Raw genomic sequence first — 54,418 nt, 5'->3', positions numbered from 1 at the left:
GGGGCGTCGCGCCTGAGGTGGCCGGCAACAGGCGCGCGGGTTTGCCCTGTCAGGACGCGCAGTCGAACGCCTCGAGCCGTGGATAGACTAGCTCAACAAGACACTTGCGATTCAGCGAGCGGCGAGCTTATCGATCGAGTGCGCGGGGTCGCGTCGTGAATCGCCGTCTACATTGAGTTAGGCAGCAGCATGGAAGCATCGCGCTTCAACGTGTTCGGTCACATCTATGAGCTGCGCCGCGAAGGCGGAGCTTGGCGTGCGCTGGCCGTAGGCAACGATGGGAAGCTGGGGCCTGCCGGTTTCGAAGTGCCCTCGTTTGTGGAAGACGGCGAACTCGAAGAGTTCTTGTTCGACCTATTCCACGAGAGTGCCACACCAACGAACGGCGACGTTCGGAGGATCGTGCGATGACTATCGGTCGTTGGGCGGTGCAGCTGTCCAACATGTCGTTCGACACGGACGCCGCAGCAGCTACGCACGCTGAACGTGCTCGCCTCCGCCTCGCCGGTCAACTCCGGCGTTCGGCGTCAGAATACCGCCATGTCAGCGTTCCGGAACGCGTTCTTGGCCATGGCCCTGTTGCTGCTCGCGACGGCGCCACGCGCCCAGGGCATCGACGCACCGAATGTCGTACCCGTCACCGAGCTACTCGTGACATCGGGTCAACCCACTGCCGATGCGCTCTCCCGCTTGGGTGCCGCCGGTTTCCAGGCGGTCATCTACCTGGCACCCAGCACCGTGCATAGCGCTGTGCAGGAAGAACCTGCCCTTCTCGCCAAGCAGGGCATCGAGTTCGTTCAGATCCCCATCCCTTTCGCCACTCCGAGCGCCGGTCACTTTCGGACAGTCACTGCTGCACTGCAGCGGCTGAAAGACAAGAAAGTACTCGTGCACTGCGAGGTGAACATGCGCGCGTCCAGCATGGTGTTCCTTCATCGCGTGGTCACGCTCAAGGACGAACCGGCTTCCGCCTTTGCCTTCGTCACCAGGGTCTGGTCGCCTCGCGGCCCATGGCGGACGCTCATCGAAGAACAACTTCGCGAGAGCGGGATCCGATTCGAACTCCTTTGAGGGCCGTTCCGTGAGGGAGAACCAGTCGTAAGCTCGCACCTGCGGCACGCATCCTGCCAGGGGCATCCGGCCGCGCGACCGGAGGTGTGAAATGCTGAAAACTTACCGCGGCAGCTGCCACTGCGGCGCCGTGACCTTCGAGGCCGACCTCGATCTCACGCAGAGTTCCTACCGGTGCAACTGCTCCATCTGCCGCAGGACGCGCTTCTGGCCCGCGGTCGCCAAGCCGGAAGGCTTCCGCCTGCTCTCCGGCGAGGCGGAACTCACGCAGTACCTGTTCAACTCCAGGAAGAACCAGCACTACTTCTGCCGCGTCTGCGGTGTGCGGCCGTTCGGTGTCGGGACGGACACGCCGATGGGCGTCATGTATGGCGTGAACCTGGGCTGCCTCGAGGACGTCTCCGACGAGGAGCTGTCGCGGATCCCCATCACCTACGTCGACGGCTTGCACGATCGCTTCGCGCCGCCGTCGCACTTGGCCCACCTATGACTTCGGGACCATCGCCCGCAATTCGGCGAGCAGCGCATCAAAGCCTTCTCTGGGCGGGATCTGGACTACTTCCCCGCCCTGCCTCGAAGGTAGGCGGGGTGGGCGGTCGCGGGCTTGATCCAGGTCAGTCAACTTGCTCCAAGAGCTCACTGGCAGCTCGAAGCTCCTCGGAGCGGCTAACGAGGAAGCCGCGCCAGGTCGATCAAGTCAGAGAACTGTCGCCCCAGCCCGCGAAATTCCGCCGGGACGGACAGGCGCAGTGTCTTGCGGCCACAGATCGTGCACTGGAAGCAACTGGCGCAGGGGACCAGGGCATGCCACCAGTGCTTCTCCACCTGGACGGACCGGTACCCACCGCAGCGACGACACTGCATATTCGCCTCCTAGCAGTCGAGTATCGATCCAGGAGTCCGGCCTCGACGCAGCGGTTGATCCGAACGAGCTAGTGCTTAGCGCCCGCAAGCAGTCATCGCACTGTGCCAAGGCGACGCAGATCGATATCATGTTTTCGACCGCTCCTGCACTGATCCGAAAGCGGCCCGCATGAAGATCTCAGCCCGCGTGCGCAACCACGGCAATGGCCACGAAGTGCAGGTGTGCACGGGCGACACCACGCAACCCCTGGCGATCTCCGCGAAGGTGTCCGGCCGTGGCAGCTCGGTCAACGGCGGCGAGCTCCTGATGGCGGCGCTGGCGACGTGCTACTGCAATGACCTGTACCGCGAGGCCCAGCGCCTGGGGATCGCCATCGAGGCGGTGGAAGTGGAAGCAGCGGCGGAGTTCATCGACCGCGGGCTGTCGGCCTCGAACGTGACGTACCGCGCGAGGGTCCAGTCGCCCGAGCCGGCCGATCGCATCGAGCAATTACTCCGGGAAACCGATGCGGTCGCGGAAGTGCACAACACCCTTCGCGCGCAGGTGCCTGTCCAGCTGGTGCCCTGGTAGTCCACCGCACGCCATCGCCTGGGCGGCGCGCGCATCACGGCCCCGGTGGCAGGGGACGCCGCTCCATGAAGGCCATGGCTTGCTCGAACAGGGCGGACGTCTGCAATTCGAGGCTGTCCACTTGCACCTTCATCAAGGCCACCGCCAACGCAGGCACCTCCGCCTGCCGGGCCTCGGTCAGCTGGACGCGCGCGCGCTCCCACTCGCGACGCGATTGGTTCCAGCGCTCGAGCGCAGCGATGAGCTGACCATCCGCGGCTGCCAATGCGGGTAGGTCACCAGCGGCCCACGGAAGTTCCCCGCGTCAGAACGGGACGCACCCTAATGCATTCGAACGATGTCTCGGGCGCCTTCTCTTGACAGACTTCGGCGCTCTACGGCCTGCAAAGAGGAGAGACCATGTCGCGCAATTCACTGTTCGTGATCACGCTGGTGGTAGTGGGCGGCCTGGCGGCCGGCGTGGCTTACGGGATGTTCGCGGTCGGCACGATGGAGCAGCTCGAGAAAAGCAAGATGTACTTCGCTGCGGCGGTCCTCGCCTTCCTGGCCTTCATCTTCATGCTCGCGATGATCTTCTACGCGCTGGGTCCCCTGCCCACGGATGGAACGACAGAGCCCGCGGGCCGGGCGATCTTCGATGCTTGCGTGAAGGTGATCCCGCCGCTGGCCACGCTGATCATCGGTTTCTACTTCGGCGCGTCGCAGATCGGAGCGGCGCCCTCCCAGGCGGCCGCGGCGGTTCAATCCAGCGCGCCGACAGGCAGGTGACCAGCGCTAGCGGTTTCGCGAGACACCTTCCGGCCATCAGCGTTCGGTCGAAAACTCCACCTCGGCGGCCGTCGCCGTCGCGCACTTCCGCCCCGGATACGTCGACCACGACATCGTCACGTTCAGGTCGATGACGATCCCGCGCGCATCGATCTCGGTGCCATCGCCCAGGTCGATCGCATTGGTGGTGTGCGCATCCTTCAGCAACGTGACGTCGTAGCCGCGCTCCAGCCCGGCATACGCGGTCGAGCGCACGCACCAGTTGGTCGAGGCGCCGCAGACCACGAGGTGGCTCACGCCCATCTGCGCCAGTTCCTGCTCCAGCGGCGTGTGCTCGAACGCGGAGTTGTGCGCCTTCGACATCCGAAGCTCGCCCTCGCGCGGCCTGAGGTCGGGCACGAGCTTCCACGGGTCGCTTCCGCGCGGGTACTCGTGCTCGTCCTCCTGCTGGATCCAGATCACCGGCACGCCAGCCGTGCGGGCACGGTCGAGGGCGACGTTGATGTTGCCGATGATGCGTTGTGCATCCCAGGCGTCGCCGATCACGCCTTGCTGCGCGTCGATGACGAGGAGCGCTGGTTGCTGTCCGCTGCGGATGGTGGCCATGGGGGCAGGATAAAGCAGCGATCCGCTGCGTTCTAGCCCCATTGGGATGGATTCCGGCTTTCGCCGGAATGACAAGGCACTCAGAACGTCGGTGCCGCGGCTGCGTCCTCGGCATTGGGCGCAAGCGACGGCAGCGCCGGGACCAGGTCGATCGCCTTGAATTCGCTGATCAGTGCGCCGATGCTCGAGGTCTCGGGCGCCGGCTGCATGCGAGACGCCGTCTGCGACACCAGCGAGCCAATCCAGCTCGCAACGACGACGGCGGCAATCGCAACGGCCGCCAGGACGAGGACGGCAGTCGGCCTGGAAGCGCCCGGCCATCCTTGGGGAATGAGAACCATCGTTCCGCTCCTTGCGAAGCACGCTCGATCAGCGCGCGCGCAATCTAGGCGGCACGCCGCCCGGATTCAAACCTTCGCTCGCACCGGTAGCAGGTGATGCCTGCGCTTACCTCGCGGCCGGGCGGCAGCCGGCGGCAAGCGCCTGCCGGCCCAAGGTGCCGCATGGCCTGCTGCGCCGCTGCGACACAATGCCGGCTTCCCTGGAGAGTCCATGACCGCCACGCCCACCTTCACAGTCGAAGACCACATCCGCCTGCGCCGCGTCGGCGCCATGGCTGCCTCGCCCGACGGCCGCTGGCTGGCGGTCGCCGTGCAGCGGCTCGACCGCGACGGGGTGAAGTACGTGGCCGACCTGTGGAAGGTGCCCACCGACGGCGGCGAGCCCATGCAGCTGACCCGCGGCGAGTGCAACGACGCGGCGCCCTGCTTCCGCCACGACGGCGCGCTCGGCTTCCTGTCGAACCGCCAACCGACCGACGTCAAGCCCGACGAGGACGCCGACAAGCGCATGCAGGTCTGGCTGCTGCCGACCACCGGTGGCGAGCCGGTGCAGCTGACCGACGAGCCGCTGGGCATCGAGGAGTTCCGCTTCGCCGCCAAGGCCGACCGCCTGCTGGCGCTGGCGCCGGTGCTGCCGGACGTCGAGCACGGCAAGCAGCGCGAGACGGCCGCCGAGCGCGCCAAGAAGGGACCGAGCCTGCGCACGTTCAAGCGCCAGCCGGTGCGCCACTGGGACCACTGGCTGCACCAGGACACCGATCGAGCCAGCACGCACCTGCTGCTGATGACGGCCGGCGGCCAGGACCGCGTGGACCTCACGCCCGAAGCGGCCGGCGAGCTGGACATCGATCCCGCGTTCGCCATCACGGCCGACGGCCGCCGCGCGGCGTTCACCTGGCGCACGGCCGGCACCGACCGCGAGGACGACTACACGATGGTCCTGCTGGACCTGCAGACGCGCCAGCGCATCGTGCTGCCGCAGGCGCCGTGCAGCAACAGCGAGATGCCGCACTTCTCGCCCGACGGCCGCCAGCTGGCGTTCGTGCGCTCGACGCGCTCGGCACGCGACGTCGTGCGGCCGGTGCTGGTCGTCGCCGACGAGAACGGCGCCACGCGCGAACTCGCGCGCGCCTGGGACCGCTGGCCGATGCCCTGGGACTGGTCGGCGGATGGCCGCCAGCTGTTCGTGACCGCAGACGACGCGGGCGTGCTGCCGGTGTTCGCGGTGGACGTCGCGTCCGGCGACGTGCAGCGCCTCACCGCCGGCGCCGGCGCGCACTCGGGCGTCGTCGCGCTGCCGCAGGGCGGCTTCGCGTGCAGCCGATCGACGCTGCTGGACGCGCCCGAATGCCACGTGCACGACGGCCGCCCCGACAGCGCGCCGCGCCCGCTCGCACGGCTGTCCGGCTTCGAGCCCGCGACGGCGTGGGCCGAGACGGAGAGCATCACGACCTTGTCGGACGACGGCACGCCGATCCAGAGCTGGATCACGCGGCCGAAGAACGCCGCCGCGCCCTCGCCCGTGCTGCTGTGGATCCACGGCGGCCCGATCGGCATGAGCGGCGATGGCTGGCACTGGCGCTGGAACTCGCTGCTGGCCGTGGCGCAGGGCTACACCGTCGTGCAGCCGAACCCGCGCGGCTCGACCGGCTTCGGCCAGCAGTTCATCCAGGGCATCTGGGGCAACGTGTGGGGTGGCCAGTGCTACCGCGACCTGATGGCGGTGACCGACGCATTGGAGAAGCGAGCCGACGTGGACCCGACGCGCATCATGGCCATGGGCGGCAGCTTCGGCGGCTACATGACCAACTGGATCGGCACGCAGACGCAACGCTTCCGCTGCCTCATCACGCACGCCAGCATCGTGACGATGGCCAACTTCACCGGCACCACCGACCACCCGGCGTGGTGGTACCTGGAGATGGGCGGCGAGAACCCGTACGCGCAGCCAGATGCGTACGACCGCTACGCCCCGATCCGCCACATCGCGAACTGGAAGACGCCGGTGCTGATCCTGCACGGCGAGAAGGACTACCGCTGCCCGGTGGGCGAAGGCCTGAACCTGTTCGAGGCGCTGCAGTACCACGGGGTGGAGAGCGAACTGGCGATCTTCCCCGACGAGAACCACTGGATCCTGAAGCCGCGCAACGTCGTCGCGTGGTACGAGCAGGTGCTGGGGTTCCTCGGGAAGCACATGCAGGCGCACTGACGCGCTTGCTGGCGCGCTTCGCGCTGGCGCAGAAGAGACAAGGACCTGTCCTTTGTCCTTTCCGTGGCTTCTGTCCCTCGTCCGCGTCCTCTGTGTCGAGAACTCCAGCGGGGCGCGTCAGCGCGAACGCGCCTACGGCTCAGAGCAGCTCGGCAACGAGGACAGCAAGGCCCGCAAGGTTGATCGCGGACCCGGCCAGGAGGCGGACAGTGCGGGACATGAAGTCACTGTACGCACCTGCCGCTCGATGCTCAATGGGGCCCAGGCGATGGGGAACATTGGCGCGGCCTATCGGCCGCAGCTGGGGGCCGGGAGCGGTGGATTCCCGCCTTCGCGGGAATGACGAGGGCCCGCGCAGGCCCGTCGTCCCCGCGGAGGCGGGGACCCATCGCTTCCATCGACCTCGTGAAGAATGCGGAAGCGATGGATTCCCGCCTTCGCGGGAATGACGGGATCAGCCGCGCTGCGTCTCGATCCAGCGCTCGATCCTTGCCTGCAACAGCGACAGCGGCATCGCGCCCTCGCTGAGCACTTGCGTGTGGAACTTGCGGATGTCGAACTTCGCGCCGAGCGCCTGCCGCGCACGCTCGCGCAGTTCGAGCAGCTTCAGCTCGCCGATCTTGTACGCCAGCGCCTGGCCCGGCCAGGCCATGTAGCGCTCGGTCGCGCGGCGGGCGGAGTCTTCGGTGCGCCCCTCGACGTCCTGCATGTACTTCATGGTCTGCTCGCGCGACCAGCCCTTGTCGTGCAGGCCCGTGTCGACCACGAGGCGCACGGCACGGTGCAGTTCCATCGACAGGCGGCCCAGCCACGTGATCGGGTCCTCGTACAGGCCCATGTCGCGGCCCAGGCCCTCGGCGTACAGAGCCCAGCCTTCGCCGAACGCGTCGTACCAGGCGTTGCGGCGCAGGCGCGGCAACGAGGTCAGCTCCTGTTGCAGGGCCATCTGGTAGTGGTGGCCCGGCTGGCCTTCGTGCAGGAACAGCGCGGTCATCGACGGCGTGCTGGACTCCGCCGGGTTGGTGATCACCGTGTAGAAGATGCCGGGTCGCGAGCCGTCGGCCGCGGGCGGCGAGTACTGGTCCGACGCGGTTTCGCGGCGGATCGGCTCGATGGCCTTGATCGCCAGCGCGGCCTTCGGCGCCCGCTCGAACAGGCCCGGCAGCTTGGCCTTCACCTTCTCGTTGATCGCGGCGTACGCCTGCAGCACCTGGTCCTCGGTGCGAAACGGCTTGAGCGCCGGGTCCTCGCGCACGTGCAGCAGGAACTGCTCGAGCGAGCCCTGGAAGCCCAGCTTGTCGCGCACGGCCAGCATCTCGCCGCGGATGCGCGCGACTTCCTTCAGGCCCAGCTCGTGGATCTGCACCGGGTCCATCGACGTCGTCGTGAACGAGCGGACCTGCAGCCGGTACCAGTCGCGGCCACCGTCGAACGCGCCGATGCCGGCGGTGCTGCGCGCGGCCGGCAGGTAGCGCTCGGTCATGTAGACCCGCAGCCGATGCACCGCCGGCGCGATCGCCGTCTTCACCGTGTCGCGGTACGCGGCCTCGATCCCGGCGCGGTCGGCCTGCGGAACGCCATCGGGAAACTTCTTCAGGCCTTCGAGGTAGGGGCTGGCCAGCGGATCGGCCTTGTCCAGCATCTCCAGCTGCGGCAGCACGCGTTCGACCAGCGCACGCGGCAGCACGATGCCGCGCGCGATGCCTTCGTCCATGTTGCGCATCGCCTGCGCGATCCACGCGGGCAGCGCCTGCAGCCGCTTGAGGAAATGACGGTAGTTGGCGGCGGTCTTCAGCGGCTGCGATGCATTGCCGCTGGCCCACTGCGCCAGGCGCACGGGCACGCTGTCGGCGATGCCGACCGGCATCAGCCACCACGGATAGGCCAGCAGCGCGAGCTTGTCGGTGGCCTCGTGGTGCAGCAGGTCCCAGGTGATGCGGTCACTGGCGGACAGCGACGCCGGATCGATGCGCTTCAGCTGCGCGAGCGTCGTGCGGTACAGGCGCTCCTGCCGCTTGCGGTGCTCCGGCGCGATCTCGATCTCGAACTTGCCTTCGTACGCCGGGTCGCCGGTGTTCTCGGTCGCGTCCATCGGGAACAGCGCCCAGCGCGCCGCGTCGTAGCGGTCGGCCAGGGTGGCGAGTTCCGTGGCCGCGGACGGGCGTGGCTTCGCGAGCACCGCCGGCACGGCGGCAAGGCCGGCGGAAGCGGCGAGGAAGCGATGGAAGCTGCGGCGGTCGAGGGTCATGGTGTCCGATCGGTGAAGCCCGCGATCTTCCCGGACCCCGGGCCGCAGGTCCAATGAAAAGCAGCGCGGCTATTGATGCCGCGGATGCACGAACAACAGGGCCGGGGCGCCGAGCATCTCGACCTCGCCTTCCTGGACGGCGCCCATCGCTTTCGCCAGCTTGATCGACGGCGCGTTCGGCGGGCGGATCATGCTGATGACGCGATCGCGCTGCAGTGCGTCGTGCGCCACACGCAAGGCGGCCGTCGCGGCTTCGCGCGCATAGCCCTGGCCCCAGTGCTCGCGCCCCAGCAACCACGCGAGCTCGAAGCCCGGCCAGCCGGGCACGTCGATGAAGCCGGTATGGCCCACCAGCGGACCATCGCGCAACTGCACCGCCCAGATGCCGTAGCCGCGCATCGCCCAGTGCCCCAGCATGCCGGCCATGCTGCGCCACGTGATCTCCGGCGGGTTGGCTTGCCCCGTACCGACGTAGCGCATGACGTCCGGGTCGGCGCAGAAACGCGAGTAGTCCGCGTGGTCGGCGGGCGAAAACTGCCGCAGCACCAGCCGTTCGGTTTCGACCACGCGCGGTGCCAGCTTGTCGTTCATCGTCGATGTCATGCGGGTTGGAGCAAACCCTTCTGCGCAAGCAGCGGCTCGATGCGCGGCCCGCGGCCGCGGAACGCCTCGTACGCACGGCCCGGCTCCATCGTGTTGCCCGAGCCGTAGATGCAGCGCTTCAGGCGCGCGGCCACGTCGGCATCGAACGGGTTGCCCGCTTCCACGAAGGCGTCGTAGGCGTCGGCATCGAGCACCTCGGCCCACAGGTACACGTAGTAGCCCGCGGCATAGCCGCCGGAGAACAGGTGCTGGAAGTGCGGCAGGCGGTGGTTCAGGCCGGCGGCTGGGGGCAGGCCGCGGTCGCGCAGCACCTGCGCCTCGAACGCCACCCAGTCCTGCACCGACGCCGGATCCGGATGCGTGTGCACCGCCATGTCGACGATGGCGCTGGCGCAGTAGCGCACGGTCTCGTACCCCTGGCCGAAGCGCTGCGCGTGCTGGATGCGCGTGACCAGCGCTTCCGGGATCGGCTCGCCGGTGGCGACGTGGCGCGCGTGACGTTGCAGCACCTCGCGCTCCTCGGCCCAGTGCTCGAACAGCTGGGAGGGCAGCTCGACGAAGTCGCGCAGCACGCGCGTGCCGGACAGCTCGCGGTACGTGACGTCCGACAGCAGGCCATGCAGGCCGTGGCCGAACTCGTGGAACAGCGTCCGTACGTCATCGAACGACAGCAGCGTCGGCTCGCCCTTGGCGAAGTTGTTGTTGTTGATGATCACCGGCCGCACCGTGCCGCCGTTGCGGGCCTGCCAGTGGAAGCCGTTCATCCAGGCGCCGCTGCGCTTGCCCGGCCGCGCGAAGTTGTCGTGCAGGAACAGGCCCACCGGGGCGCCGGCCGCGTCGATCACCTCGTACGCCTTGACGTCGGGGTGGTACAGCTTCAGCTCGGGACGCGCGACGAAGCGGATGCCGAACAGGCGCTGCGCGCAGTCGAACGCAGACTGCACCATCGCGTCGAGCGGGAAATACGGCTTGACCTCGGCGTCGTCGACCGCGTACTGGCGCTGGCGCACCTGCTCGGCCCAGAAGCGCCAGTCCCAGGGTTGCAGTTCGCCAGAGTCGCCTGCGTCGCGGCGCAGGGCGTCGATCGCCTCGCGCTCGCCCGACAGCGCCTTCAGCGCGCGGCCGTAGACGTTGTCCAGCAATTCATCGACCGCCGCGGGCTTGCCGGCCATGCGATCCACCAGCGCGTAGTCGGCGTAAGTGGCGTAGCCGTGCAGCTGCGCGAGCTCGTGGCGCAGCTGGACGATCTGGCCGATCAGCGGGCGGTTGTCGTGCTCGCCGGCGTGCTCGCCGCGGCTGGTCCACGCGCGCCACGCTTTTTCACGCAGGTCGCGCCGGCGCGAGAAGGTGAGGAACGGCACGATCAGCGAGCGCGAGAGCGTGATGACGTGGCCCGGCAGGCCGCGTTCCGCTGCGGCACCGGCAGCGGCTGCCAGCACGAATTCAGGCAGGCCCTCGACGTCGTCCCCGGACAGCGGCAGGTGCCATGCGGTCTCTTCATGCAGCACGTTCTGGCCGAAGGCGGTGCTCATCGCGGCCAGCCGCTCGGTGATGGCGGCATGGCGCGACTGGCTGGCGGCGTCGAGCCGGGCACCGGAACGCACGAAGCCCAGGTGCATGCGCTCGAGCAGGCGCAGCTGCTCCGGATCGAGGCCCAGCTGCCGCCGGCGTTCGTGCAGCGCGTCGATGCGGCGGAACAGGCCCGCGTGCATCGTCACCGCGTTCTCGTGCGCGGCGAGCGGCACGGCCATCTCGCGTTCGACGGCGCGCAGCGCTTCGCTGCTGTGCGACGAGCACAGGTTGCCGAACATGCCGACCACGCGGCGCAGCAGCTTGCCGCTGCGGTCCAGCGCGGCCAGCGTGTTGTCGAAGGTGGGCGGCTGCGGATCGGCGGCGATCGCGTCGATCTCGGCGAGGTGCTGCGCCATGGCTTCGCGCAGCGCGGGAGCGAAATGGTCGGGGGAGGTGCGGTCGAAGGGCGGCAGCTGGAAGGGGGCGTCCCAGGGCTGCAGCAGCGGGTTGGGCTGGGTGGTCGTCATGGCGGGAGGGTGGCGCCGCGGGTGGCGGCTGGGGTGCGCGGAGGTGGGCGCGGGTGAGGGGCATTTTAGGACGGCACGCCTTGTCGTCCCCGCGCGCGCTGCCGTCATTCCCCGAAGGCGGGAATCCATCGCTTCCGTCTGGACCAAGTGAAAGAGATGGGTCCCCGCCTCCGCGGGGACGACGGAGGCGGGATGGCGGACTAGCTGAAGTGCAAATTGGCGACGCGCAGCCACGGCAACTGCATGCCGGTACCCGCCTGGCGCTCGCGGCTGGCGCCGATGATGTCGCGCAGCATGGTTGCGACGTTGCCGCTGATCATCGTCTCCGACAGCGCACCGCCCACCTCGCCCCCCTGCAGGCGGAAGCTGTTCTTGATGACGCCGGAGAAGTCGCCGTTGGCTGCGGGGCGGCCCATCGACAGGCGGCCGACCAGCGCGCCGCGCTGCACGCCACCGACCAGGTCGGCCAGCGCCGTGGTGCCCGCGCGCACGTCCCAGCCGCCTTCGGCCGGCGTCGGCACGTGCGCCACGCCCGTCTTGCGGCTGCCGTACAGCGTGGGCAGCAGCGCCTGCAGCACGCCGTCGCGCACGACCGCGCGCGAGGGCGCCACGAAGCCGTCGCTCGACACGCCGACGACGCCGGGCATGTCGCCGGTGAGGTCCAGGTTGAAGTGCGGCGAAGCGATCGGCTGCCCGGCGCTGTCGCGGTACAGGGACGTGCCGGCGACCAGCGATGCGTCGGTGAGTTGCCCGAGCAGCCAGCCGACCAGGTCCTGCACCGCGTTGGGCGCCAGCACGACGTCGCCGACGAACTTTTCGCCCAGCGGGTTCGCGTCGACCTGGCGCGTGGTGTCGCGCAGCATCGCCGTGAGGCCGAACTGGTCAAGCACGCCGCCGAGGTCGTGCGTGTGGCCGGCCGTGTAGTTGAACGAACTGCTGCGCTGGCCTTCACGCGCGCTGCCCATCGCCATCACGGTGTAGAAGCCGACCTGCCCCGCGACGTCGCTGCCGCCCGTGGTCAGCAGGTGGAAGTCACGGCGCTCGTGCGACGCGATGGCGCTTTCCAGGTGCATGGTGGGCGTCGCCTCCGCGCGGAACTTCAGCAGCGTGGACAGCGCGCCGGTGAGCTGCGACGGGTCGGCCTCCTGCGGGCCTTGCGTGACGCGCGCACGTTGGCCCGACGACAGCGCATGCGCAGCGTCCTGCGGTGCGCCCATCGCGTCCTGGAACAGCTGGCGTGCGCACTGCTGCAAGCCTGCGGCGTCGGGACTGGTGACGCGCGTGCGCGCCATGCGGCCGTCGACGATGCCGGCCAACGACAGCGTCCCGGCTTCCACCGAGCGCAGCAGGCTCGGCTCGTTGTCGATGGCGTTCAGCTCCATTTGCACCGCCTGCGACGCGGTCGCCTGCGCGTGCTCGAACCCCGCCGCGCGCAGCGCGGCGAGCGCGGCTTCGGCCTGTGCCTGCAATTGCATCGTGCCCATCATTCGCCTCCCAGCTGCGCGCGCGTACGCAGCGCCGGACCACCCATCGACACGACCATCACCTGCTTCTTGCCGCAGTAGCCGCGCGCTTCCCACTGCACCTCGGACGACACCGCGTCCACCGCCTGCAGCACCTTGATGGCCGACCCGGACAGCGTGGTGTCGCGGATGGCCCGCCCCAGCTTGCCGCCCTTGATCTCGTAGCCGAGCGTGACGCCGAACATGAACTCCGTGGTCGTGTCGGCCTGGCCGTTGCTGGTGCGCAGCAGGTAGTAGCCGTCGTCGACGCCGGCGATCATGTCGTCCAGCTTGTCGTTGCCGGGAAGGATGACGGTGTTGCGCATGCGCACGAGCGGCTCGTCGGCCGGCGCGTACGCGCGCGCGCTGCCGGTCACCGGGATGCCGAGCTGGGCCGCGGTCTCGCGGCTGCTCATGAAGCCGCGCAGCACGCCGCGGTCGATCAGCACCGCGTCCTGCCCGGGCGCGCCTTCGTCGTCCACGTACACCGGCACCATCGCCTCCTCGCCGCGGAACGTGTGCGCGATGTCGACCATGCTCACCAGCTCGCTGGCGATGGATTTGCCGACCAGGTCGCCCGTGATCGCGCCGCCCAGCACGATGTCGGCCTCGCACGGGTGGCCCATGGCCTCGTGCGCCAGGATGCCCGCGAGCGCCGGCCCGAGGACGACGGTCTTCAAGCCGCCACGCGCATGCACCGCCTCGCGCTTGGCCTGCAGGTGGCCATGCAACGCGTCGAGGCGGGCCTCCCAGGCGGCAGGCCCGAGGTCGAGGTCCGCCAGGCTGCCCTTGCAGCTGTCGCCTTCCACCAGTTCGACCGGCGTCCCGTCGGCGCCGTCGATGGTGAAGGCGATCGACACCATGCCGCGCTGGATGGCCTGCGAGGCGTCGGAGCCGAGGCTGTTGGTGACGTGCTTGTCGTGGTGCTCGTCCTCCGCCCGCACGCGGACCGACTTGAGGTCCGGGTAGCGGCTGCGGCACCAGTCGGTGATCGCCTGCAGGCGCTCGACCAGTTCCTTCTGGCCGATCGCGGGGCGGCCCTGGAACGCATGGCGTCCCTTGTAAGTGCCGCCGGGCAGGCCGGCGGCCTCTTTCGGCCCGAACGCCGCCATCGCCTGCGCATTGCGCAGCGCGCGGTCCTTCAGGCGCTCGATCGCCTGCGCGTCGGACGCGCCGGTCGCCGAGGCGAAGCCCCAGTAGCCGCCCTGCTGCACGCGCACGCAGGCACCGCCTTCGCTGGACTGCTGGTTGGTGGTGAGGCTGCCGTCGATCATCAGCAGCGCCCGTTTGCGCAGCTCGTGGCGGCGCGTTTCGACGTACGTCATGCGAAGCTCCTGGGCCGGGTGGGCCGCGGAGGGATTACAGCAGGTTCCGTCGTCCCCGCGAAGGCGGGGACCCATCGCTTCCCATTTCGAATCGGATGAAGAAGGAAGCGATGGATTCCCGCCTTCGCGGGAATGACGGCACCCCCTTAAGATCACCCCATGCTGCAACGACGCCTTCTCCTCGCCGCTGCGACGGCCCTGCCCTTCGCGGCTTCGGCGCAAGCGCCGGCTGCGCTCCCCGCGAAGTTCGATCCGTCCCGCGACGCCGCGGCTGACGTGCGCACCGCCATCGACATGGCGCGCGCGCAGAAGAAGCGCGTGCTGGTCGACGTCGGCGGCGAGTGGTGCATCTGGTGCCACATCCTCGACAAGTTCGTCTCGTCGCATCCCGACGTGAAGAAGGTGGTCGAGGACCACTACGTGTGGGTGAAGGTGAACTGGTCGCCGCAGAACCGCAACGAGGCGCTCCTGGGGCAGTGGCCCAAGATCAAGGGCTACCCGCACCTGTTCGTGCTGGACGAGCAGGGCAAGCTGCTGCACTCGCAGGACACCAGCGAGCTGGAGGCCGGCAAGGACTACGACGAACAGAAGATGCTCGCCTTCCTGCGCAAGTACCGGCGCGCGGCCTGAGATGCGGCTGTTGTTCGTCGGCGGCACGCGCTTTTCCGGCCTGGCGGCGGTGCGCATCGCGCTGGAGCGCGGCCACCAGGTCGACGTGTTCCACCGCGGCAAGTCCAAGCCCGAGGGCCTGGCCGGCGCGCGCGAGATCCTCGGCGACCGGCACTCGGACCTGCAGCTGCTGGCGCGCGGCGAGTGGGACGCGGTGGTCGACACCTGCGGCTTCCGTCCGGGCGAGGTCCACCAGCTGGCCGACGCGCTCGACCGCCGCGCGGGCCACTACACCTTCATCTCCTCGGGCTCGGTCTACGCCCTGGACGTGCCGGCCGGTCCGGATGAATCGGCACGTCTCGCGACCACGGACGCACTGGACCCGGCGACGCTGGACACGGTGCCGATCGACGGCGACAACTACGGCCCGCTGAAGGTGCTGAGCGAACGCGCCGCACAGGCGCGCTTTGCCAGCTGCGCGCTGCTGCGGCCCACGTACATCGTCGGCCCCGGCGACTACACGCAGCGGTTCCCGGAGTGGGTGCGGCGGCTGGCGGCGGGCGGGCGCGTGACGGCGCCGGGCCCACGCGATGCGGCGATCCAGCACGTCGACGCCCGCGACCTGGGCGCCTTCATCGTCGATGCAGCCGAACGCCGCCTGCAAGGCCCGTTCAACGTCGCCGCGCAGCGCGGCCCGTTCAGCTTCGGCGACATGCTGGAAGGCATCGCCGGGGCCGTTGCGCCCGCCGGGACGACGATCGACTGGATCACGCCGGAGCAGGCCCGCGCCAGCGGCCAGGAGTTCCCGCTGTGGCACGGCGGCGAGACCTACGGCTTCGCGTCGATGGACACGAAGGTGGCCTACGCCGCCGGCCTGCAGTGCCGGCCGCTGCATGAGACCGTCGTCGACACCCTGGCCTGGGTGCGCGCGGCAGGTCACAACTGATCACACCTCCAGCGACGCGCGCGTGGCACAACGGGGCCATGCGCGCCCGCCGAGCCTCGCCCGCCCTCCTCGCCCTGCTGCTGGCCGGCTGCGGCGGCGGCAGCGTGGTGGTGAGCAGCCCGGGGTTCTTCCTGGACATCAACGGCTTCGGCAACGGCTTCCACGTCGACCGGGTCGCCCCCGGACAGCTCACGGCTGCGATCCAGCCGGGCCAATCGATCGAGTTCGACGCCGACGAGCCCGCGTCCTGGACGGTGGCGGTCAACGGCAACGCGCCGGTGCCGGCAGGCAGCACCGTGGTGGTCGGCGGCTTGTCGATCACCACGACGCTCGTCAGTTCGAACCGGATTCGCGTGACGACGGCCGTCGCGCCGAATGCGATCGTGCTGCCGGCGACCGTGGTGCTGACCGCGTTCGCGCAGCACGGCGGCCGCGACGCGACCACGGTCACGCTGGAGATTCGTTAAGCGGCGGCTGCGTGCTGGATGCCGCGCGGGATGGCGGCCAGCAGCTGCTTGGTGTACGGGTGCTGCGGGTCGGCGTAGATCTGCTCGGCGCTCCCGCGCTCGACGATCTCTCCCTTGTTCATCACCAGGATGTCGTCCGCCATGTACTTCACCACCGCCAGGTCGTGGCTGATGAAGACGTACGTGAGGCCGAACTCCTGCTGCAGGTCCAGCAGCAGGTTGAGCACCGTGGCCTGCACGCTGACGTCCAGCGCGCTGACGCTCTCGTCGCACACGATGATTTCCGGCTGCATGGTCAGGCAGCGAGCGATGGCGATGCGCTGGCGCTGGCCGCCGGAAAACTCGTGCGGGTACTTGCCGAACGCCGCGGCCGGCAGGCCCACCTTCTCCAGCCAGCCGAGCGCCAGGCGCGCGCGGTCGTTGTCGTCGGCGCCGATGCCGTGGATGCGCATCGGCTCCATCAGGACCTGGCCGATGGTGAAACGCGGGTTCAGGCTCGCGTACGGGTTCTGGAAAATGATCTGGATGCGGCGGCGGTACGGCTGCAGCGCCGAGCCGGCCAGCGTCGCCAGGTCCTGGCCTTCGAACAGGATGCGGCCGCCGGTGGCTTGCGTCAGGCGGGTGAGCATCATGCCGATGGTGGTCTTGCCCGAGCCGGACTCGCCGACCACGCCCAGCGTGCGGCCCTTGTGCAGATCGAAGTCGGCGCCGCGCACGGCGTCGATCACCTTGCGCTTGAACAAGCCTTCCTTCAGCTGGTAGGCCTTGCGCAGGCCTTCCACGCGCACCAGCGGCTCGCCCGACGGCGGCGGCGACACGCGCTGCTCGGTGACGAGCGGGCGGTTGTTGACGATGTCGTCGATGACGGGCAGGCGCAGCGGCCGCGTGTCCAGCCGCGGGCGGCAGGCCAGCAGCGCGCGTGTGTACGCGTCCTCCGGGGCGTGGAACAGCTGCTGCGCATCGCCGGCCTCGCGCACGACGCCGTGGCGCATGACGATCACCTGCCTGGCGACCTCGCCCACCAGGGCCAGGTCGTGGCTGATGAACAGCATGCTCATGCGATGGCGCTCCTGCAGCCCCGCCAGCAGGTCCACGACCTGGCGCTGCACGGTGACGTCCAGCGCGGTGGTGGGTTCGTCGGCGATCAGCAGCTTGGGCTCGCAGGCGATCGCGATGGCGATCATCACGCGCTGTTGCTGGCCGCCCGACAGCTCGTGCGGGTAGGCGTCCAGCCGCGCACGCGGCTCGGGGATGCCGACTTCGTTGAGCAGTTCGAGCGCGCGATCACGTGCTTCGCGCGCGCTGACCGGCAGGTGCATCAGGATCGCCTCGGCGATCTGTTCGCCCACCGTCATCACCGGGTTCAGGGAGCTCATGGGCTCCTGGAACACGACAGAGATCTCCTTGCCGCGCAGCCGGCGCATCGCCTCCGGCGATTCCTTGGCCAGGTCGCGGCCTTCGAAGGAGATGCGGCTGGCGGGATCGACGACGGCGTTGTCCGGCAGCAGCCGCACGATGCTCATCGCGCTGACGCTCTTGCCGCTGCCCGATTCGCCCACGAGGGCGACAGTGGTGTTGGCGGGGATGTCGAACGAGACGCCGCGCACGGCCTCGTGCACCTGGTCGCCCAGGCGGAAACCGACCTTCAGGTCGCGCACTTCGATGAGGGAGGTCATGGCTTCAGCGCAGCTTGGGATCGAGGGCGTCGCGCAGTGCATCGGTGAGCAGCGCGAAGGCGGTGACGAAGGTCGCCATGAACGCGGTGGCGGCCACGAGCTGCCACCACTTGCCCAGCACCAGCTCGGTCTGGGCTTCGTTGAGCATCGTGCCCCAGCTGACCATGTCGATCGGCACGCCCAGGCCCAGGAAGGACAGGATCACCTCGGCCTTGATGAAGGACACGACGTGCAGCGACAGCTGCACCAGCACGACGTGGCTGACGTTCGGCAGGATGTGGCCGAACATCCGCGACAGGTTGCCGGCGCCGATGGCTTCGGCGGCGCGCACGTACTCGCGGCTGCGGTGCTTCATGTACTCGGCGCGCACCAGGCGGTAGATGCCGGTCCAGCCGACCACGCCCAGGATGATGATGACGGGCACGATGCCCCCTTCGAACACCTTGGCCATCGGCCCCGACTTGAACACCGCGGCCAGCGCGAAGATCAGCAGGATGTACGGCACCGACGTGAAGACGTTGTAGACCCACTCGAGCGCGTCGTCGACCCAGCCGCCGAAGTAGCCGGCCAGTGCGCCGAGGAAGGTGCCGATCACGGTGGCGAACACCGCGGCCAGCAGGCCGACCAGGATGGAGACCTGCGCGCCCTTGATCGCCTTGTCCAGCACGTCGCGGCCGATGCGGTCGCCGCCGAAGGGCAGCGTGTCGCGCTTGACGTCGACCTCGGTCTTGATCGACGAGGCGCGGCGGGCCCACTCGTCGTAGTACTTGGCGAGCGGGTCGATGTCGGAGATGTCGACGTTGGGCACCACCTCGGCCTTCTCGACGTCGGCCTGCTTCTCGTCGGCGCCGACGAGCGTGGGCGGCGCGAATGGCACGCCCACTTCCTTCTGCCAGTTGCCGGCGACGACGCCGAACTGCGCCAGCAGCACGAGCACGAAGAACAGCGCGACGACGACCAGCGAGACCATGCCGACCCGGTCGCGGCGCAGGCGGGCCCAGGCCTGCGACCAGACGCCGGGCGAACGCGGCATCTGCGTGACCAGCGGATCGGGGATCGGCAGGCCTTCAAGGCCCTGGGGCGCGACCTGCGCGCCGGCGATGGTGGGCACGGCGCTCATTTGAGGACCACCCGCGGGTCGACGAACTTGTACAGCACGTCCGTGATGAGGTTGATGACCATCGTGAGCACGGCCAGGTAGATCGTGACCGCCTGGATCACGGGGTAGTCGCTGCGACCCACCGCGAGGAACACCTCGCGGCCCAGGCCCGGCACGGAGAAGAACACCTCGATGAGGAAGGAGCCGATGAACACCCCCGGCAGCTGCGTCGCCACGTTCGTGAGGATCGGGATCATCGCATTGCGCAGCACGTGCTTGAACAGGATCGTGCGCTCGGGCACGCCCTTGGCGCGCGCGGTGCGCACGTAGTCGTGGCCGATCTCGTCGAGGAAGAAGCTGCGGTACAGGCGCGTGTTGGGCGCCAGGCTCACCAGCACCGCCAGCAGCACGGGCAGGGGCGCGTACACGGCCAGGTTGGTCAGCGTGTTGGGCGTCCAGCCCTGCACGGGGAACCAGCCAAGGCGGAATGCGAACAGGTACTGCCCGACGATCACGTAGACCAGGAAGCTGATGGACAGCGCGATGGTCGTGATCATCATCACGGCGCGGTCGGTCAGGCTGCCGCGGACGTACGCCACGGCCATGCCGCACACGATGGCGAGCCCGACCTCGAGGATCAGGATCGGCACCATGATCGTCAGCGTCGCCGGCAGGCGCGACGAGAAGATGTTGTTGATCGCTTCCTTGGTCGCCCAGCTCTGGCCCCAGTCGAGGGTCAGGACCTGCTTGACGAAAATCCACAGCTGTTCGACGACCGGCTTGTCCAGGCCCAGCTGGCGGCGGATGGATTCGATCTGCGCGGTGGACGCTTGCAGGCCGCCCAGGATTTCGGCCGGGTCGCCGCCGAAGTACTTGAACAGGAAGAAGACGAGCAGGATGACGCCGGCCAGGGTCGGGATCATCTGCAGGACCCGCCTGAGGATGAAGGAGAGCATCGGGATCGGAGGCCTCGGATGGCCGGGCGGATGGCGCCAGGCTCTAACTTAGGGATTACCGCTCATGGCGGCCGCCTGGGCGCGCATTATGCTTGCGGGTTGTCCTGAACTGATCAGATGTTACTCAGCCTAAACCCTAAGGTCCGGGCGCTGGCCACAAGCCTGCTCCTGGTGCTGGGGGCAGCCCACACGGCCCATGCCCAGCCCGCCGCCGCCCCGGCGGAAAAAGTTTTCCGCTACGCCTACCCTATCGCCGAGACCGGCTTCGACCCGGCCCAGATCAGCGACCTGTACTCGGCCATCGCGCTGGCCAACATCTTCGAGGCGCCGTACCAGTACGACTACCTCGCGCGGCCGGTGAAGATCCGGCCCAACCTGGCCGAGGCGATGCCCGAGGTGTCGTCTGACTTCCGCACCTGGACCTTTCGCCTGAAGAACGGCGTGCTGTTCGCCGATGACGCCGCCTTCGGCGGCAAGCCGCGCGAGGTGACCGCGCAGGACTACGTCTACTCGCTCAAGCGCTTCTTCGACCCGGTCAACAAGAGCCCCAACTACAGCTCGTTCAACGAGGAGGGCATCCTCGGCCTGGAGGCGTTGCGCAAGAAGGCCGAAACGGGCGCGAAGTTCGACTACGACACCGAGGTGGAAGGCCTGCGTGCGCTGGACCGCTACACGGTGCAGATCAAGCTGAAGGAGCCGCGCCCGCGCTTCATCAACACGCTGGCCGATCCCACCTACGGCGGCGTCGTCGCGCGCGAGGTGATCGAGAAGTACGCCGACAAGACCATGGAGCACCCGGTGGGCACCGGCCCGTTCATGCTCCAGAGCTGGCGCCGGTCGTCGCAGATGGTGTTCGTGCGCAACCCGCGCTACCGCGAGGTGCACTACGAAGCCGAGCCCGCGCCCAACGACCAGCGCGCGCAGGCGATCTACGCCCAGATGAAGGGCAAGCGCCTGCCCATGGTCGACAAGGTGATCGTGAACGTGATCGACGAGCCGCAACCGCGCTGGCTCGCGTTCCTGAACAACGAGCACGACTTCATGGAACGCCTGCCGCAGAACTTCGTCACGCAGGCGATCCCGAACAACAAGCTCGCGCCCAACCTCGCCAAGCGCGGCATCCAGATGGCCCAGTCCCCGCTGACGGACATCACGATGTTCTATTTCCGGATGGACGACCCCACGGTGGGCGGCTACACGCCGGAGAAGGTGGCGCTGCGCCGGGCGATCGGCCTCGCGCTGGACACGGCCGAGGAGGTGCGGCTGCCGCGCCGCGGCCAGGCCATCGTGGCCCAGAGCTTCATCATGCCCAACACGCCCAGCTACGACCCGAAGTTCCACACGGAACTGGGCACGTTCGACAAGGCGCGGTCGATCGCGCTGCTGGACATGTTCGGCTACGTCGACAAGGACGGCGACGGCTGGCGCGACATGCCGGACGGCTCGCCGCTGGTGCTGTACCTGGACACCCTCGGCCGCGCGGACTACCGCGAGCTGGACGAGGTGATGAAGAAGAACCTCGACTCGGTCGGCGTCAAGCTGGTGCTGCGCCTGGGCCAGTGGCCCGAGCAGCTGAAGGCTTCGCGTGCCGGCAAGCTGCAGATGTGGGGCTTCGGCGTGTCGGGCAGCTCGCCCAACTCCGGCGGCCTGCTGGAGTACATGTACGGCAAGTCCGTCGGCCAGCAGAACCACTCGCGCTTCAAGAACGACAGGTTCGACGAGCTGTACCAGAAGCAGCTGGTCATGCCCGACGGCCCCGAGCGCGACGCCGTCATCAAGGACATGAACCGCATCCTGGCCGCCTACATGCCGTACAAGCCGCGCGTGCACCGCATCGGCACCGACCTGTGGCAACCCTGGATGACCGGCTACATGCGCCACCCGTTCGCGCGTGAGTTCTGGCAGTACATCGACGTCGACATGAGCAAGGCGCCCCACCAATGACGAAGCATCTCCCCATGACACTGACTTCCGTGGCGCGTGCGTGCGCCCTCGCCTCCCTGCTCGCTTCGTCCGCGTTCGCCGCCGTCGTGCCCGCCGGCGTCACGCTGCACCCGACGCAGACCCTGATCCGCAACAACGGCTCCGAGCCGGAGTCGCTGGACCCCGCGATCGCCGAGACGGTCGGCGCCAACAACATCACCCGTGACCTGTTCGAAGCGCTCACCGCGGTGGACGGCGACGGCAAGGTCGTGCCCGGCGTGGCCGAGAGCTGGAAGCAGGTCGACCCGACCACCTGGACCTTCAAGCTGCGCCAGAACGCCAAGTGGTCCAACGGCGACCCGGTGACCGCCGAGGACGTGGTCTACGGTATCCGCCGCTTCCTGGACCCGAAGACCGCGTCCAAGTACGCGGCCACCTATGGCGTGTTCCTGCTCCATGGCAAGGAAGTCGCGATGGGCAAGAAGCCGCCGGCCGAAGCCGGCGTGCGCGCGGTCGACAAGTTCACGGTGGAGATCAAGACGCCGTTCCCGGTCGCTTTCCTGCCGCAGCTGGTGTCCAACAACAACCTCGGCCCGGTGCACAAGGCGTCGGTCGAGAAGTTCGGCAAGGACTGGACCAAGCCGGGCAACATGGTCAGCAACGGCGCGTACGTGCTGCGCGACTGGGTCGTCAACCGCAGCGTGGTGCTGGAGAAGAACCCGCAGTACTGGGACGCCAAGAACGTGCAGCTCACGCGCGTCACGTACCTGGGCGTCGAGGACGGCAACGCGGACGTCAAGCTGTACGAAGCCGGCCAGAACGAGTTCGTGTACCAGCTGCCGCCCGGCACCTACGAGGACATGAAGAAGAAGTACCCCAAGGAGGTGCGCAACGCGCCGATGCTGGGGCTGCGCTACTACGACTTCCAGACGCAGAACCCGGTGTTCAAGGACGTGCGGGTCCGCAAGGCCCTGACGATGGTGCTGGACCGCGACATCCTCGCGCAGAAGGTCACGGCCGACGGCCAGATCCCCGCCTACGGGATCATCGTCAAGGGCATGGAAGGCGCCGACGTCGTCGAATACGAGTGGGCCAAGTGGCCGATGGCCAGGAAGGTCGAGGAAGCCAAGAAGCTGCTGGCCGAAGCCGGCGTGAAGCCGGGGACCAAGTACACGTTCTCGTACAACACGAGCGAGTACCACAAGAAGATGGCCATCTTCGCCCAGTCGGAATGGAAGAACAAGCTGGGCATCAACCTCGAGCTCGAGGCCATGGAGTTCAAGGTGCTGGTGAAGAAGCGCCACGACGGCGCCTTCGAGATGGCGCGCGACGGCTTCATCGCCGACTACAACGACGCCACCAACTTCCTGGCGCTGATCCGCTGCGATTCGGACCAGAACAACAACTTCAACTGCAACAAGAAGGGCGAGGAGCTGATCGTCCAGGGCGAGCGCAGCACCGACCCCGCCAAGCGCAAGCAACTTCTCACGCAGGCCGCGAAGTTGATCATGGATGACTACCCGATCATCCCGCTGGTGCAGTACTCGCTGCCCCGGCTGGTAAAATCCTACGTGGGCGGGTACTCGCTGCTGAACGCGCAGGATCGCTTCCGCAGCAAGGACCTGTACATCATCAAGCACTGAGCGCGCACCCGCGCCCCGTCGCGACGCCCCGCGTACCCCGCGGGGCGTTTTCTTGAGAGCGAGCCCTCCCGGACATGTGGTCCTACACGCTGCGTCGCCTGCTGGTGACCATTCCCACCCTGCTGGCCGTCATCACGGTCTGCTACGTGCTCGTGCACGCGGCGCCGGGAGGGCCGTTCGACGACGAGCGCAAGGTGTCCGAGGCGGTGCTCGCCAACCTGCAGGCCAAGTACCACCTGGACCAGCCGGCCTGGAAGCAGTACCTCTTCTACCTGAACAACCTGGTCCACGGCGACCTCGGCGCGTCGTTCCGCTACGCCGACTGGTCGGTCAATGACCTGGTCGCCGCGGCGCTGCCTGTCTCGCTGACCATCGGCGGCGTGGCGATGCTGGTGTCGCTGGTCATCGGCGTCGGCCTGGGCATTGCCGCCGCGCTGCGGCAGAACAGCCTGGCCGACCACGCGGTGATGGCGATCGCCAACGTCGGCAGCGTCGTTCCCTCGTTCGTGCTCGGGCCGGTGCTGATCCTCGTGTTCGCGCTGTCGCTGCGCTGGCTGCCCGCCGGCGGCTGGGACGGCTTCGGGTCACCGGCGTACATGGTGATGCCGATCGCGCTGCTCACGTTCATCAACGTCGCCACCATCGGCCGCGTGATGCGCGGCAGCCTGATCGAGGTGATGCACTCCAACTTCATCCGCACCGCGCGCGCCAAGGGACTGCCTACGCGCGTCGTGGTGCTGCGGCACGCGTTGAAGCCGGCACTGCTGCCCGTGGTGTCGCTGGTCGGCCCGCTGGCCATTTCGTCGATCACCGCCGCCATCGTCACCGAGACCGTGTTCTCGCTGCCCGGCATCGGCCGCCTGATCGTCAACGGCGCCGCCAATCGCGACTACACGCTGGTGCTCGGCCTGGTGGTCCTGATCACGGTCATCGCGGTCGCGCTGAACCTGCTGGTGGACCTGGCCTACGCGGCGCTCGACCCGCGCATCCGGTACTGATGATGGCCTTCGGAAGCAATCGGGAAGCCGTCGTCGGCCTGCTGGCCGAGACGCCCGTCGCGGTGCGCGGCCGCAGCCCGTGGTCGGACGCACGCCGCCGGTTCATGCGCAACCGCGCCGCCGTCATATCGACCGTGCTGCTGGCGGTGATCGCGCTGGCCTGCATCGTCGGCCCGCTGGTGCTGCCGCATGGCTTCGACACCACCGACTGGGACGCGATGAAGCTGCCGCCCACCTGGCAGAACATGCACTGGTGGGGCACCGACGAATCGGGCCGCGACCTGCTGGTGCGTTGCCTGGTCGGCGGGCGCATCTCGCTGATGGTCGGCATCCTGGCCACGCTGGCGTCCGTGACGATCGGCATCGCCTGGGGCGCCACCGCCGGGTTCATCGGCGGCCGCACCGACACCTTCATGATGCGGTTCGTCGACATGATGTACGCGATCCCCTACCTGCTGATCGCCATCCTGCTGGTGACGCTGCTGGGGCGCGAGTTCTACCTGGTGGTGCTCGCCATCACCGCTTTCTCGTGGATGGACATGGCACGCGTGGTGCGCGGGCAGACGCTGTCGCTGCGCACCCGCGAATTCGTCGAGGCCGCGCGCGCCACCGGCGTGCCGACGCGCCGCATCATCGCTTCGCACATCGTGCCCAACCTGCTGGGCATCGTCGTCATCTACACCACCGTCACCGTGCCGGGGGTCATCCTCACGGAGTCGGTGCTGTCCTTCCTGGGCCTGGGCATCCAGGAGCCGATGACCAGCTGGGGCGTGCTGATCCACGACGGCACCAACGTGATGGAAGGCGCGCCCTGGATGCTGCTGTTCCCGGGTGCCATGCTGTCGCTGACCCTGTACTGCTTCAACTTCATCGGCGACGGCCTGCGCGACGCGCTCGATCCGAAGGAACGCTGAGATGGCTTCCCCTCCCCTGCTCGACGTGCGCGACCTCGGCGTGCGCTTCGCCACGCCCGACGGCGACGTGTCGGCCGTCAACGGCATCTCCTTCTCGCTCGAGCGCGGCCAGACCCTGGGCATCGTCGGCGAGAGCGGCTCCGGCAAGAGCCAGAGCATGCTGGCGCTCATGGGCTTGCTGGCCGCCAACGGGCGCGGATCCGGCCAGGCGATGTTCCAGGGCGAGGACCTGCTCGCGATGCCAGAGCGCCGCCTGAACCAGGTGCGCGGCGACCGCGTCGCGATGATCTTCCAGGACCCGATGACGTCGCTGAACCCGTACCTGACGGTCGAGCGCCAGATGACGGAGGTGCTGGAGCTGCACAAGGGGCTGTCGCGCAGGAGCGCGCTGCAGCTCGCGATCCAGACGCTGGAGCAGGTGCGCATTCCCGACGCGGCGCGCCGGATTCGCATGTACCCGCACGAGTTCTCCGGCGGCATGCGCCAGCGCATCATGATCGCCATGGCGCTGCTGTGCCAGCCGGATTTGCTGATCGCCGACGAACCGACGACGGCGCTCGACGTCACGGTGCAGGCGCAGACGATGACGCTTTTGCGCGACCTGCAGCGCGAGTCGGGCACCGCCATCATCCTGATCACGCACGACCTGGGCGTCGTCGCCGGCCTGTGCGACGAAGTCATGGTGCTGTACGGCGGCCGCGTGATGGAACAAGGCAGCGCCGAGCAGATCTTCTACAAGCCGACGCACCCGTACACCGTCGGCCTGCTGGGCGCGGCGCCTCGGCTGGAGCACGAAGGCGACCGGCTGCTCGCCATCCCGGGCATGCCGCCCAGCATGGCGCGCCTGCCGGCGGGTTGCCCGTTCAGCGAGCGTTGCGACATGGTGCTGGAGCGCTGCGCGACGGAACGGCCCTTGCTTGCGGCCGCGAACGACGAGGCCGTGCTGCGCGCGTGCCATCGCGCCCCGGACGACGTCCGCAGCCTCGGATGGAAGGCGCACTGATGGCCGCCACCGACGCCACTCCCCTGCTGTCCGTGCGCGACCTGCACGTGCGCTTCCCCGTGCGCGGCGAAGGAATGCTGCCCTGGTCGCCGCAGCGTACCCTGAAGGCCGTCAACGGCGTGAGCCTCGACGTCCACCCCGGCGAGACGCTGGGCATCGTCGGCGAGTCGGGCTGCGGCAAGTCGACGCTCGCGCGCTCGCTGCTGAACCTGGTGCCGGTGCACGCCGGCGAGATCACGTGGATGGGCCAGCCCATGCGCGGCGCGTCGCCCGCTGCGTGGCAGAAGGTGCGCCGGCACGTGCAGATGATCTTCCAGGACCCGCTGGCGTCGCTCGACCCGCGCATGAACGTGCTGCAGATCGTCAGCGAGCCGCTGCGCACGCACGAGCCGCAGTTGTCGCGCGGCGAGGTCCTCGCGCGCGTGAAGGCCATGCTGTCGCGCGTCGGGCTGTCGGAAGCGCAGATGTACCGCTATCCGCACGAGTTCTCGGGTGGCCAGTGCCAGCGCATCGGCATCGCGCGGGCCCTGATCCTGCGGCCCAAGCTGGTGGTGTGCGACGAGCCGGTGTCCGCGCTCGACGTGTCGATCCAGGCCCAGATCATCAACCTGCTGCAGGACCTGCAGAAGGAGATGCAGCTGGCGCTGGTGTTCATCGCCCACGACCTCGCCGTCGTGCGCCACATCAGCAACCGCGTGCTCGTGATGTACCTGGGGCGCACGATGGAAGTGGCGGACAAGCATGCGCTGTACCGCCAGCCGCGCCACCCGTACACGCAGGCGCTGCAATCGGCGGTGCCGATTCCCGACCCGCGCCGCGAGCGCGCCAAGGTCGTGCAGCTGCTGCAAGGCGACATCCCGTCGCCGATCAACCCGCCGTCCGGCTGCGTGTTCCGCACGCGGTGCCCGAAGGCGTTCGACCGCTGCGCGGCCGAGGTCCCGCCGCTGATCCAGGTGGACGCGGAAAGCCAGGCGGCCTGCTGGTTGTACTGAGCGCTTGGCCCCGCCGCTCGACCCCAACACGCCCGACATGGCCGAGACGGCCACGGCGAGTCCGCGCTGGTGGACGCCCGCGGCCTGGCTCTCGCCCAGGGACCTGCTGCGCGAGCCGCTGTACCGGCGCCTCTGGACCTCGGTCCTCATCAGCTCCTTCGGCGGCCAGATCACGATGCTGGCCTTGCCGCTCGCCGCGGCGGTGCTGCTGCATGCGACGCCGACCCAGATGGGGTGGCTCAGTGCGATGGAGCTCGCGCCCTTCGTGCTGTTCTCGCTGCCCGCGGGCGTGTGGCTCGATCGCATGCGCAAGCTGCCGGTGTACGTCGCCGGCGAAGGGATGATCGCGCTCGCTGTCGGCAGCATCCCGGCTGCGTGGGCACTCGGTTGGCTGTCGATGCCCTTCCTGTACGGGGTCGCTTTCCTGATCGGGTCGGTGTACGTGACTGCGGGCAGCGCCGCGCAGATCGTGCTGACGCAGATCGTGCCGCGCGAACGCCTAGTGGAGGCGCACGCGAAGAATGCCCTCGCCGGCTCGATCGCCGAAGTGGCGGGGCCCGGCGCGGCCGGCGCGCTGATCCGGATGGTGGGGGCGCCGTTCGCGCTGCTCGCCGACGCGGTGCTCCTGGTGGCCAGCGTGCTGATCCTGCGCGGGCTGAAGATCGAGGAGTCGCCGCACGCGCTGGTCAAGGGCGCGTTCCGCGCCGTGCTCGTCGAAGGCATGCGGTTTGTCGCCGGCCACAAGCTGCTGGTACTCCTGGCGGTGCTGGTCGGTAGCTGGCAGCTGTGCAACCACATGGCGATGGTGATGCAGGTGCTGTTCGCGACGCGCGAGCTGGGGCTGGACGAAGGCCAGCTGGGCCTGTGCTACATCGGGCTGGGCATCGGCACCATCAGCGCCGGCTTCTTTGGCGATCGCCTGTCATCCCGCCTGGGCGTGGGCCGCTGCCTGCTGCTCGGGATCTTCATGACCGGCATCGGCTGGATCCAGCTGGCGTTCGCGCCTGCCAACCGGTGGGGCGTCGCGAGCTTCGTGCTGATGCTCATGTGCTTCGGCGTGGGCGCGGTGCTGATCTTCATCAACTTCCTCGCGCTGCGGCAATCCGTGACGCCGCAGCCGCTGCTCGGCCGCATGACCAGCACCATGCGCTGGCTGATCCTGCTGCCCGCGCCGCTCGGCGCGCTGATCGGCGGCTGGCTGGGCGAGCACCTCGGCCTGCGCTACGCGCTCGCAGCCGGTGGTTTTGCGGCGCTCGCCGTCGCGGGCGTCGGGCTGGTCTTCACGCACCTGCGTGACGTCCGCCAGCTGCCTCAGCAGGCGCACTGAACACGCCTCGCGCGGGCGATAGCCACGCCTGGAGCCGGCCCGTCGAAGGCCTTCACCCGGACGCAGGAAGCGCGGAACGTCGCAGCAACCGCAGAGGAGTGGTTGGCGTCTCCCACAACTCTGCGTCTCGTGGTCGCGCGCCACAGGAGTAGGAAGCGATGGATCCCCGTCTCCGCGGGGATGACGAAGTCGGTGGCAGCGGTTCGGCAAGGTCCCTCGCACGTTGGCCGCCGCCAAAAAAAAATCCACCGCCGAAGCGGTGGATTCCTTGAGGCGTCTGGGTGACCCGCCGCAGCGGGTCACTCACCCGTTGCTTAGAACGAGTAGCGAGCGCCCAGCGTGAAGTAGCGGCCCACGGCACCAGCTTGGTGGTAGCCCTGGTTCCAGTTCACGCCGTAGGACAGCGGCAGGTACGCGTCGAACGGAGCCTTGCGGTCGAACAGGTTCTGGACACCGAAGTTCAGGTCCAGGCCCTTCATGACCGTCCACTTGCCGAAGATGTCGACGGTGGTGAACGACGGCAGCTTGCAGTTGTTGTACGGCTGGCCGGTCAGGTTGAACGCGCCGCACTGGCGGCTGCTGACGCCGTCCCAGTTCCACACGAGGCCGTTGCCGGCGTCGACGACGGTGCCGTCGCCTTCGTCTTCGGCTTCCTCACCGCGGTGGTCGACCAGCTTGATCTTGCCGACGTAGTTCACCGCGACGGTGCCCGAGAACGGACCCTGGTCGAGGCTGGCGGTCAGCGAGATGCGGTCACGCGGCGTGCCCGAGCCGGAGCTCTGGACAATCGGGCCGTGGGTGCCGGCGTACTCGACGGTCACGCCATCGCTGGTGCGACGGTAGTGGTTGACGTGGGTCCAGGACAGGCCCGTCGTCAGCTTGCCGTAGCTGCCCAGGTTCATGCGGTACTTGACGTCGAGGTCGACACCGTCCGTCATGGTGCGCGAGGCGTTGGTGAACGGCGCCGCGACCGCGACCTTCTGGCCGAGCGCGTCATAGATCACCAGCGAGCCAGGCAGGTTGCCCGCGACTTGCGAGTTCGGCGTGCCCGTGTTGGCACCACCGATCAGCGCCGGGTCGGCTTGCAGGATCTCGTCCTTGCGCTCGACGCGCCAGTAGTCGATCGTCGAGCTGAAGCCGGCGAACGGCTCGAGCACGAAGCCCATGGTGTAGCTCTTGGCCTTTTCCGGCTTGATGGCCGGGTTGCCCGCCGACAGGATGGCGATGTTGGTGAAGCCGAAGCTCGAACCACCGGTCTCGGCCGGGCCAGGCGCACGGAACGCTTCCGCGTACGTGCCACGGAAGGCCACCGAGTCGATCGGCTTGATCTTGAAGCCCACCTTCGGCGTGAAGGCGTTGCCGAAGTCGGAGTAGTGGTCACCACGGACGGCGCCGTTCAGTTCCACCATCTTCGACACGGGCGCGTTCACTTCCGCGAACATGGCCGACACGGTGCGGCCGGCCTTGAACGACGAGAAGCCCAGGCCGATCAGCTGGCCGTTGTTGGTGCCAGGGTAGTCGGGGGTGTTGGAGTTCTCGCGGCGTGCTTCGGCACCGACGGCGACGGCCAGGGGGCCGCCAGCCAGGTTGGCCAGTTCACGCGTCGCCTTGAAGTCGATCAGCGCCACGGAGCTGGTCGGCTTGATGCCCACCGCCGGAGCGACGGCGTTCAGCACGGCGTCGGTGTTGCGGCCACCGGGGCCGAGGATGCGGAACGTGCCGTTGTTCAGGCCAGCCTGGATGCCGTTGACGGTCGGGAAACCGGTGCGGGTCGTCTGCAGTTCGCTGCGGATGTAGCCGATCGCGGTGTCGTAGTCCCAGCCCAGCGCCGAGCCTTGCAGGCCGGTGATGAAGCGGCTGACCGTGTTCTCGGCTTCGATGTTGCGACCGTTGTAGTCGGTGAACAGGTAGTTGATCGCCACCGGCACGCCGAAACGGTTGTCCGGGTGGTTCGCCGGCATCGTCGGGTTCGGCTGCAGGAACGCGGGGTTGAACAGGTTGCCCGAGAACACCCGGCCACCGCCCACGGAGCCGGCGGTGCCGCTGGCCTTGGTGGTGGTGTTGAAGATGCCCAGCTCGGCGTAGCCCGTCATCGCCGGGGAGATTTCCAGCGTGCCGCGGGTGAAGAAGTTCAGGCGGTCGATCTGCGGCTGCACCTGCTGGTACACCAGCGGGTTGAAGTGGCAGCGGCCCGTGACCGGGTCCACCGGAGAGCAGTTGATGATGTTCTGGCGAACGCCACCGACGACGGCCGTGCCGTAGGGCGAGTTGGCCGTGGCCGAGGTCACGCCCAGGTAGCCGCGGGAAGCGCCGTTGGAGGTGTCCCAGAAGTTGTGGCTGCGCAGGTCGGATTCGCCGATGAAACCGCGGTCCTTGGACCAGATCTCCTGCTGCTTGGACGCTTCCAGCGACATGAAGACGTTGTAGCGGTCCTTGGACAGGTCGCCGATACCGATCGAGCCGAACGCGCGGACGGTCTTGCCGTCGCCGCGGCTGGACTGGCCGTAGGAGGCGCCGATCGCCTTGCCCACGTAGTTCTTGCGCAGGATGACGTTGACCACGCCACCGACCGCGTCCGCGCCGTAGATGGCGGAGGCGCCGTCCTTCAGCACTTCGATGCGGTCCACCGCCTCGAGGGGCAGCGAGTTCAGGTCGACGAAGTTGCGCTGGCCGTCATCGGCCAGGCCGTAGGTCGTCATGCGACGGCCGTTGACCAGCACCAGGGTGGAGTTCACGCCCAGGCCACGCAGCGACACCGCGGCGGAGCCGGAGGCGAAGCCGTTGGAGAAGGAGGTGGGGATCGAACCGAGGCCGTCGGCGGTGATGCCGCGCAGCACTTCCTGGATCGACTGGCGACCGGTCTTCTCGATGTCCTCGCGCGTCAGCACCTGGACGGGGGAAGCCGTCTCGGTGTCCGTGCGCTTGATGTTCGAGCCCGTGACCTCGACGCGTTGCAGGGATTGTTGCGCAAGGGTTTCCTGCGCGATGAACAGGGACGCAGTGCCGCAGAGCGCCGTGATAACGGCGCGTGCGACCTGGGTCCTTTGGAACACCGTGGTGCCGCTTTTCATGTTGACTCCAGACCGTTGACTGTTTGACCCGGCCGCCCCGATGGCGACGGCAGGCCGCTCGAATGGTGGGCGACGTGCAGTTGTGCCGAGCACTCCGCCTCCCGGCCAAGACTGTGACACAGCCGTGTCCGTGGGTCACTTGGGGAAAGGCGCCAACGCGCTTGTCTGTTGTCGAAATACATCAACGATCCGAACCTCCGGCGCACGCGCAAAAAAAAGCGGCTTCCCCAATGGGAAGCCGCTCTTGCGATGACGCGGCGCGAGCCGTCAGTTGATCTTGAAGTTGAACACTTGCGTTGCAATGATGTCGCCCGCGCCGGTCGATTGGCACTGGTACTGCATCATCGCCGAGCGCACCGAGTTGTGGTACGCGCGGGGGCCGGACAGCACCTGCACTTCGACCACCTTGCCGCCGCGGATGATGGCCTGCGCGGTCACTTCACCTTCGATGCCCTCGCGCAGCGCCTGGCGCGGGATCTCGGGCTTGACCTGCGTCGGGCAGACCACGCCGATCTCGGCCTTCGCCGGCCCGGGCGGGGCCGCCGGCGGCGGGGGCGGCGCGATCACCGGCGGGGCCGGCGGGGGCGCCTGCACCGACTCGATCACGGGCGCGGTGGTCGTCGGCGGAGTCACCTCCGGCGGCGGCACGAACGGCGGCGGCGGTGCCTTGGGCTGCTCGATCTGCTTGGGCGTCTCGATCTTCTTGGGCGGCGGCGGGGGCGGCGGCGGAGGCGGGATGATCACTTCCTGGATCACGGCCGCTTCGAGCGGCTTCTTGATGATCTCCAGCCCCTTGCGCGCCGTGCCCGTGATGAGGGCCCAGGCGATCAGGATGTGCAGCAGGATGACGATGCCGGTGCCGACCGCTCGGCGGCCGGGCGTGGACGCGCCGTAGCGGCGCTTGTCGTGGACGGTGGCGGTGGTCATTGGACGAACTGCTCGCTTCCGATCACGGCGACCTTGTTGAGGCCCTTGCGCTTGGTCGTGGACAGCACGTTGGCGAACACCGAGTACTGGCAGTCCTTGTTCGGGCGCAGGTGGATCTCGGGCTGCAGGCCCTGGGCCGACAGCTCGGACATCTTCTGGTCCAGTTCCGCCGCGGTGACCGGCAGGCCCTGCCAGTAGACCGTGCTGCGCTCGTCGATGTCGATCTGGATCTTCTCCGGCTTGATGTCGCTCTTCGGGGGCTGGCCGACGGGCAGCTCCAGGTTCACGGCGTGCAGCTGGATCGGGATCGTGATGATCAGCATCACCAGGAGCACCAGCATCACGTCGATCAGCGGCGTGGTGTTGATGTCCATCATCGGTTCCGGGTCGGCGTGCGTGGCGCGCAGGCTCCGGACCGGTTTCTTCTTGCCTAGCATGTGCGGCTTCTCCCTCAGCCGCCCAGCGGGGGCGGTTCGGTGATGAAGGCGACCTTCGTCACGCCGGCGCGCTGGCAGGCGTAGAGGATCTTGCCGACACCGGTGTACTTGCCGTCCTTGTCGCCGCGGATGTGCACCTCGGGCTGAGGCTTCATGGTCGCGACCTTCTTCAGGCGCCCGACGAGGTTCTCGACGTCGGGAACCCTGCTGTCGTACCAGAAGATGTTGCCCGCGTTGTCCACCGAGATCACGATGTTCTCGGGCTTGGTCTCGCGCACCTCCACGCGCTCCTTGGGGAGCTGCACGGGGATGGACGTGGTGACCACGGGAATGGTGATCAGGAAGATGATCAGCAGCACCAGCATCACGTCCACGAGGGGCGTGGTGTTGATGGCGGAAATGACGTCGTCGTCGTCGTCCGACGACCCAACTGCCATGGCCATGGGAATGCTCCCTTACAGGCCGGCGATCAGGCGCGACCCGCCGAACCGACGATCACGGCGTTCAGTTCGCCGCTGAATTCGCGCACTTCATCCATGATGGCCTTGTTGCGGCGAGCAAGCCAGTTGTAGGCCAGCACCGCCGGGATCGCCACGGCCAGGCCGATGGCCGTCATGATCAGCGCTTCGCCCACGGGGCCGGCCACCTTGTCGATGGACGCCTGGCCGGAGATGCCGATGGCGGTCAGCGCGTGATAGATGCCCCACACCGTGCCGAACAGGCCCACGAAAGGGGACGTCGAGCCGACGGTCGCCAGGAACGCCAGGCCCTTCTGGGTGCTGGCCTGGACGCGGTCGACGGCGCCCTGCACGTTCATGGAGATCCAGTCTTCCATCGGGATGTGCTTCTTCAGGCCCGCGTGGTCCTCGGTGGCGCTGACGCCCGAATCGGCGATGAAGCGGTAGGCGCTGTTCTTCTCCAGCGAGTTGACGCCGTCACGCAGCGTGCCCTGCTGCCAGAACTTGGTCTGGGCGGTGCGGGCCGCGCGGTTCAGGCGGGTCTGCTCGAGGAGCTTGGTCACCAGGATGTACCAGCTGCCCGCGGACATGATGGCCAGCAGGATCAGCACCGAACGGGCGACGATGTCGGAACCCTTCCAGAGCGCTTCGATGCCGTATGGGTTGTCGAGGGCTTCAGCGCTCTTGGCGGCGGGCTGGCCCGACGCGGGGGCGACGGCGGCGGAAGCGGCGGCCGGGGCGGCACTGGCTTCCGGCGCGGCACCGGAGGCGGCCGCAGCGGCGGGTGCCGTTTGCGCTTGCGCTTGCGCGATCGGGGCACCGAGGGTTGAGAGCGCCAGCGTCGCGGCGGCTACGAGGATGCGCAGGGAAACGGACCGCAAAATCTTTCCTTTGTGAACTCTGTAGGGAGTGGCTCCGTCCGGTGGGGCGGGGCTGCCATCCAGCCACTGTTGTGCAGCGCAGGACAACCCGCGAGTATAGAGTTTCGGACCCCCCGGTCCGGGCGCGCGGCAAGCCGCGGGTCGGGAATGCTGATCCGTGGAAACCCGTAGGCAATGCGGTCAGCGGCATCAGTCGATGCGATCGATGCATGAAATTTCGCCGATCGCCGCGCGGCGTCGCAGGCTGTTGCGCGCAACGCTCGCGACGCGCTCCAGCCGGCGGACCGGCACCGCACTGGAGAGCTCTCCCTAATCGAAGAACGACGCGCCGGGCCGCTCCGCCTCGTACACGTGGTAGTGCGTGCGGTGCATGCCCAGCGATTCGTAGGTCGCCTGCGCACGCACGTTCTCCCGCTCCACGTACAGGCGCAACCCGCACACGCCGGGGTCCGCGAGCGCGAGCGACGACACGTGCGCGTACAGCGCGCGGAACACGCCTTGCCGGCGCGCCTCGGGCCGCACGTACACGCTCTGGATCCACCAGAACAGGCCGTCGCGCCAGTCGCTCCACTCGTAGGTCACCATGAGGGAGCCGACCACTTCGCCGGCACGCTCGGCCACCAGGTAGAAGCCGAGCGCGGGTTCGGCGAGCAGCCGCCGCACGCCGGCCAGCGAGCGCTCGTCCTGCAGCCGACGCCCTTCGGTTTCCAGCGCCATCGCGCGGTTGAACGAGGTGATCACGTCGAGGTCGCGCGGCTCGCCGCGTCGCAAGCGCAGCTCGGTGGAAGCATGGGATTCGGGCATGCGCCCGAGTATCGACGAGGCCGCGGACGGCCTAGTTCCTGGTGGCGGTGCGCCGCGCGGCGCGCCGCTGCGGCGCGGCCGACGCGTCGTCCTCGCGCGCGGGCTGCACGGTGATGGGCCGCACGGACGGCGACAGCGAGCGGCCGCCGCTGGTGACGTAGTCGCGGATCAGGTGCCGCAGCACCTGCGACGGCGTCATGTCGTTGGCGTGGCAGGCCTGCTCGAACGCCTGCTTCCTCGACGGGTCGAGCAGCACGGTCAGGCGGGCGGTCTTGAGCTGGGGTACCGGGGGCACGCCGCGATGCTAATCAAATCGGGGGCGAACCTGATCGTCCGGAGGCAGGAGGCTAGGTGCGCCGCGACGGGCGTTTCCTCGGCGCGGGCGGATCGGCACGCACGCCGTGCGCGGCCAGGTGGCCCTTGATGAGCTGGCGCATCAGCTGCGACGGAGTGATGTCCTGGGATTCGCAGAGGCGCTCGAACGACTGCTTCAGCTGCGGGTCGAGCAGGAACGTGAAGCGTGCTGGAGGGTTCGGCATGGCGTGTGCGGGAGGGTAATAACATTGTAATGATCGAACTCTGCCGTGCAAGGCGCCGGCACGTTGTCCGCACATCGCGCCGTGCATCGCGAAGGCCATGTGTCCCGGCGCACCTAGACTCGGGGCATGCATGCACGCAAGACGGCCCTGATCACCGGTTCGGCCACCGGCGTCGGCGCGGCGACCGCGCTCGGACTCGCACGCCGCGGCTGGGACGTGCTCGTCAACTACTCGCGCAGCGAGGATGAAGCACAAGCCACCGCGGCGGCCTGCCGCGAAGCCGGCGCCGACGCACTCGTGGTGCGCGGCGACGTTGCCGCCGACGCCGACTGCCGCGCCCTCGTCGACGCCGCCATCGGCCGCTGGGGACGCCTCGACGGCCTCGTGAACAACGCCGGCACGTCCGTGTTCGGCGACCAGGCACGCTGGGACGCGCTCGATGCCGAGACCTTCCAGCGCATCCTCGGCGTGAACACCTGGGGCGCCTTCCAGATGGTGCGCGCCGCCGCGCCGCATCTCAAGGTGAGCCGCGGCTCGATCGTGAACGTCTCATCGGTGGCGGGCGCGCTGGGCATCGGGTCGTCGGTGCCCTACATCGCATCCAAGGGCGCGCTCAACGCGATGACGCTGCACCTGGCCCGCCAGCTCGCACCGGACATCCGCGTCAATGCCGTGTGCCCGGGTCTGATCACGTCGCGGTGGTTCGCCCGTGGCGTCGGCGAAGAAGCAGCAGCGAAGGTCCGCACGGCCTACGAGGCGGACGTGCCGCTGCAGAACTCGTGCACGCCCGAGGACGTGGCCGAAGCGATCGTGTGGCTCGCCGATGGTGCCCGCACCGTGACCGGCGAGCTCGTGCTGCTGGACAGCGGCACCCACCTGGGCCGCGCCGCGCGCCGCTGAACGCATGCGGCTGGACGAAGCATTGCGCGGCTCGATCCGCGAGCGGCTCGCCGCATGGCCCCTGCAACGCATCGCGCATGGCGAGCACCGCCATGCCGCGGTGGCCGTCGCCTTGTGCGAGGAAGGCACCGGCGCGGCGCTGGCCGGTGTGCGCGCACCGGCGACGTGGAGCACCGACGCCGCCCTGCTGCTCACCCGCCGCGGCGCGGGTCTCGCGCGCCACGCCGGCCAGTGGGCGTTGCCCGGCGGCCGTGTCGACGAAGGCGAGACCGCGGTCGAAGCGGCGTTGCGGGAATTGCAGGAGGAGGTCGGCCTGCAACTCACGCGCGACGACGTGCTCGGTGAACTGGACGACTACGCGACGCGCTCGGGCTTCCTGATCTCGCCGGTGGTGGTGTGGGCCGGGGAGGCGCGCGGCCTCGTGCCGCAGGACGGCGAAGTCGCCAGCATCCACCGCATCCCGGTCGACGAATTCATGCGCACCGACGCGCCGATGCTGGAGCCGTCCGATGCCGGCGAGCATCCGGTGCTGCGCATGCCGGTCGGCCAGGGATGGATCGCGGCACCGACGGCCGCGGTGCTGTACCAGTTCCGCGAGGTGTGCATCGCCGGCCGCGCGACGCGCGTGGCGCACTTCGACCAGCCGCCGTTCGCGCGGCGTTAGGAGCCTGCTCCTAGCCGCGCCGCAGCGCCGCGGCTTCGGAGGCAAGCCGCGTGATCTCGTCCCAGCGCCCCGCGCGCACCAGCTCCGGGGGCGCGATCCACGACCCGCCGACGCACGCCACGTTCGGCAGCGCGAGGAACTCGGGCGCATTCCCCGCATGGATGCCGCCGGTAGGGCAGAAGCGCACGTCGTGGAACGGACCCGCGAAGGCCTTGAGCATCGCCAGGCCGCCGGCCTGCACGGCCGGGAAGAACTTCAGCTCCTTGTAGCCGCCGTCGAGCGCGGCCATCACCTCGCTGCCGGTCGCCACGCCGGGCAGCAACGGCAACCCCGCTTCGCGGCAGGTCTCGCCCACCGATCGCGTGTAGCCCGGGCTGACGGCGAAACGCGCTCCCGCCTTGATGGCGGCGTGCGCGTCGGCGGCATTGCGCACGGTGCCCGCGCCGGGCACGGCATCGGGCACGTCGCTCGCGATCGCGCGGATGCAATCCAGCGCCTCCGGCGTGCGCAACGTCACCTCCAGCATGCGGATGCCGCCGGCGACGAGCGCGCGTGCCAGCGGCACTGCATGCGCCACGTCGTCGAGGACGATGACCGGGATCACCGGTGCATCGCGCATCACGTCCAGCGCGGACAGCGCCGCGCCCCGGTTCACAGCCATGTGCAAGCCCCCTGCTCCGCTTCGGCGGCATTGCGGCGGAACGCCGCGAACAGCTCGCGGCCCAGCCCCATGCCGTTGTCCTCCGCCTGCGACGCCGGCAGGCGGGCATGCTCGCGACGGATCCAGTCCTCGTGCGGCACGAGCACCTCGAGCCGCCCCGCTTCCGCGTCGAGCCGCACGACGTCGCCGTCGCGCAGCAGGCCGAGCGGACCGCCGGCGGCCGCTTCCGGCGAGACGTGGATCGCCGCCGGCACCTTGCCCGACGCGCCGCTCATGCGGCCGTCGGTGACCAGCGCGACGCGGTAGCCCTTGTTCTGCAGCACCGACAGCGACGGCGTCAGCTTGTGCAGTTCCGGCATGCCGTTGGCCTGCGGCCCCTGGAAGCGCACGACGCACACCAGGCCGTTGCTGCCGTTGGAGCGGCAGGCCTCCTCCAGCTCACCGGCCTGGAAGGCGCGCAGCAGCGCATCCTGCGTGTCGAAGATGCGTGCCGGCGCCTCGACCAGGTGCCGGTCCTGCGGCACCGCGGAGATCTTGATCACGCTGCGCCCCAGTTGCCCGGTCAGCAGCTTGAGGCCGCCCGTGACGCTGAAAGGCTGCGCCGCAGGTCGAAGCACTGATTCGTCGCGCGACGCGCCCGTGTCGCGCCACTGCAAGCCGTTGTCGTTCACCGGCACGCGCGTGTACTCGCGCAACCCGCCTTCACGCACCGTGAGCACGTCGTCGTGCATCAGCCCGGCGCCGAGCAGTTCGCGGATCACGTAACCAGGCCCGCCCGCGGCCTGGAACGCGTTCACGTCCGCCTGCCCGTTCGGGTACACGCGCGCGACCAGCGGCACGACCGAGGACAGCTCGGCGAAGTCGTCCCAGTCGATGGCGATGCCGGCGGCGCGCGCGACCGCGACCCAGTGGATCAAGTGGTTGGTGGACCCGCCTGTGGCGAGCAGAGCCGCCATCGCGTTGACGATGCAGCGCTCGTCCACCTGCCGGCCGATCGGCGTGAAGCGGCGCGTCTTGACGTTGCCCAGCAGCGTGCGCACCGCCTCGCGCGTGAGCGCCTCGCGCAGGCCGTCCTGCGGCTGGATGAATGCGGCGCCCGGCACGTGCAGGCCCATCGCCTCCATCAGCATCTGGTTGCTGTTGGCCGTGCCGTAGAAGGTGCAGGTGCCGACCGTGTGGTACGCCTTCTGCTCCGCCTCCATCAGCTCGGCGCGGCCGACCTGGCCCTGCGCCGCGAGCTCGCGCACCTTGGCCTTCTCGGTGTTGGACAAGCCGCTGGGCATGGGGCCGCCGGGCACGAACACCATCGGCAGGTGGCCGAACTGCAGCGCGCCGATCAGCAGGCCGGGCACGATCTTGTCGCAGATGCCCAGCAGCAGCGCGCCGTCGAACACGTCGTGGCTCAGCGCCACCGCCGTCGCCATCGCGATGACGTCGCGCGAGAAGAGCGACAGGTCCATCGCCGGCGTGCCTTGCGTGACGCCGTCGCACATCGCGGGCACGCCGCCGGCAACCTGCGCCGTCGCGCCGTGCCGGCGCGCCTCGTCCTTGAGCACGTCCGGGAAGCCGGCGTACGGCGCGTGCGCCGACAGCATGTCGTTGTAGGCGGTGACGATGCCGAGGTTGGGCGCGCGTTCGGTGATGACCTTGAAGCGCGCGTCCTGCGGCATCGACGCGAACGCATGGGCCACGTTGGCGCAGCCCAGCCGGTCGCTGCCGCGGTCCCGGCCCGCCATGCGCTCGACCAGTTGCAGGTAGCGGGCGCGCGACGGCGCGCTTTTTTCGCGGATGCGGTCGGTGACCCGGGCCACCACGGGATGCAGGGACATGCTGTTGCACTGAAGCGATGGGATCGGGGCATCCTACCTGCAAGGTCCTGCCGCGTTGGCCGCGTGGTGACCACCCGTGACGCGCCCGCCCGTGCAACGCTACAGTTTCGCCATGGACATCGCGGTGACGCCGGTGCGCGACCCGGCGCCGATGCTGGAGAAGGTGCTGGCCGACTGGGGCGGGCACGAGGACCTCTGGGTCTTCGGCTACGGCTCGCTGATCTGGAAGCCCGAGTTCGACTATGCCGAGCGCCGCCCGGCGCGCGTCAACGGCTGGCACCGCGCACTCAAGATGTGGAGCCGCGTCAACCGCGGCACGCCCGACTGCCCGGGCCTCGTGCTGGGCCTGCTCACGGGTGGCAGTTGCCAGGGCATGGTGTTCCGCATCCCGAAGGCTTCGGCGCCCGAAGTGCTGGTGCGCCTGTGGGCACGCGAGATGGTGACCGGCGTGTACGACCCGCGCTGGCTCACCTGCCACACGCCGCACGGCCCCATCAACGCCCTCGCCTTCACGCTCTCGCGCAAGAGCCCCAACCACACCGGCGTGCTCACGCCCGACGAGTACCGCCGGATCTTCAGCGACGCGTGCGGCCGCTACGGCACCACGCTGGACTACGCGCAGCGCACGTTCGAGGAGCTGGGGCGCCACGGCATCCACGACCGGCATCTCGAGCGCCTGCTGCGCATCGCGCGCGGCCACTGACGGGCTGGCACGCGGGCGCCGGCGCGCCTACAGTGCGGACTCTCACCCTCGGGAGACCCGCATGAAGACGACCTGCTCCATCGCCCTGCTCGGCGCCGCGCTGCTCGCGGCCTGCGCCACCACGCCGTCCGGCCCGGCGGCCACCGCCTCGCTCGCGCCCACCACCGGCAATGCCACCGCCGGCCAGGTGCGGTTCCAGCAGGCCGGCGCCAAGGTGCGCGTGAGCGGCGAGGTGCGCGGCCTCAAGCCGAACGCGGTGCATGGCTTCCACGTGCACGAGAAAGGCGACTGCTCCAGCGGCGACGGCATGAGCGCCGGCGGCCACTTCAATCCCGCCGGCGCGCCGCACGGCCAGCACGGCATGGGACCGGCGCATGCCGGCGACCTGCAGTCGCTGCAGGCCGACGCGAATGGCGTCGCGAAGTTCAGCTTCGAGAGCAGCGCGATCTCGGTCGGCGGCGGCGCCAACGACGTCGTCGGCCGCGGGCTGATCGTCCACCGCGACCCGGACGACTACAAGACGCAGCCGACCGGCAACGCCGGGCCGCGCCTGGCCTGCGCGGTGGTGACGAAAGCGTGAATCTCGCGGCATCGCTCGCGCGCATCGCGCGCCTCGACCCACGGCGTCCGGCCCTGTACGAGGGCGAGCGCCTGCTGTGGACCTATGGACAACTGGCCGACCGCGTGCAGCGGCTGGCGGGCGCGCTGCGCGCCGCCGGCCTGGAGCCGGGGGACCGCGTCGCGCTGTTCCTGCGCAACCACCCTGCCTATCTCGAGTTGCTCTACGGCTGCTGGTGGGCCGGGCTGGCCGTGGTGCCGATGAACGCCAAGCTGCACGTGCGCGAGGCGGACTGGATTGCGTCGCACGCGCAGGCTTCGTGGGCCTTCGTCACCTCCGATATCGGCGCGGGCTCCGCGGGCGCACCTCGCGTCGTCGACGTCGACACGCAGGAATACGCGCACCTGTTCGACGCGGCACCGCTGGACATGGAGCACCGCGGCCCCGACGACCTGGCGTGGTTGTTCTACACGAGCGGCACGACCGGCAAGCCCAAGGGCGTGATGCTGTCGCACCGCAACCTGCTGGCGATGGCACTCGGCTACTTCGTCGACGTCGATGCGGTCACCGCTACCGACGCCATCGTGTACGCGGCGCCGATGTCGCACGGCAACGGCCTCTACGCGCTGCCGCACATGCTGGCGGGTGCGCGCCACGTGGTGCCCGCCTCGGGCGGCTTCGATCCCGCCGAGCTGTTCACGCTCGGGCGTGCGATCGGGCCGCTGTCCACCTTCGCCGCGCCGACCATCGTCAAGCGCCTGGTCGACCACGCCGAAGCGCAAGGTCTTGGCGGCGAGGCCTTCAAGACCATCGTGTACGGCGGCGCCCCGATGTACGAACAGGACATCCGCCGCGCGCTGCGCGTCATGGGCCCGCGCTTCGTGCAGATCTACGGCCAGGGCGAGACGCCGATGACGGCCACCGTGCTGCCGCGCGCGCACTTGCTCGACACCGCGCACCCGCGCCATGCGCATCGCCTGGCCTCCGTTGGCTACGCGCAATCGCCGGTCGAAGTGCGCGTGGCGGACGCCGACGGCCGCACGCTGCCATTGGGCGACACCGGCGAAGTGCTCGTGCGCGGCGACACCGTGATGCTGGGCTACTGGCGCGATGCGGAAGCGACCTCCCGCGCGATCCGCGGCGGCTGGCTGTCCACGGGCGACCTGGGCAGCCTGGACGAAGACGGCTTCCTCACGCTGCGCGACCGCAGCAAGGACCTGGTGATCAGCGGCGGTTCCAACATCTACCCGCGCGAAGTCGAGGAGGTGCTGCTGCTCGCGCCCGGCGTCGCCGAAGTCGCCGTCGTCGGGGCGCCCGATCCAGAATGGGGCGAAGTGGTGGTCGCATTCGTCGTGCCCCGCCCGGGCATGCAGGTCGACAAGGGCGCGCTCGACGAGGTCTGCCTGCAACACATCGGCCGCTTCAAGCGACCCAAGCGCTACGTCGTCGTCGACGCGCTGCCGAAGAACAACTACGGCAAGGTGCTCAAGACCGCGCTGCGCGAACAGCTGCGCGCGGAAACGGCCAGCTAGCGACGCGAAGCGAGCAGCCGCTCGGCTTCGCGCAGCGCGTCGACGGTGTCGACGTCGACCGCGATGCCCGGGTCGTCCACGGCGAGCAGCAAGGGCGTGTGCGAACGCACGATGGCAGCAGCGCCTTGGGGACCCGACAAGGCGGCGAGTTCCTCGCCACAGGTCACAGCAAAACCCACCGGATGGCCCCGCTCGCCGCGCCAGGTGGGGACCACGACGGTCGAATCCGACAGCGCCTGCGCGACGGCGCGCAGCGTCTCGGGCAACACGAGCGGCAGGTCGCCCGGCAACACGAGCCATCCGCCCGCATTGCGCGTTGCTTGGACCGCGGCGGCGATCGAATCGCCCATGCCGGGGTGGCCCGCATCCTCGACGTGGAACGGCAGCCCGCTGGCGCGCACCGCCTCCAGCGTGTGCTCGAGCACGGGCCGCCCCGCGAGCAGCGCCTGCAGCTTGTTGAGCGTGCCGCCCGAGGCGACGAAGCGCTCTCCGCGCCCCGAGGCGAGCACGAGCACGACCGGCATCAGGCGGCGCGCGGGAACGGCAACTCGCGCGGCGCCGGCTTGCCGCTGGCGCGCGCGATGGCATTGGCGAACGCCGGCGCGAGCGGCGGCAGGCCCGGTTCACCGATGCCGGTGGGCGGATCGGCGCTGGGCACGATGTGCACGGCGATCTTCGGCATGTCCGGCATGCGCGGCACCGCGTAGTCGCCGAAGTTCGATTGCTCGACGACACCGTCCTTCAGCGTGATCGCGTGCCCCGGCAGGCAGGTGGCGAGCCCCATGAGCGCCGCGCCCTGGATCTGCGCGTCCACCGACAGCGGGTTGACGGCCAGGTTGCAATGCACGCCCGCGGTGGCGGCATGCAGTTTCGGCACGCCCTTGTCCAGCGATGCCTCGACGACGTACGCCACAACGGTCCCGAACGACTCGTGCACCGCCACGCCCCATTGCCGACCCGGCGCGAGCTGGCGCTTGCCGTAGCCCGACTTGTCGACAGCGAGCTTCAGTGCCGCTTCGTGGCGCGGGTGCTTGCCTGCCATCAGCTTCAGTCGGTAGGCGACCGGGTCCTGCTGCGTCGCGCGCGCGACCTCGTCGACCAGCGTCTCCATCACGTAGGCCGTGTGCGTCGAGCCCACGCTGCGCCACCACAGCACCGGCACGTTCACGTCGGGATGGTGGACCGCCAGGCGCATCGGCACGTCGTACGGCTCCTTCATGCCCTCGACCATCGTCGCGTCGACGCCGTCCTTCACCATGAAGTCCTCGAACGGCGATCCCTTCAGGATCGACTGGCCCACGATCACGTGGTCCCACGCGAGGATGTTGCCCTTGTCGTCGAAGCCGATCTCGGCGCGGTGCAGGTGCAGCGGGCGGTAGTAGCCGCCCTTGATGTCGTCCTCGCGGCTCCACAGCGTGCGCACCGGGCCGGACAGCCCCGCGGCGCGCGCCGCCTTCGCGACCTGGCAGGCCTCGACGACGTAGTCGCTGGTGGGGATGGCGCGCCGGCCGAAGCCGCCGCCGGCCATCTGCGTGTTCACCTTGACGGCCGTCGGGGCGACGCCCAGCGTCTTCGCCGCGGCCTGGGCATCCAGGCCCGGCATCTGGGTGCCGGCCCAGAGCTCCGCCGTCTTGCCGTCGAAGGCCACCGTGCAATTGAGCGGCTCCATCGGGGCGTGCGCGAGGTAGGGGAAGCTGAACTCGGCGCTCAGCTTGCGCGGCGCGGACGCGAGCCGCGCGACGTCGGCCTGGTACTTCAGCTTGCCCGGCTGCTTCGCGAGTTCGCGGTACTGCGCGAGCAGTTGCGCCGAGTCCGCCTTGGCGACGCCGGTGGTGTCCCACTCGAGCTTCAGCGCTTCGCGCGCCTGCCTGGCCGGCCAGTAGCCGTCGGCGATCACCGCGACGCCTTCGCCGCCGCGATCGACCGGCACGCGCACGACCGCCTTGACGCCGCGAACCGCGCGCGCGGCCTGGTCGTCGACGCTCTTCAGTTTCGCGCCGAACACCGGCGGCCGCGCGACGACCGCGGTGAGCATGTCGGGCAGGCGCACGTCGATGCCGAACGCCTGCTGGCCCGTGGACTTCGCACGCGCGTCCAGGCGCCCCGTCGGCTTGCCGATCAGGCGGAATTGCTTCGGGTCCTTCAGCGTGACCATCTGTGGCACGGTCTCGCGCATCGCCGCTTCGGCCAGCTCGCCGTACGTGGCGCGCCGTCCGCCCGGGCCGGTCACGGCACCGGCTTGCGTACGCAGCTGCGCGACATCGGCGTTCCACTGCCTGGCAGCCGCCGTGACGAGCATCGCGCGCGTGCGCGCACCGAGTTCGCGGTACTGCACGTAGGAGTTGTGGATCGAATTCGATCCGCCGGTCAGGTGCATGCCGACCGTCGGGTCGACATACGCCGCGTCGGCGCTGCCCGCGACGGCGCGCACCTTCGACCAGTCGGCATCCAGTTCCTCGGCCAGCACCATGGCCAGGCCGGTCTGCACGCCCTGGCCGAACTCGAGCCGGTTGACGGTGACGGTCGTGGTGCCGTCGCGATCGATACGCACGAAAGCGGCCGGCTGCTGGAAGGGCTTGAGCGTGTCCTGCGCACAGGCAGCGACGGGAAACATCCCGAGCGCGAAGCCGGACACGGCCGAGAGCTTGAGGAAGTCGCGGCGCTCCAGCGTGGCGGGGGCGGCGCCCGCGAAGTGGCGGGCCAGGACCTTGGGCAGGCGGCCTGCGGTGGCGGGATCGAAGTGCATCGTGCGCTCCTCAGGCCAGGCTGCGGGCCGCGTCGTGGATGGCGGCGCGAATGCGGGCGTAGGTGCCGCAGCGGCACACGTTGCCTGCCATCGCCTCGTCGATGTCGGCGTCGGTCGGCTTGCGCTTCGTCTTCAGCAGCGCCGTCGCGCTCATCACCTGCCCGCTCTGGCAGTAGCCGCACTGCGCGACGTCGTGCTTCACCCAGGCGGCCTGCACGGCCTGGCCGATGCGGTCGTTGCCGACCGCTTCGATGGTGGCGATCTTCTGGCCCGCGGCCGCCGACACCGGCGTGACGCACGAGCGCACCGGCGTGCCGTTCAAGTGCACGGTGCAGGCGCCGCACAGCGCCTGGCCGCAACCGAACTTGGTGCCCGTCATGCCGAGCGTGTCGCGCAAGGTCCAGAGGATGGGGGTGGACGGATCGACGTCGGCATCGACGTCTCTGCCGTTGATGTTCAGCGTTGCCATGCGGCCTCCTGCAGCGTGAGTCCGCGAACTGTAGCGCTGCGCCTTCTCCCGCCGACGCGTGGGGGGGTGCGCACCACGCGGGTGCCACAATCGCGTGCATGAGCGACACCGCCAAGCACATCGCGGACCTGCGCAAGAGCTACGAGAAAGCCGAGTTGAGCGAAGAGGCCAGCCACGCCGACCCGCTGCGCCAGTTCGACCAGTGGCTCACGGAAGCGATCGCCGGCGCGGTGCCCGAGCCCAACGCCATGACGCTCGCAACGGTGGCGAGCAACCTGCGCCCCAGCACCCGCGTGGTGCTGCTCAAGGGCTACGACGCGCGCGGCATCGTCTGGTACACGAACTACGACAGCCGCAAGGGTCGCGAACTGGCGGGCAACCCGTACGCGGCGCTGCAGTTCCACTGGGTCGAACTCGAGCGCGTCGTGCGCATCGAGGGCCGGGTCGAGCGGACCACCGCCGAGGAGAGCGACGCGTACTTCGCGAGCCGTCCGCTCGATTCACGCATCGGCGCCTGGGCCAGCCCGCAGAGCGAAGTGATCCCCGGTCGCAGCGTGCTGGTCGCGAACGCCGCGAAGTACAGCGCGCAATTCCTGCTGCAGCCGCCGCGCCCGCCGCACTGGGGGGGCTATCGCCTCGTGCCGGACGAGTGGCAGTTCTGGCAGGGCCGCAAGAGCCGCCTGCACGACCGGCTGCGCTACCGGCTCGACGGCGGCGCGTGGGTGCGCGAGCGCCTCGCGCCCTGACCTGCGTCAAGCGCGGCCTTCCCGGCCGCCCGACAATGTGGCGATGACCACGATGCGCCACTCCCCCGTCCGCCGCGCCGTCCTCGGCACATTGCTCGCCACCGCCGCGTTGCCCTGGGCGCACGCGCAGAAGGCGCCGGCATTCGTCGAAGTCTGGAAGGACGAAGGCTGCGGCTGCTGTGCCGACTGGGTGCGCCACCTGGAGCAGGAAGGGTTCCAGCTGAAGGTGCACGACGGCGGCCACCACCCGATGCGCGAGAAGCTCGGCCTGCCGCGCCAGTACGCGTCCTGCCACGTCGGCCTGGTCGGCGGCTACCTCGTCGAGGGCCATGTGCCGGCGGCCGACATCCGGCGGCTGCTGCGCGACAAGCCGAAGGCGCTGGGGCTCGCGGTGCCGGGCATGCCGGTCGGCTCGCCGGGCATGGATGGGCCGGCGTACGGCAACCGCCGCGACCCGTTCGACGTGCTGCTCGTGGCGCGCGACGGCAGCGCGACCGTGTTCCAGCGCCATCCCGCCAAGGGCTGATCCACCGTCGCGCTTGCGCGGCCCACGGCCGCGCCGACCTGCGCCACACTCGGCGCATGCCCCACCCCGCCGTCGACCGCGCATGAGCGTCCTCGTCGTGCCCCTGCCCGGCGCGGAGCCGATCGCGGCCGACCTCGCCGGCCATCTCGGCGCGGAGACCGGGTCGATCGACTTCCGGCGCTTCCCGGACGGGGAGTCCTACCTGCGGCTGCTGGCCGACCCCGCGGGCCGCGACGTGGTCGTCGCGGCCGCGTTGCGCGATCCGGACGCGCAGGCGCTCTCGCTCTGGTTCGTGGCGGACACGGCACGCGAACTGGGCGCGCGCTCGGTCGGGCTCGCGACGCCCTACCTCCCCTACATGCGGCAGGACGCGCGCTTCAAGCCGGGCGAGGCGATCACCTCGCGCAGCTTCGGCCGCTACGTGTCGCAGGCGTTCGACTGGCTGGTGACGGTCGACCCGCACCTGCACCGTTACGACTCGCTGGACGCCGTCTACAGCATCCGCACGGCCGTGGTGCCGAGCGCCCCGGCGGTGGCGCACTGGGTGCAAGCGCACGTGCCGGAAGCCGTGCTGGTCGGGCCGGACGCCGAGAGCGAACAGTGGGTGGCGGACGTCGCGCGGCGCGTCGGCTGCCCCTGGCAGGTGCTCACCAAGACGCGCCGCGGCGATCGCGACGTCGAGATCACCCTGCCCGACCCGCAGCTCGTGCAGGGCCGCCGGGCCGTGCTGCTCGACGACATCATCTCCAGCGGCCACACGATGGGCGAAGCGGCGCGCCACGTGCGCGACGCCAGCGGGCAGGCGCCGACCTGCATCGGCGTGCACGCGCTGTTCGATGCCGACGCACGCCAGTACCTTCTGGACTGCGGCGCGGGCCGCGTGGTCACGTGCAACACGGTGCGCGACCCGAGCAACGCGATCGACGTGCTGCCGGACGTGGCAATGGCGATCCGCGGCCTGCTGGCCTGATCAGGCCGGCGTGTAGCCGGCTTCGCTCAACGCGGCCACGAACTTCTCGCGCGGCTGCGCCGACTCCACCTTCGCCTGCTTGGCGGCCAGGTCCACTTCGACGCGCGCCTGCGGGTCCACTTCGTGCGCGGCTTCGGTGACGGCGGCGATGCAATGCCCGCAGCTCATGGCGGGCAGCTTGAATTCATGCATGGGGTTCTCCTTGATCGGGTCGCTCATCGTCGAGGTTGCCACGGGGGCAAGGTCAACGGGGTGCGGCAGTGTCCCTGCTTGATGCAAGGCAAGGACGGCAGGACCGCTTGACCCTACCATCATGGCAAGGTTCAGACTCGCTGCATGACTTCCACCACCCTTCCCGCCCCGGCCGCCGTTCGCCTGCAGATCGAAGGCATGACCTGTGCCTCCTGCGTCAACCGCGTCGAACGCGCGCTGCGCAAGGTGCCCGGCGTGGCCAGCGCCGAAGTGAACCTCGCCACCGAAACGGCGGAGGTCGGCTTCGCCGCACCGGGCGGCGACGTCGGCGCCCTGTCCGCCGCGGTCGCGAAGGCGGGCTACCAGGCGTACGTCGTTCGCGAGGACGGGCCCAGCCGGGGCGACGACGCGTTGCATGGTGCCTGGCCGGTGCTCGTCGCCGCGCTGCTGTCGTTGCCGCTGCTGGCGCAGATGGGTGCGATGGCGGTGGGTTCGTCCTGGATGCTGCCGCCGTGGGTGCAACTCGCCCTGGCCACGCCGGTGCAGTTCTGGCTCGGCGCGCGCTTCTACCGCGCGGGCTGGGCGGCCCTGCGCGACCGCAGTGGCAACATGGACCTGCTGGTGGCCATCGGCACCAGCGCCGGCTACGGCCTCAGCGTGTGGTCGATGTGGCGCCACGGCGGCCACGCGCACCTCTATTTCGAAGCGTCGGCGGTCGTGATCACGCTGGTGCTGCTGGGCAAGTGGCTGGAAGGCCGCGCCAAGCGGCAGACCACGCAGGCGATCCGCGCGCTCAATGCGCTGCGGCCCGACGGCGCGCGCGTGCAGCGCGACGGCGTCGAACGCGAGCTGCCCGTCGCGCAGCTGGTGCCGGGCGACCGCCTCGTCGTGCGCCCCGGCGAGCGGCTGCCGGCGGACGGCGTCGTGCTCGAGGGCAGCAGCCACATCGACGAATCCATGATCACCGGCGAGAGCCTGCCGGTGGCCAAGCACGCCGGCGACAAGGTCACCGGCGGGTCGGTCAATGCCGAAGGCCTGCTGCTCGTGCAGGCCACGGCGCTCGGCGCGGAAAGCACGCTGGCCCGCATCGTCCGCCTCGTCGAATCCGCGCAAGCGCACAAGGCACCGATCCAGCGGCTGGTCGACCGCGTCAGTGCCGTGTTCGTGCCCGCGGTGATCGGCATCGCGGCGATCACGTTGCTGGCGTGGGGCCTCGCGACGGGCGACTGGGAACAGGCCATCCTCAATGCGGTCGCGGTGCTCGTGATCGCCTGCCCGTGTGCGCTCGGCCTCGCGACGCCGGCGGCCATCATGGCGGGCACGGGCGTCGCCGCGCGCCGCGGCATCCTGGTGAAGGACGCCGAAGCGCTCGAGGTCGCGCACCGCGTCGACGTCGTTGCCTTCGACAAGACCGGCACGCTCACGCAGGGGCAGCCGCGCCTGGTCACCTCCTTGCAGGCGCCCGGCGCCAGCGACGTGCTCGCAGCCGCCGCGGCGCTGCAGGCCGGCAGCGAACATCCGCTGGCACGTGCGGTGCTCGCCGCGGCACGCGAAGCCGGAACCAGCGTCCCCGCCGCGCAGCGCGTGCAGGCGGTCGCCGGCCGCGGCATCCAGGGCGTCGTCGATGGCCGCGACCTGCGCCTGGGCAGTTCGCGCTGGATGACGGAACTCGGCGTCGACCTCGGCGCGATGCAGGCGGCCGCGCAGGAGGCGCAGGCCTCGGGACAGACGCTCTCGTGGATCGCCGACCTGACGGACGGCCCCCGCCTGCTCGGCATGCTGGCCTTCGGTGACACGCTCAAGCCCGGCGCCGCCGCCGGCGTGCAGGCATTGCGCGCGCAAAGCGTGCGCACCGTGCTAGTGTCCGGCGACAACGCCGGCGCCGCCGGTGCCGTCGGCCGCGAGCTCGGCATCGACGAAGTGCACGCCGAGGTGCTGCCGCAGGACAAGGCGGGCTTGCTGCAGAAGCTGCGAGAAGGCGGGCACGTGGTCGCGATGGTGGGCGACGGCATCAACGACGCACCGGCTTTGGCCGCCGCGGACGTCGGCCTGGCGATGGCCACCGGCACCGACGTCGCCATGCATGCCGCCGGCATCACGCTGATGCGCGGCGAGCCCGCGCTGGTCGCCGATGCGCTCGACATTTCGCGGCGCACCTACGCCAAGATCCGCCAGAACCTGTTCTGGGCCTTCGCGTACAACGTGGTCGGTATCCCGCTCGCCGCGCTGGGCTGGCTGAGCCCCGTGCTGGCGGGCGCGGCGATGGCCTTCAGCAGCGTCAGCGTCGTCACCAACGCGCTGCTGCTGCGCCGCTGGAAGGGCGCCGCGGCGAGCCCCTCGAGGAAGCAGCCATGAACGACACCTTGTTCAACATCGGCGAAGCGGCGCGCCGCTCGGGCGTGTCCGCGAAGATGGTGCGGCACTACGAATCGCTCGGCCTGCTGCCGGCGGTGCATCGCACGGAAGCGGGCTACCGGCAGTACGGCGACAACGAGGTGCACACGCTGCGCTTCATCCGCCGCGCGCGCGACCTCGGCTTCTCGATGGAGGAGATCGGCCAGCTGCTCAAGCTGTGGCAGAACAAGCGGCGCACCAGCGCCGACGTGCGCCGCATCGCGAGCAAGCACGTCGAGGACCTGACGCGCAAGATGGCCGAGATGGAGGCGATGCGCCGCACGCTGCAGCACCTGGTGCACTGCTGCCACGGCGACGAACGCCCCGACTGCCCGATCCTCGACGAGCTCGGGCACGCGGCGGCGCAGCCCGCAGCGTGAGTCCGTTCAGAACGTCGCCTGGACGCCCAGCTTGATGCTGCGGCCGGGCAGCGGAACGCGCCCCGGCTGCGTCTGCGTGAGGATGGAGCTCGCGCTCGACGCCAGCTTGTCCGCCAGGTTGTCGACGCGCGCGTACCAGAGCAGCCCTACGGGGCCGCGCTGTTGCTTCCACGTGAGCGCGGCGTTCCAGAGCGTGTACCCCGCTGTCGGCAAGTCGCCGGCCGGCACGCGGCGTTGCGCTGCGTACGCATCGCCTCCGAGACGGGCGCCCCAGGCGTCGTGCGTCCACGCCAGCGTCGCCCCGGCGCGCGCGGGCGCGATGCGCGGCAGCGGCTCGCCCGTGTCGCGATTCGTGGCCCGCACGACGTCGGCACGCCACTCGAGGTCCCACTGGCCCGGCGCGAACGCCGGCAGCCGCACGGCCCCGTTCGCCTCGCCGCCCGCGAAGCGAGCCCGCGCGGCGCGGTAGGCCAGCACGGGCAGGTCATCGCGCGCCGTCCCGGTCGAATACAACGTCACGTAGTTCGCGAACTCGGTGGCCCACGCGCGCAGCTCGGCGCGTGTCGTGCCGCGTTGCCAGCGCACGCCGGTGTCGACGCCGACGGAGCGCTCGACGGACAGGGTCGCATCACCGACTTCGTAGGCGGAGGTGGCGAGATGCGGGCCATCGGCGAACAACTCGTAGTCGCGCGGCGCGCGCTCGGTGCGCGCGACGCTGGCGCTCCACTGCCACTCGCCCGCGAGTTTCCAGTTCAGGGCGGCCGCCACGCTGCGCGGCTGGAAACTGCGGTCGGCCTGCGGGAAGCGCGCCAGCAGTGGATCGCCGAGCGACCGCACGCGCACCTGCTCGATGCGGCCGCCGAAGGTGGCCTTGAGGTCGCCGATGCCGGCCTCCTCGAACGCATACAGCGCCTGCTGTGACGTGCGGCTGGGTGGCGCGAAGGCTTCGTCGCCCTCCGCCGAGAAGTGCGTCGCCTCCACCTGCAGCCCGACGACGCCGCGCAGAGGGCCGAGCGGCACATGCCGGGCCTGCAGCCGCAGGTCGTTGCCGCCGGTGCGGAACACCGTGCCCGGCACGCCTCCGTCGAATTCGGTGTGCCGGTATGCGGTACGGCTGGCTTGCAGCTTCACGGATTCGAAGGGGCCGATCGGCTTGCGCCACTCGCCTTCCAGCGCGTAGCGCGTCGAGCGCATCCTGATCGTCGCCTCGTCCTCGGCCACGGCGCCGTAGTCGCTGCCATGGGTCGAGACCGAGGCGCCGAGATGGCCGCCGTCGAAGAACAGCGAACCGCCCACGGCGCCGCCCTCGGCCTGGGCCGCGGAATTGCAGATGCGGCGCTGCAGCCGCGGCACGCCGCCGGGCGCGCAGGACAGCGCGGCGGGCACGGCGACGTCGTCGCTGCTGCGGCGGTACGCATCCGCGTGCAAGCCATAGCGGTCAGTGCCCGAATCCACGTGCACCGCGCCGGCGGCCTCGCGCGCGCCGCTCGCCAGCGAGAAGTGGGCGCGGCCGGTCGTACCGTCCAACGGGTCGCGCGGGATGCGGTTGTCGATCAGGTTGACCACGCCGCCGACGGCGCTGCCGCCGTAGAGCAGCGCGGCGGGCCCGCGCAGCACTTCGATGCGCTCGATCGTGATCGGGTCGACCGCGACCGCATGGTCGTAGCTCACGCCCGACACGTCGAAGGCGGCGCCGCTGTTGCTCAGGATGCGGATGCGGTCGCCGTCGAGCCCGCGGATGACCGGCCGGCTGGCCGTCGGGCCGAAGTAGGTGCTGGACACGCCGGGCGTGGCGTTGAGCGTCTCGCCCAGGCTGGACTGCGCGCGCAGCAGCAGGCCGGTGCCGGACAACTGCTGCACCGGCGTGCTGACGTCGTCGTCACCGAGCGGGTTGCCGGTGACGGTGACGTCCGGCAGCGCGCGGCGCGGCGCCTCCTGCGCGAAGGCCACGGCGCCACTGGCGCACAGCGCGAGGACGGCGCCTCGCGCGAATGAATGGGACATGGGAAATCCTCGAAAGACACGGAATCGCCTGCGCGATGCGCAGGCGGCGGGACCGGTTCAGGCGAGGAAGGGCGGGCCGCGGGCGCGGAAAGGGAGGACGGAGGAGGCCGCGACACCGACCTCGGTCGGCAGCACGCAATCAGTCGTCGCCAGGGGCGCGATAGCGACAGCCGCGGTCGGCGCCGCATCGCCGTGCGACAGCTGGTCGAACAGGCGGCAGCCGCTGCCGTCGTCGTGGGTCTTGAACAGGCCGCCGAGCGACGCCGTGGCGACGGCTTTCGAGGACGCGGCCGGCCCGCTCGCCAGGCGCGCATGCGCCACGCCATGGACGGCGCCGAGCGTGTGCGCCGCGAGCAGCGCGCAGGCGAAGACCCAGGACCAGAAGCGACGCATCGAGCCGGTCAGCCTTTGGACAGCTCGGAGAACGTCTTGCGGAACTTGGCGACCTTCGGCGCCGCGACCGCCATGCAGTAACCCTGCGTGGGGTTGCGCTCGAAGAAGTCCTGGTGGTACGGCTCCGCGGGCCAGTAGCTGCGCAGCGGCTGGATCTCGGTGACCACCGGCTTGCCGTAGACCTTGTCGCGCTCGAGCTCCTGCACGATCTTTTCAGCCTCGGCCTTCTGCTCGTCGGTCGTGTAGTAGATGCCGCTGCGGTACTGGGTGCCGACGTCGTTGCCCTGCCGGTTCAGCTGGGTGGGGTCGTGCACGACGAAGAAGATCTCCAGGACCTGCCGCGTGCTGATCCGGGCCGGGTCGTAGGTGAGCTTGACCACCTCGTTGTGGCCGGTGCGGCCCGTGCAGACCTGCTCGTACGTCGGCTGGTCCACGGTGCCGTTGGCATAGCCGGACTCGACGTCGGTGATGCCGCGCACCTGCACGTACACGGCTTCGGTGCACCAGAAGCAGCCGCCGCCGAGGACGATGGTCTGTTCGCTCATGGCCGTCTCTCCTTGGAAGGGCCGCCACTGTAACTCCGCGCGGGGGCGGGCCGCGGCCCCGCTAGCATCGCCCCTCGATGGAACTCGGTGAACTCAAGCCGGTGCTCAGTGCGCTGGCGCTCCCCCCTACCGCCCCGCTGCTGCTGCTGTCCATCGGCCTCCTGCTGGCGGCCGGACGCCGCAAGCGGCTGGGCCTCGCAGTGTCCGCGTTCGCGGGCGTGCAGATCTGGCTGCTCAGCTGCTCGGGCTTCGCGTTGTGGCTGTCGCACCTGCTGCTGCCCACGGTCCAGCCGCTGCGACCGGCTGCGCTTGATCGCGTGCAGGCCGTCGTCGTGCTCGGCGCGGGCGTGTTGCGCGACGCGCCGGAGTACGAGGTCGCGCAGCCGAA

Annotated in this window: 55 protein-coding genes (1 of these 55 cut by a window edge); 27 read left to right on the top strand and 28 right to left on the bottom strand. The window is 69.6% G+C overall.

All coding sequences use genetic code 11. The annotated features are described in order from the left end of the window. Positions 1-189: 189 nt before the first annotated feature. The 4 genes from I8E28_RS07010 to I8E28_RS06995 all read left to right on the top strand — a co-directional run bounded on the left by I8E28_RS07010 (position 190) and on the right by I8E28_RS06995 (position 2,506). The gene (locus I8E28_RS07010; protein WP_200787274.1) at positions 190-411 is read left to right on the top strand and encodes a DUF7661 family protein; all 222 of its coding nucleotides are present in this window, start codon (positions 190-192) and stop codon (positions 409-411) included. Positions 412-570: 159 nt separating this feature from the next. Continuing rightward, a complete protein-coding gene (locus tag I8E28_RS07005; protein WP_200787273.1) occupies positions 571-1,071 on the top strand; it encodes a protein tyrosine phosphatase family protein in 501 nt (166 codons plus the stop codon). Between the two features lie 91 nt (positions 1,072-1,162). Further along, a complete protein-coding gene (locus tag I8E28_RS07000; protein ID WP_200787272.1) occupies positions 1,163-1,561 on the top strand; it encodes a GFA family protein in 399 nt (132 codons plus the stop codon). 543 nt (positions 1,562-2,104) lie between these two features. After that, positions 2,105-2,506: an OsmC family protein gene (locus I8E28_RS06995; RefSeq protein WP_200787271.1), complete on the top strand. Its 402-nt coding sequence runs from the start codon at positions 2,105-2,107 to the stop codon at positions 2,504-2,506. A 34-nt stretch (positions 2,507-2,540) separates the two neighbouring features. On the opposite strand, the gene I8E28_RS06990 is transcribed toward I8E28_RS06995, so the two are convergent. Next, a complete protein-coding gene (locus I8E28_RS06990) occupies positions 2,541-2,771 on the bottom strand; it encodes a hypothetical protein (protein WP_200787270.1) in 231 nt (76 codons plus the stop codon). A gap of 155 nt (positions 2,772-2,926) precedes the next feature. On the opposite strand from I8E28_RS06990, the gene I8E28_RS06985 reads away from it, so the two are divergent. Beyond that, complete coding sequence (locus tag I8E28_RS06985) at positions 2,927-3,274, top strand: hypothetical protein (RefSeq protein ID WP_200787269.1); 348 nt, start codon at positions 2,927-2,929, stop codon at positions 3,272-3,274. Between the two features lie 36 nt (positions 3,275-3,310). Here the strand turns inward: I8E28_RS06985 and I8E28_RS06980 are convergent, their stop codons facing one another. Together I8E28_RS06980 and I8E28_RS06975 are read right to left on the bottom strand one after the other, a co-directional pair. Continuing rightward, positions 3,311-3,880 carry a cysteine hydrolase family protein gene (locus I8E28_RS06980; RefSeq protein WP_200787268.1) on the bottom strand — a complete coding sequence of 190 codons (570 nt, stop codon included), beginning with the start codon at positions 3,878-3,880 and terminating at the stop codon, positions 3,311-3,313. Positions 3,881-3,960: 80 nt separating this feature from the next. Beyond that, positions 3,961-4,221, bottom strand: a complete 261-nt coding sequence (locus I8E28_RS06975; protein ID WP_200787267.1) for a hypothetical protein — start codon at positions 4,219-4,221, stop codon at positions 3,961-3,963. 211 nt (positions 4,222-4,432) lie between these two features. On the opposite strand from I8E28_RS06975, the gene I8E28_RS06970 reads away from it, so the two are divergent. Beyond that, on the top strand, positions 4,433-6,430 hold the full coding sequence (locus tag I8E28_RS06970; RefSeq protein WP_200787266.1) for a dipeptidyl-peptidase 5: 1,998 nt from the start codon (positions 4,433-4,435) through the stop codon (positions 6,428-6,430). A 454-nt stretch (positions 6,431-6,884) separates the two neighbouring features. Here the strand turns inward: I8E28_RS06970 and I8E28_RS06965 are convergent, their stop codons facing one another. The 5 genes from I8E28_RS06965 to I8E28_RS06945 form a co-directional block, all read right to left on the bottom strand. Beyond that, positions 6,885-8,678 (bottom strand): DUF885 domain-containing protein, encoded by a 1,794-nt coding sequence (locus tag I8E28_RS06965; protein ID WP_200787265.1) that lies wholly within the window; start codon positions 8,676-8,678, stop codon positions 6,885-6,887. A 69-nt stretch (positions 8,679-8,747) separates the two neighbouring features. After that, the gene (locus tag I8E28_RS06960) at positions 8,748-9,269 is read right to left on the bottom strand and encodes a GNAT family N-acetyltransferase (protein ID WP_200787264.1); all 522 of its coding nucleotides are present in this window, start codon (positions 9,267-9,269) and stop codon (positions 8,748-8,750) included. Between the two features lie 8 nt (positions 9,270-9,277). After that, a complete protein-coding gene (locus tag I8E28_RS06955) occupies positions 9,278-11,320 on the bottom strand; it encodes a M3 family metallopeptidase (protein ID WP_200787263.1) in 2,043 nt (680 codons plus the stop codon). 200 nt (positions 11,321-11,520) lie between these two features. After that, positions 11,521-12,795, bottom strand: a complete 1,275-nt coding sequence (locus I8E28_RS06950) for a metallopeptidase TldD-related protein (protein ID WP_200787262.1) — start codon at positions 12,793-12,795, stop codon at positions 11,521-11,523. Positions 12,796-12,803: 8 nt separating this feature from the next. Further along, positions 12,804-14,147: a TldD/PmbA family protein gene (locus tag I8E28_RS06945; protein ID WP_200787261.1), complete on the bottom strand. Its 1,344-nt coding sequence runs from the start codon at positions 14,145-14,147 to the stop codon at positions 12,804-12,806. A gap of 159 nt (positions 14,148-14,306) precedes the next feature. On the opposite strand from I8E28_RS06945, the gene I8E28_RS06940 reads away from it, so the two are divergent. The 3 genes from I8E28_RS06940 to I8E28_RS06930 are packed head-to-tail and all read left to right on the top strand — an operon-like array spanning position 14,307 to position 16,169. Then, entirely contained in the window at positions 14,307-14,777 is a 471-nt protein-coding gene (locus I8E28_RS06940; RefSeq protein WP_200787260.1) for a thioredoxin family protein, read from the top strand. A 1-nt stretch (position 14,778) separates the two neighbouring features. Next, positions 14,779-15,702, top strand: coding sequence for an NAD-dependent epimerase/dehydratase family protein (locus I8E28_RS06935; RefSeq protein WP_200787259.1), 924 nt, complete (start codon positions 14,779-14,781; stop codon positions 15,700-15,702). A gap of 38 nt (positions 15,703-15,740) precedes the next feature. Next, positions 15,741-16,169, top strand: a complete 429-nt coding sequence (locus I8E28_RS06930) for a hypothetical protein (protein WP_200787258.1) — start codon at positions 15,741-15,743, stop codon at positions 16,167-16,169. Here I8E28_RS06930 and I8E28_RS06925 read toward each other — a convergent pair. The 3 genes from I8E28_RS06925 to I8E28_RS06915 are packed head-to-tail and all read right to left on the bottom strand — an operon-like array spanning position 16,166 to position 19,900. Beyond that, the gene (locus I8E28_RS06925) at positions 16,166-17,845 is read right to left on the bottom strand and encodes an ABC transporter ATP-binding protein (RefSeq protein ID WP_200787257.1); all 1,680 of its coding nucleotides are present in this window, start codon (positions 17,843-17,845) and stop codon (positions 16,166-16,168) included. The genes I8E28_RS06930 and I8E28_RS06925 overlap by 4 nt on opposite strands. Positions 17,846-17,849: 4 nt before the next feature. Beyond that, positions 17,850-18,965, bottom strand: a complete 1,116-nt coding sequence (locus I8E28_RS06920; protein WP_420850208.1) for an ABC transporter permease — start codon at positions 18,963-18,965, stop codon at positions 17,850-17,852. After that, a complete protein-coding gene (locus I8E28_RS06915; protein ID WP_200787256.1) occupies positions 18,962-19,900 on the bottom strand; it encodes an ABC transporter permease in 939 nt (312 codons plus the stop codon). Before I8E28_RS06915 ends, I8E28_RS06920 begins: the two co-directional genes overlap by 4 nt. A 171-nt stretch (positions 19,901-20,071) precedes the next feature. Here I8E28_RS06915 and I8E28_RS06910 point away from each other — a divergent pair, with 171 nt between their 5' ends. The 7 genes from I8E28_RS06910 (at position 20,072) to I8E28_RS06880 (ending at position 28,700) form a co-directional block, all read left to right on the top strand. Then, positions 20,072-21,844, top strand: coding sequence for an ABC transporter substrate-binding protein (locus tag I8E28_RS06910; protein WP_338050736.1), 1,773 nt, complete (start codon positions 20,072-20,074; stop codon positions 21,842-21,844). Positions 21,845-21,858: 14 nt separating this feature from the next. Next, entirely contained in the window at positions 21,859-23,466 is a 1,608-nt protein-coding gene (locus tag I8E28_RS06905; protein ID WP_200787254.1) for a peptide ABC transporter substrate-binding protein, read from the top strand. Between the two features lie 74 nt (positions 23,467-23,540). Beyond that, positions 23,541-24,464 (top strand): oligopeptide ABC transporter permease OppB, encoded by a 924-nt coding sequence (oppB, locus tag I8E28_RS06900; RefSeq protein ID WP_200787253.1) that lies wholly within the window; start codon positions 23,541-23,543, stop codon positions 24,462-24,464. Between the two features lie 2 nt (positions 24,465-24,466). Further along, positions 24,467-25,378: an ABC transporter permease gene (locus tag I8E28_RS06895; protein ID WP_200790322.1), complete on the top strand. Its 912-nt coding sequence runs from the start codon at positions 24,467-24,469 to the stop codon at positions 25,376-25,378. A 1-nt stretch (position 25,379) separates the two neighbouring features. Continuing rightward, on the top strand, positions 25,380-26,381 hold the full coding sequence (locus I8E28_RS06890; protein ID WP_200787252.1) for an oligopeptide/dipeptide ABC transporter ATP-binding protein: 1,002 nt from the start codon (positions 25,380-25,382) through the stop codon (positions 26,379-26,381). Next, complete coding sequence (locus I8E28_RS06885) at positions 26,366-27,373, top strand: ABC transporter ATP-binding protein (RefSeq protein ID WP_420850207.1); 1,008 nt, start codon at positions 26,366-26,368, stop codon at positions 27,371-27,373. Before I8E28_RS06890 ends, I8E28_RS06885 begins: the two co-directional genes overlap by 16 nt. 4 nt (positions 27,374-27,377) lie before the next feature. Next, positions 27,378-28,700 (top strand): MFS transporter, encoded by a 1,323-nt coding sequence (locus I8E28_RS06880; protein WP_239027197.1) that lies wholly within the window; start codon positions 27,378-27,380, stop codon positions 28,698-28,700. Positions 28,701-29,014: 314 nt separating this feature from the next. Here I8E28_RS06880 and I8E28_RS06875 read toward each other — a convergent pair whose 3' ends face one another. The 8 genes from I8E28_RS06875 to I8E28_RS06840 form a co-directional block, all read right to left on the bottom strand. Continuing rightward, complete coding sequence (locus I8E28_RS06875) at positions 29,015-31,771, bottom strand: TonB-dependent receptor plug domain-containing protein (protein WP_200787250.1); 2,757 nt, start codon at positions 31,769-31,771, stop codon at positions 29,015-29,017. 267 nt (positions 31,772-32,038) lie between these two features. Next, on the bottom strand, positions 32,039-32,698 hold the full coding sequence (locus I8E28_RS06870; protein WP_200787249.1) for an energy transducer TonB: 660 nt from the start codon (positions 32,696-32,698) through the stop codon (positions 32,039-32,041). Beyond that, entirely contained in the window at positions 32,695-33,135 is a 441-nt protein-coding gene (locus tag I8E28_RS06865; protein ID WP_200787248.1) for an ExbD/TolR family protein, read from the bottom strand. The genes I8E28_RS06870 and I8E28_RS06865 overlap by 4 nt, the downstream gene beginning before the upstream one ends. A 14-nt stretch (positions 33,136-33,149) precedes the next feature. Next, positions 33,150-33,578, bottom strand: a complete 429-nt coding sequence (locus I8E28_RS06860; protein ID WP_200787247.1) for an ExbD/TolR family protein — start codon at positions 33,576-33,578, stop codon at positions 33,150-33,152. A gap of 26 nt (positions 33,579-33,604) precedes the next feature. Then, on the bottom strand, positions 33,605-34,474 hold the full coding sequence (locus I8E28_RS06855; protein ID WP_200787246.1) for a MotA/TolQ/ExbB proton channel family protein: 870 nt from the start codon (positions 34,472-34,474) through the stop codon (positions 33,605-33,607). A 309-nt stretch (positions 34,475-34,783) separates the two neighbouring features. Next, positions 34,784-35,278, bottom strand: coding sequence for a GNAT family N-acetyltransferase (locus tag I8E28_RS06850; protein WP_200787245.1), 495 nt, complete (start codon positions 35,276-35,278; stop codon positions 34,784-34,786). A 31-nt stretch (positions 35,279-35,309) separates the two neighbouring features. Further along, positions 35,310-35,573: a ribbon-helix-helix domain-containing protein gene (locus I8E28_RS06845; protein ID WP_200787244.1), complete on the bottom strand. Its 264-nt coding sequence runs from the start codon at positions 35,571-35,573 to the stop codon at positions 35,310-35,312. Positions 35,574-35,625: 52 nt separating this feature from the next. Further along, on the bottom strand, positions 35,626-35,817 hold the full coding sequence (locus I8E28_RS06840) for a CopG family transcriptional regulator (protein WP_200787243.1): 192 nt from the start codon (positions 35,815-35,817) through the stop codon (positions 35,626-35,628). 126 nt (positions 35,818-35,943) lie between these two features. On the opposite strand from I8E28_RS06840, the gene I8E28_RS06835 reads away from it, so the two are divergent. After that, complete coding sequence (locus I8E28_RS06835; protein ID WP_200787242.1) at positions 35,944-36,717, top strand: SDR family NAD(P)-dependent oxidoreductase; 774 nt, start codon at positions 35,944-35,946, stop codon at positions 36,715-36,717. A 4-nt stretch (positions 36,718-36,721) separates the two neighbouring features. Next, positions 36,722-37,381, top strand: coding sequence for an NUDIX hydrolase (locus I8E28_RS06830; protein WP_200787241.1), 660 nt, complete (start codon positions 36,722-36,724; stop codon positions 37,379-37,381). Between the two features lie 10 nt (positions 37,382-37,391). Here the strand turns inward: I8E28_RS06830 and eda are convergent, their stop codons facing one another. After that, entirely contained in the window at positions 37,392-38,042 is a 651-nt protein-coding gene (gene eda, locus I8E28_RS06825) for a bifunctional 4-hydroxy-2-oxoglutarate aldolase/2-dehydro-3-deoxy-phosphogluconate aldolase (protein ID WP_200787240.1), read from the bottom strand. Then, positions 38,033-39,871, bottom strand: a complete 1,839-nt coding sequence (gene edd, locus I8E28_RS06820) for a phosphogluconate dehydratase (RefSeq protein ID WP_200787239.1) — start codon at positions 39,869-39,871, stop codon at positions 38,033-38,035. The genes eda and edd overlap by 10 nt, the downstream gene beginning before the upstream one ends. Before the next feature lie 112 nt (positions 39,872-39,983). Between edd and I8E28_RS06815 the strand changes: the two genes are divergently transcribed. From I8E28_RS06815 to I8E28_RS06805, 3 genes are all read left to right on the top strand, one after another. Further along, positions 39,984-40,574 carry a gamma-glutamylcyclotransferase gene (locus tag I8E28_RS06815; protein WP_239027196.1) on the top strand — a complete coding sequence of 197 codons (591 nt, stop codon included), beginning with the start codon at positions 39,984-39,986 and terminating at the stop codon, positions 40,572-40,574. A 61-nt stretch (positions 40,575-40,635) separates the two neighbouring features. Continuing rightward, positions 40,636-41,154 carry a superoxide dismutase family protein gene (locus I8E28_RS06810; RefSeq protein ID WP_200787238.1) on the top strand — a complete coding sequence of 173 codons (519 nt, stop codon included), beginning with the start codon at positions 40,636-40,638 and terminating at the stop codon, positions 41,152-41,154. Beyond that, the gene (locus I8E28_RS06805) at positions 41,151-42,665 is read left to right on the top strand and encodes an AMP-binding protein (protein WP_200787237.1); all 1,515 of its coding nucleotides are present in this window, start codon (positions 41,151-41,153) and stop codon (positions 42,663-42,665) included. The genes I8E28_RS06810 and I8E28_RS06805 overlap by 4 nt, the downstream gene beginning before the upstream one ends. On the opposite strand, the gene I8E28_RS06800 is transcribed toward I8E28_RS06805, so the two are convergent. Genes I8E28_RS06800 through I8E28_RS06790 form a run of 3 tightly spaced genes read right to left on the bottom strand, consistent with a single transcriptional unit; the run spans position 42,662 to position 45,880 of the window. Then, the gene (locus I8E28_RS06800; protein WP_200787236.1) at positions 42,662-43,189 is read right to left on the bottom strand and encodes a nucleotidyltransferase family protein; all 528 of its coding nucleotides are present in this window, start codon (positions 43,187-43,189) and stop codon (positions 42,662-42,664) included. The genes I8E28_RS06805 and I8E28_RS06800 overlap by 4 nt on opposite strands. Further along, a complete protein-coding gene (locus I8E28_RS06795; RefSeq protein WP_200787235.1) occupies positions 43,189-45,411 on the bottom strand; it encodes a xanthine dehydrogenase family protein molybdopterin-binding subunit in 2,223 nt (740 codons plus the stop codon). Before I8E28_RS06795 ends, I8E28_RS06800 begins: the two co-directional genes overlap by 1 nt. 10 nt (positions 45,412-45,421) lie before the next feature. Next, entirely contained in the window at positions 45,422-45,880 is a 459-nt protein-coding gene (locus I8E28_RS06790) for a (2Fe-2S)-binding protein (RefSeq protein ID WP_200787234.1), read from the bottom strand. Between the two features lie 98 nt (positions 45,881-45,978). On the opposite strand from I8E28_RS06790, the gene pdxH reads away from it, so the two are divergent. The 3 genes from pdxH to I8E28_RS06775 all read left to right on the top strand — a co-directional run bounded on the left by pdxH (position 45,979) and on the right by I8E28_RS06775 (position 48,122). Continuing rightward, positions 45,979-46,626 (top strand): pyridoxamine 5'-phosphate oxidase, encoded by a 648-nt coding sequence (gene pdxH / locus I8E28_RS06785; RefSeq protein WP_200787233.1) that lies wholly within the window; start codon positions 45,979-45,981, stop codon positions 46,624-46,626. Positions 46,627-46,678: 52 nt separating this feature from the next. Further along, entirely contained in the window at positions 46,679-47,152 is a 474-nt protein-coding gene (locus I8E28_RS06780; protein ID WP_200790319.1) for a DUF411 domain-containing protein, read from the top strand. 82 nt (positions 47,153-47,234) lie between these two features. Further along, the gene (locus I8E28_RS06775; RefSeq protein ID WP_200787232.1) at positions 47,235-48,122 is read left to right on the top strand and encodes a ribose-phosphate pyrophosphokinase; all 888 of its coding nucleotides are present in this window, start codon (positions 47,235-47,237) and stop codon (positions 48,120-48,122) included. Here I8E28_RS06775 and I8E28_RS06770 read toward each other — a convergent pair whose 3' ends face one another. Then, a complete protein-coding gene (locus I8E28_RS06770) occupies positions 48,123-48,314 on the bottom strand; it encodes a heavy-metal-associated domain-containing protein (protein ID WP_200787231.1) in 192 nt (63 codons plus the stop codon). A gap of 144 nt (positions 48,315-48,458) precedes the next feature. Here I8E28_RS06770 and I8E28_RS06765 point away from each other — a divergent pair, with 144 nt between their 5' ends. Both I8E28_RS06765 and cueR read left to right on the top strand, forming a co-directional pair. Next, complete coding sequence (locus I8E28_RS06765; RefSeq protein WP_200787230.1) at positions 48,459-50,669, top strand: heavy metal translocating P-type ATPase; 2,211 nt, start codon at positions 48,459-48,461, stop codon at positions 50,667-50,669. Next, the gene (gene cueR / locus I8E28_RS06760; RefSeq protein WP_200787229.1) at positions 50,666-51,088 is read left to right on the top strand and encodes a Cu(I)-responsive transcriptional regulator; all 423 of its coding nucleotides are present in this window, start codon (positions 50,666-50,668) and stop codon (positions 51,086-51,088) included. Before I8E28_RS06765 ends, cueR begins: the two co-directional genes overlap by 4 nt. Positions 51,089-51,094: 6 nt before the next feature. Here cueR and I8E28_RS06755 read toward each other — a convergent pair whose 3' ends face one another. From I8E28_RS06755 to msrA, 3 genes are read right to left on the bottom strand one after another with little or no spacing between them, the layout of a single operon-like run. Beyond that, on the bottom strand, positions 51,095-53,092 hold the full coding sequence (locus I8E28_RS06755) for a TonB-dependent receptor (RefSeq protein ID WP_200787228.1): 1,998 nt from the start codon (positions 53,090-53,092) through the stop codon (positions 51,095-51,097). A gap of 57 nt (positions 53,093-53,149) precedes the next feature. Then, the gene (locus I8E28_RS06750) at positions 53,150-53,485 is read right to left on the bottom strand and encodes a hypothetical protein (protein ID WP_200787227.1); all 336 of its coding nucleotides are present in this window, start codon (positions 53,483-53,485) and stop codon (positions 53,150-53,152) included. A gap of 8 nt (positions 53,486-53,493) precedes the next feature. After that, positions 53,494-54,030 carry a peptide-methionine (S)-S-oxide reductase MsrA gene (gene msrA / locus I8E28_RS06745; protein ID WP_200787226.1) on the bottom strand — a complete coding sequence of 179 codons (537 nt, stop codon included), beginning with the start codon at positions 54,028-54,030 and terminating at the stop codon, positions 53,494-53,496. 77 nt (positions 54,031-54,107) lie between these two features. On the opposite strand from msrA, the gene I8E28_RS06740 reads away from it, so the two are divergent. Continuing rightward, on the top strand, positions 54,108-54,418 hold the start of the coding sequence (locus tag I8E28_RS06740) for a YdcF family protein (protein WP_200787225.1). The gene runs 460 nt beyond the window's last position; only the first 311 of its 771 coding nucleotides appear in the window; the start codon lies at positions 54,108-54,110; the stop codon falls past the right edge of the window.

This window comes from Ramlibacter algicola, assembly GCF_016641735.1.
Lineage (GTDB): Bacteria > Pseudomonadota > Gammaproteobacteria > Burkholderiales > Burkholderiaceae_C > Ramlibacter > Ramlibacter algicola.
The sequence above is the reverse complement of the archived record's forward strand: the minus strand, read 5'-3'. Positions and strand labels throughout refer to the sequence as shown.

Bases quoted from the DNA above. Each gene is read 5' to 3' on its own strand.
- I8E28_RS06870 (WP_200787249.1), bottom strand. From the start codon at position 32,698: ATGACCACCGCCACCGTCCACGACAAGCGCCGCTACGGCGCGTCCACG.
- I8E28_RS06800 (WP_200787236.1), bottom strand. From the start codon at position 43,189: ATGCCGGTCGTGCTCGTGCTCGCCTCGGGGCGCGGAGAGCGCTTCGTC.
- edd (WP_200787239.1), bottom strand. From the start codon at position 39,871: ATGTCCCTGCATCCCGTGGTGGCCCGGGTCACCGACCGCATCCGCGAA.
- I8E28_RS06970 (WP_200787266.1), top strand. From the start codon at position 4,433: ATGACCGCCACGCCCACCTTCACAGTCGAAGACCACATCCGCCTGCGC.
- I8E28_RS06995 (WP_200787271.1), top strand. From the start codon at position 2,105: ATGAAGATCTCAGCCCGCGTGCGCAACCACGGCAATGGCCACGAAGTG.
- I8E28_RS06865 (WP_200787248.1), bottom strand. From the start codon at position 33,135: ATGCTAGGCAAGAAGAAACCGGTCCGGAGCCTGCGCGCCACGCACGCC.
- I8E28_RS06975 (WP_200787267.1), bottom strand. From the start codon at position 4,221: ATGGTTCTCATTCCCCAAGGATGGCCGGGCGCTTCCAGGCCGACTGCC.
- I8E28_RS07010 (WP_200787274.1), top strand. From the start codon at position 190: ATGGAAGCATCGCGCTTCAACGTGTTCGGTCACATCTATGAGCTGCGC.
- I8E28_RS06885 (WP_420850207.1), top strand. From the start codon at position 26,366: ATGGAAGGCGCACTGATGGCCGCCACCGACGCCACTCCCCTGCTGTCC.
- I8E28_RS06860 (WP_200787247.1), bottom strand. From the start codon at position 33,578: ATGGCCATGGCAGTTGGGTCGTCGGACGACGACGACGACGTCATTTCC.
- I8E28_RS06920 (WP_420850208.1), bottom strand. From the start codon at position 18,965: ATGAGCGCCGTGCCCACCATCGCCGGCGCGCAGGTCGCGCCCCAGGGC.
- I8E28_RS06950 (WP_200787262.1), bottom strand. From the start codon at position 12,795: ATGCAATTGCAGGCACAGGCCGAAGCCGCGCTCGCCGCGCTGCGCGCG.
- I8E28_RS06835 (WP_200787242.1), top strand. From the start codon at position 35,944: ATGCATGCACGCAAGACGGCCCTGATCACCGGTTCGGCCACCGGCGTC.
- I8E28_RS06850 (WP_200787245.1), bottom strand. From the start codon at position 35,278: ATGCCCGAATCCCATGCTTCCACCGAGCTGCGCTTGCGACGCGGCGAG.
- cueR (WP_200787229.1), top strand. From the start codon at position 50,666: ATGAACGACACCTTGTTCAACATCGGCGAAGCGGCGCGCCGCTCGGGC.
- I8E28_RS06830 (WP_200787241.1), top strand. From the start codon at position 36,722: ATGCGGCTGGACGAAGCATTGCGCGGCTCGATCCGCGAGCGGCTCGCC.
- I8E28_RS06815 (WP_239027196.1), top strand. From the start codon at position 39,984: ATGGACATCGCGGTGACGCCGGTGCGCGACCCGGCGCCGATGCTGGAG.
- I8E28_RS06945 (WP_200787261.1), bottom strand. From the start codon at position 14,147: ATGACGTACGTCGAAACGCGCCGCCACGAGCTGCGCAAACGGGCGCTG.
- I8E28_RS07000 (WP_200787272.1), top strand. From the start codon at position 1,163: ATGCTGAAAACTTACCGCGGCAGCTGCCACTGCGGCGCCGTGACCTTC.
- I8E28_RS06770 (WP_200787231.1), bottom strand. From the start codon at position 48,314: ATGCATGAATTCAAGCTGCCCGCCATGAGCTGCGGGCATTGCATCGCC.
- I8E28_RS06955 (WP_200787263.1), bottom strand. From the start codon at position 11,320: ATGACGACCACCCAGCCCAACCCGCTGCTGCAGCCCTGGGACGCCCCC.
- I8E28_RS06875 (WP_200787250.1), bottom strand. From the start codon at position 31,771: ATGAAAAGCGGCACCACGGTGTTCCAAAGGACCCAGGTCGCACGCGCC.
- I8E28_RS06810 (WP_200787238.1), top strand. From the start codon at position 40,636: ATGAAGACGACCTGCTCCATCGCCCTGCTCGGCGCCGCGCTGCTCGCG.
- msrA (WP_200787226.1), bottom strand. From the start codon at position 54,030: ATGAGCGAACAGACCATCGTCCTCGGCGGCGGCTGCTTCTGGTGCACC.
- I8E28_RS06775 (WP_200787232.1), top strand. From the start codon at position 47,235: ATGAGCGTCCTCGTCGTGCCCCTGCCCGGCGCGGAGCCGATCGCGGCC.
- eda (WP_200787240.1), bottom strand. From the start codon at position 38,042: ATGGCTGTGAACCGGGGCGCGGCGCTGTCCGCGCTGGACGTGATGCGC.
- I8E28_RS06925 (WP_200787257.1), bottom strand. From the start codon at position 17,845: ATGACCTCCCTCATCGAAGTGCGCGACCTGAAGGTCGGTTTCCGCCTG.
- I8E28_RS06755 (WP_200787228.1), bottom strand. From the start codon at position 53,092: ATGTCCCATTCATTCGCGCGAGGCGCCGTCCTCGCGCTGTGCGCCAGT.
- I8E28_RS06965 (WP_200787265.1), bottom strand. From the start codon at position 8,678: ATGACCCTCGACCGCCGCAGCTTCCATCGCTTCCTCGCCGCTTCCGCC.
- I8E28_RS06960 (WP_200787264.1), bottom strand. From the start codon at position 9,269: ATGAACGACAAGCTGGCACCGCGCGTGGTCGAAACCGAACGGCTGGTG.
- I8E28_RS06765 (WP_200787230.1), top strand. From the start codon at position 48,459: ATGACTTCCACCACCCTTCCCGCCCCGGCCGCCGTTCGCCTGCAGATC.
- I8E28_RS06940 (WP_200787260.1), top strand. From the start codon at position 14,307: ATGCTGCAACGACGCCTTCTCCTCGCCGCTGCGACGGCCCTGCCCTTC.
- I8E28_RS06915 (WP_200787256.1), bottom strand. From the start codon at position 19,900: ATGCTCTCCTTCATCCTCAGGCGGGTCCTGCAGATGATCCCGACCCTG.
- I8E28_RS06980 (WP_200787268.1), bottom strand. From the start codon at position 3,880: ATGGCCACCATCCGCAGCGGACAGCAACCAGCGCTCCTCGTCATCGAC.
- I8E28_RS06890 (WP_200787252.1), top strand. From the start codon at position 25,380: ATGGCTTCCCCTCCCCTGCTCGACGTGCGCGACCTCGGCGTGCGCTTC.
- I8E28_RS07005 (WP_200787273.1), top strand. From the start codon at position 571: ATGGCCCTGTTGCTGCTCGCGACGGCGCCACGCGCCCAGGGCATCGAC.
- I8E28_RS06930 (WP_200787258.1), top strand. From the start codon at position 15,741: ATGCGCGCCCGCCGAGCCTCGCCCGCCCTCCTCGCCCTGCTGCTGGCC.
- I8E28_RS06935 (WP_200787259.1), top strand. From the start codon at position 14,779: ATGCGGCTGTTGTTCGTCGGCGGCACGCGCTTTTCCGGCCTGGCGGCG.
- I8E28_RS06790 (WP_200787234.1), bottom strand. From the start codon at position 45,880: ATGGCAACGCTGAACATCAACGGCAGAGACGTCGATGCCGACGTCGAT.
- oppB (WP_200787253.1), top strand. From the start codon at position 23,541: ATGTGGTCCTACACGCTGCGTCGCCTGCTGGTGACCATTCCCACCCTG.
- I8E28_RS06780 (WP_200790319.1), top strand. From the start codon at position 46,679: ATGCGCCACTCCCCCGTCCGCCGCGCCGTCCTCGGCACATTGCTCGCC.
- I8E28_RS06795 (WP_200787235.1), bottom strand. From the start codon at position 45,411: ATGCACTTCGATCCCGCCACCGCAGGCCGCCTGCCCAAGGTCCTGGCC.
- I8E28_RS06895 (WP_200790322.1), top strand. From the start codon at position 24,467: ATGGCCTTCGGAAGCAATCGGGAAGCCGTCGTCGGCCTGCTGGCCGAG.
- I8E28_RS06840 (WP_200787243.1), bottom strand. From the start codon at position 35,817: ATGCCGAACCCTCCAGCACGCTTCACGTTCCTGCTCGACCCGCAGCTG.
- pdxH (WP_200787233.1), top strand. From the start codon at position 45,979: ATGAGCGACACCGCCAAGCACATCGCGGACCTGCGCAAGAGCTACGAG.
- I8E28_RS06750 (WP_200787227.1), bottom strand. From the start codon at position 53,485: ATGCGTCGCTTCTGGTCCTGGGTCTTCGCCTGCGCGCTGCTCGCGGCG.
- I8E28_RS06905 (WP_200787254.1), top strand. From the start codon at position 21,859: ATGACACTGACTTCCGTGGCGCGTGCGTGCGCCCTCGCCTCCCTGCTC.